The 57671-nt window shown below is 67.6% G+C and carries 44 protein-coding genes (2 of these 44 running past the window's edge); 21 read left to right on the top strand and 23 right to left on the bottom strand.

Annotated elements, in window-relative coordinates:
- The 3 genes from AC6CH2_RS04910 to AC6CH2_RS04900 form a co-directional block, all read right to left on the bottom strand.
- On the bottom strand, positions 1-177 hold the 5' portion of the coding sequence (locus AC6CH2_RS04910; protein WP_498268163.1) for an esterase-like activity of phytase family protein. Its footprint begins 1203 nt before the window's first position; the window shows 177 of its 1380 coding nt (coding positions 1-177); its start codon is at positions 175-177; its stop codon lies beyond the left edge, outside the window.
- Positions 178-228: 51 nt separating this feature from the next.
- Positions 229-1152: an endonuclease/exonuclease/phosphatase family protein gene (locus AC6CH2_RS04905; RefSeq protein WP_498268162.1), complete on the bottom strand. Its 924-nt coding sequence runs from the start codon at positions 1150-1152 to the stop codon at positions 229-231.
- Positions 1153-1384: 232 nt separating this feature from the next.
- On the bottom strand, positions 1385-3175 hold the full coding sequence (locus AC6CH2_RS04900) for a M14 family metallopeptidase (protein ID WP_498268161.1): 1791 nt from the start codon (positions 3173-3175) through the stop codon (positions 1385-1387).
- A 550-nt stretch (positions 3176-3725) separates the two neighbouring features.
- Between AC6CH2_RS04900 and AC6CH2_RS04895 the strand changes: the two genes are divergently transcribed.
- The 4 genes from AC6CH2_RS04895 to AC6CH2_RS04880 all read left to right on the top strand — a co-directional run bounded on the left by AC6CH2_RS04895 (position 3726) and on the right by AC6CH2_RS04880 (position 7767).
- A complete protein-coding gene (locus AC6CH2_RS04895) occupies positions 3726-4352 on the top strand; it encodes a glutathione S-transferase family protein (RefSeq protein ID WP_498268160.1) in 627 nt (208 codons plus the stop codon).
- Positions 4353-4534: 182 nt separating this feature from the next.
- A complete protein-coding gene (locus AC6CH2_RS04890) occupies positions 4535-5155 on the top strand; it encodes a hypothetical protein (RefSeq protein WP_498268159.1) in 621 nt (206 codons plus the stop codon).
- Positions 5156-5396: 241 nt separating this feature from the next.
- On the top strand, positions 5397-7034 hold the full coding sequence (locus AC6CH2_RS04885) for a POT-type proton-dependent oligopeptide transporter (protein ID WP_498268158.1): 1638 nt from the start codon (positions 5397-5399) through the stop codon (positions 7032-7034).
- A 112-nt stretch (positions 7035-7146) separates the two neighbouring features.
- On the top strand, positions 7147-7767 hold the full coding sequence (locus AC6CH2_RS04880; RefSeq protein ID WP_498268218.1) for a rhomboid family intramembrane serine protease: 621 nt from the start codon (positions 7147-7149) through the stop codon (positions 7765-7767).
- 104 nt (positions 7768-7871) lie between these two features.
- Here the strand turns inward: AC6CH2_RS04880 and AC6CH2_RS04875 are convergent, their stop codons facing one another.
- Positions 7872-8069 (bottom strand): hypothetical protein, encoded by a 198-nt coding sequence (locus AC6CH2_RS04875; RefSeq protein ID WP_498268157.1) that lies wholly within the window; start codon positions 8067-8069, stop codon positions 7872-7874.
- A gap of 250 nt (positions 8070-8319) precedes the next feature.
- Here AC6CH2_RS04875 and AC6CH2_RS04870 point away from each other — a divergent pair, with 250 nt between their 5' ends.
- The 5 genes from AC6CH2_RS04870 to cfa all read left to right on the top strand — a co-directional run bounded on the left by AC6CH2_RS04870 (position 8320) and on the right by cfa (position 13576).
- Positions 8320-9876 carry a hypothetical protein gene (locus AC6CH2_RS04870; RefSeq protein WP_498268156.1) on the top strand — a complete coding sequence of 519 codons (1557 nt, stop codon included), beginning with the start codon at positions 8320-8322 and terminating at the stop codon, positions 9874-9876.
- Between the two features lie 184 nt (positions 9877-10060).
- Positions 10061-10336 carry a GNAT family N-acetyltransferase gene (locus AC6CH2_RS04865; protein ID WP_498268155.1) on the top strand — a complete coding sequence of 92 codons (276 nt, stop codon included), beginning with the start codon at positions 10061-10063 and terminating at the stop codon, positions 10334-10336.
- A 192-nt stretch (positions 10337-10528) separates the two neighbouring features.
- Positions 10529-11242, top strand: coding sequence for a pseudouridine synthase (locus tag AC6CH2_RS04860; RefSeq protein WP_498268154.1), 714 nt, complete (start codon positions 10529-10531; stop codon positions 11240-11242).
- A gap of 108 nt (positions 11243-11350) precedes the next feature.
- The gene (locus tag AC6CH2_RS04855; protein WP_498268153.1) at positions 11351-12178 is read left to right on the top strand and encodes a DUF3298 and DUF4163 domain-containing protein; all 828 of its coding nucleotides are present in this window, start codon (positions 11351-11353) and stop codon (positions 12176-12178) included.
- A gap of 261 nt (positions 12179-12439) precedes the next feature.
- On the top strand, positions 12440-13576 hold the full coding sequence (gene cfa, locus AC6CH2_RS04850) for a cyclopropane fatty acyl phospholipid synthase (protein ID WP_498268152.1): 1137 nt from the start codon (positions 12440-12442) through the stop codon (positions 13574-13576).
- Positions 13577-13694: 118 nt separating this feature from the next.
- On the opposite strand, the gene AC6CH2_RS04845 is transcribed toward cfa, so the two are convergent.
- Complete coding sequence (locus tag AC6CH2_RS04845; protein WP_498268151.1) at positions 13695-15131, bottom strand: amino acid permease; 1437 nt, start codon at positions 15129-15131, stop codon at positions 13695-13697.
- 200 nt (positions 15132-15331) lie between these two features.
- Between AC6CH2_RS04845 and AC6CH2_RS04840 the strand changes: the two genes are divergently transcribed.
- Entirely contained in the window at positions 15332-16639 is a 1308-nt protein-coding gene (locus AC6CH2_RS04840; RefSeq protein WP_498268150.1) for a glycerophosphodiester phosphodiesterase family protein, read from the top strand.
- A 276-nt stretch (positions 16640-16915) separates the two neighbouring features.
- Here the strand turns inward: AC6CH2_RS04840 and AC6CH2_RS04835 are convergent, their stop codons facing one another.
- The 4 genes from AC6CH2_RS04835 to AC6CH2_RS04820 all read right to left on the bottom strand — a co-directional run bounded on the left by AC6CH2_RS04835 (position 16916) and on the right by AC6CH2_RS04820 (position 24825).
- Complete coding sequence (locus AC6CH2_RS04835) at positions 16916-17761, bottom strand: NAD-dependent protein deacetylase (protein ID WP_498268149.1); 846 nt, start codon at positions 17759-17761, stop codon at positions 16916-16918.
- 181 nt (positions 17762-17942) lie between these two features.
- Positions 17943-21308 (bottom strand): YadA-like family protein, encoded by a 3366-nt coding sequence (locus AC6CH2_RS04830; RefSeq protein ID WP_498268148.1) that lies wholly within the window; start codon positions 21306-21308, stop codon positions 17943-17945.
- A gap of 287 nt (positions 21309-21595) precedes the next feature.
- Positions 21596-22363 carry a response regulator transcription factor gene (locus tag AC6CH2_RS04825; RefSeq protein ID WP_498268147.1) on the bottom strand — a complete coding sequence of 256 codons (768 nt, stop codon included), beginning with the start codon at positions 22361-22363 and terminating at the stop codon, positions 21596-21598.
- A gap of 254 nt (positions 22364-22617) precedes the next feature.
- Positions 22618-24825, bottom strand: a complete 2208-nt coding sequence (locus AC6CH2_RS04820; RefSeq protein ID WP_498268146.1) for a M3 family metallopeptidase — start codon at positions 24823-24825, stop codon at positions 22618-22620.
- Between the two features lie 227 nt (positions 24826-25052).
- On the opposite strand from AC6CH2_RS04820, the gene AC6CH2_RS04815 reads away from it, so the two are divergent.
- The 4 genes from AC6CH2_RS04815 to AC6CH2_RS04800 all read left to right on the top strand — a co-directional run bounded on the left by AC6CH2_RS04815 (position 25053) and on the right by AC6CH2_RS04800 (position 31403).
- Positions 25053-25436 (top strand): VOC family protein, encoded by a 384-nt coding sequence (locus AC6CH2_RS04815; protein WP_498268145.1) that lies wholly within the window; start codon positions 25053-25055, stop codon positions 25434-25436.
- Positions 25437-25491: 55 nt separating this feature from the next.
- Positions 25492-27579 carry an amidohydrolase family protein gene (locus tag AC6CH2_RS04810; RefSeq protein WP_498268144.1) on the top strand — a complete coding sequence of 696 codons (2088 nt, stop codon included), beginning with the start codon at positions 25492-25494 and terminating at the stop codon, positions 27577-27579.
- A 635-nt stretch (positions 27580-28214) separates the two neighbouring features.
- Positions 28215-30506: a TonB-dependent receptor gene (locus AC6CH2_RS04805; RefSeq protein WP_498268217.1), complete on the top strand. Its 2292-nt coding sequence runs from the start codon at positions 28215-28217 to the stop codon at positions 30504-30506.
- Between the two features lie 414 nt (positions 30507-30920).
- Positions 30921-31403, top strand: a complete 483-nt coding sequence (locus tag AC6CH2_RS04800; RefSeq protein WP_435396877.1) for a glutathione peroxidase — start codon at positions 30921-30923, stop codon at positions 31401-31403.
- 121 nt (positions 31404-31524) lie between these two features.
- On the opposite strand, the gene AC6CH2_RS04795 is transcribed toward AC6CH2_RS04800, so the two are convergent.
- A complete protein-coding gene (locus AC6CH2_RS04795; protein WP_498268143.1) occupies positions 31525-32730 on the bottom strand; it encodes an acyltransferase family protein in 1206 nt (401 codons plus the stop codon).
- 152 nt (positions 32731-32882) lie between these two features.
- Between AC6CH2_RS04795 and AC6CH2_RS04790 the strand changes: the two genes are divergently transcribed.
- Positions 32883-33821 (top strand): LytR/AlgR family response regulator transcription factor, encoded by a 939-nt coding sequence (locus AC6CH2_RS04790; RefSeq protein ID WP_498268142.1) that lies wholly within the window; start codon positions 32883-32885, stop codon positions 33819-33821.
- 147 nt (positions 33822-33968) lie between these two features.
- Here the strand turns inward: AC6CH2_RS04790 and AC6CH2_RS04785 are convergent, their stop codons facing one another.
- The gene (locus AC6CH2_RS04785; RefSeq protein ID WP_498268141.1) at positions 33969-34778 is read right to left on the bottom strand and encodes a ferredoxin--NADP reductase; all 810 of its coding nucleotides are present in this window, start codon (positions 34776-34778) and stop codon (positions 33969-33971) included.
- 293 nt (positions 34779-35071) lie between these two features.
- Here AC6CH2_RS04785 and AC6CH2_RS04780 point away from each other — a divergent pair, with 293 nt between their 5' ends.
- Positions 35072-37468 carry a Tex family protein gene (locus AC6CH2_RS04780; RefSeq protein WP_498268140.1) on the top strand — a complete coding sequence of 799 codons (2397 nt, stop codon included), beginning with the start codon at positions 35072-35074 and terminating at the stop codon, positions 37466-37468.
- Between the two features lie 1219 nt (positions 37469-38687).
- Here AC6CH2_RS04780 and AC6CH2_RS04775 read toward each other — a convergent pair.
- The 4 genes from AC6CH2_RS04775 to AC6CH2_RS04760 form a co-directional block, all read right to left on the bottom strand.
- Complete coding sequence (locus AC6CH2_RS04775) at positions 38688-39878, bottom strand: PQQ-dependent sugar dehydrogenase (RefSeq protein ID WP_498268139.1); 1191 nt, start codon at positions 39876-39878, stop codon at positions 38688-38690.
- Between the two features lie 154 nt (positions 39879-40032).
- Positions 40033-41922, bottom strand: coding sequence for an ABC transporter ATP-binding protein (locus tag AC6CH2_RS04770; protein WP_498268138.1), 1890 nt, complete (start codon positions 41920-41922; stop codon positions 40033-40035).
- An 81-nt stretch (positions 41923-42003) separates the two neighbouring features.
- Positions 42004-42315: an NIPSNAP family protein gene (locus tag AC6CH2_RS04765; protein ID WP_498268137.1), complete on the bottom strand. Its 312-nt coding sequence runs from the start codon at positions 42313-42315 to the stop codon at positions 42004-42006.
- A gap of 110 nt (positions 42316-42425) precedes the next feature.
- The gene (locus AC6CH2_RS04760; RefSeq protein WP_498268136.1) at positions 42426-42731 is read right to left on the bottom strand and encodes a hypothetical protein; all 306 of its coding nucleotides are present in this window, start codon (positions 42729-42731) and stop codon (positions 42426-42428) included.
- Positions 42732-42955: 224 nt separating this feature from the next.
- Here AC6CH2_RS04760 and AC6CH2_RS04755 point away from each other — a divergent pair, with 224 nt between their 5' ends.
- Positions 42956-44515, top strand: coding sequence for a fumarate hydratase (locus AC6CH2_RS04755; RefSeq protein WP_498268135.1), 1560 nt, complete (start codon positions 42956-42958; stop codon positions 44513-44515).
- Between the two features lie 1733 nt (positions 44516-46248).
- Here the strand turns inward: AC6CH2_RS04755 and AC6CH2_RS04750 are convergent.
- The 3 genes from AC6CH2_RS04750 to AC6CH2_RS04740 all read right to left on the bottom strand — a co-directional run bounded on the left by AC6CH2_RS04750 (position 46249) and on the right by AC6CH2_RS04740 (position 49565).
- Entirely contained in the window at positions 46249-47205 is a 957-nt protein-coding gene (locus AC6CH2_RS04750) for a patatin-like phospholipase family protein (RefSeq protein ID WP_498268134.1), read from the bottom strand.
- A 593-nt stretch (positions 47206-47798) separates the two neighbouring features.
- Entirely contained in the window at positions 47799-48956 is a 1158-nt protein-coding gene (locus AC6CH2_RS04745; RefSeq protein WP_498268133.1) for a phospholipase A, read from the bottom strand.
- Positions 48957-49079: 123 nt separating this feature from the next.
- Positions 49080-49565, bottom strand: a complete 486-nt coding sequence (locus AC6CH2_RS04740) for a DUF456 domain-containing protein (RefSeq protein ID WP_498268132.1) — start codon at positions 49563-49565, stop codon at positions 49080-49082.
- A gap of 217 nt (positions 49566-49782) precedes the next feature.
- Here AC6CH2_RS04740 and AC6CH2_RS04735 point away from each other — a divergent pair, with 217 nt between their 5' ends.
- Positions 49783-49992 (top strand): cold-shock protein, encoded by a 210-nt coding sequence (locus AC6CH2_RS04735; protein ID WP_031371474.1) that lies wholly within the window; start codon positions 49783-49785, stop codon positions 49990-49992.
- 667 nt (positions 49993-50659) lie between these two features.
- Here AC6CH2_RS04735 and AC6CH2_RS04730 read toward each other — a convergent pair.
- The 3 genes from AC6CH2_RS04730 to AC6CH2_RS04720 all read right to left on the bottom strand — a co-directional run bounded on the left by AC6CH2_RS04730 (position 50660) and on the right by AC6CH2_RS04720 (position 53157).
- Positions 50660-51769 (bottom strand): M35 family metalloendopeptidase, encoded by a 1110-nt coding sequence (locus AC6CH2_RS04730; RefSeq protein ID WP_498268131.1) that lies wholly within the window; start codon positions 51767-51769, stop codon positions 50660-50662.
- A 289-nt stretch (positions 51770-52058) separates the two neighbouring features.
- Positions 52059-52556 carry a glycine zipper 2TM domain-containing protein gene (locus tag AC6CH2_RS04725; RefSeq protein WP_498268130.1) on the bottom strand — a complete coding sequence of 166 codons (498 nt, stop codon included), beginning with the start codon at positions 52554-52556 and terminating at the stop codon, positions 52059-52061.
- A 148-nt stretch (positions 52557-52704) separates the two neighbouring features.
- Entirely contained in the window at positions 52705-53157 is a 453-nt protein-coding gene (locus AC6CH2_RS04720) for a hypothetical protein (RefSeq protein WP_498268129.1), read from the bottom strand.
- 248 nt (positions 53158-53405) lie between these two features.
- On the opposite strand from AC6CH2_RS04720, the gene AC6CH2_RS04715 reads away from it, so the two are divergent.
- On the top strand, positions 53406-54221 hold the full coding sequence (locus AC6CH2_RS04715) for a tRNA threonylcarbamoyladenosine dehydratase (protein ID WP_435395675.1): 816 nt from the start codon (positions 53406-53408) through the stop codon (positions 54219-54221).
- 135 nt (positions 54222-54356) lie between these two features.
- Here the strand turns inward: AC6CH2_RS04715 and AC6CH2_RS04710 are convergent, their stop codons facing one another.
- Complete coding sequence (locus AC6CH2_RS04710; protein WP_498268128.1) at positions 54357-55148, bottom strand: TatD family hydrolase; 792 nt, start codon at positions 55146-55148, stop codon at positions 54357-54359.
- 4 nt (positions 55149-55152) lie between these two features.
- Entirely contained in the window at positions 55153-55377 is a 225-nt protein-coding gene (locus AC6CH2_RS04705; RefSeq protein WP_498268127.1) for a DUF6116 family protein, read from the bottom strand.
- A 201-nt stretch (positions 55378-55578) separates the two neighbouring features.
- On the opposite strand from AC6CH2_RS04705, the gene AC6CH2_RS04700 reads away from it, so the two are divergent.
- The gene (locus tag AC6CH2_RS04700) at positions 55579-56400 is read left to right on the top strand and encodes a glycine zipper 2TM domain-containing protein (protein ID WP_498268126.1); all 822 of its coding nucleotides are present in this window, start codon (positions 55579-55581) and stop codon (positions 56398-56400) included.
- Between the two features lie 334 nt (positions 56401-56734).
- On the top strand, positions 56735-57671 hold the 5' portion of the coding sequence (locus AC6CH2_RS04695; protein WP_435395671.1) for an acyl-CoA dehydrogenase family protein. Its footprint extends 227 nt past the window's final position; the window shows 937 of its 1164 coding nt (coding positions 1-937); it begins with the start codon at positions 56735-56737; its stop codon lies off the right edge, out of view.

Genomic DNA, 57671 nt, shown 5'->3' with positions numbered 1-57671 from the left:
GCCGAAGCGGTTGAGGTTGGCCTGGTCGGGCGTGCCCGGCGGCAGGCGCACCGCGTCGCGCTGGGTCGCCGGGATTTCGACGAGGCCGGTCAGCGACCAGTGCGCGGCGGCGGCGGGGGCGGCGAACGCGGTCGCGGCGCAGGCGAGCAACAACGAGGTCAGGGTCGAACGGATCATGCGGGGCTCCGGCAGGGCGGGGGAACCCGCCCACGCTAGTCCCGGTAAATGTCAGTTCGGTGACGCGCGCAAACCGACGATGCGCGGCCGGGTGCGCAGCGTGACCAGCAGGCCGAAGTGGTCGGACGGCCAGATGCCGTCGCGGCTTCGGTCGAGCACGACGCGGGCATCGACCAGTTCGAAGCCGACCGGGTCGTAGAAAACATGGTCGATGCGCTGCGCCGGCAGGTAGGCCGGGTTGAGCGTGGTGTGGGCGGCGATATCGCCGGAGGCCTCGGGGTGGGCCGCACCGTAGGCATCGCGGTAGCGCGCGGCCAACGCCTGCAGTTCCGGCGAGTCGGCGTCGCTGTTGAAGTCGCCGGCGACGATCACATAGGCGCCCTGCGCGGTCGCATCGATGAAATCGAGCAGGCTCGACACCTGCCTGGCGCGGACGGCGCCGCCGGCGCGGTCGTTGTGCAGATGGGTGGCGTAGACGTCGATGCGGGTGCCCGGCGAGCCCGGGCGCAGCCGCGCATGGACGGCGGTGCGGTAGTCGTCGAGCGGTTCGAGCTTGCGCATCTGCCGGGTTTCGGCGCGCTTGCGGGTGAGGATGGCGTTGCCGTAGCGGCGTGCCGCAGCGGGCGGATCGACCGAGACGAACTGCGCCCGATAGCCGAGCGCGGCGGCGAGGTCTTCGGCCTGGTTGCGCAGGCCGTCGCGCTGCAGCACTTCCTGCAAGGCGATCACGTCCGGCTTCAGGCGCGCGATCTCGGCGACGATCGTCGCGCGGCGCCTGGGCCAGTCGCCCTTGTCGTGCCACAGGTTGAAGCTGAGCACCCTCACCGTGGCCGCGCGGGTTTCGATGCGCGGGGGGTTCTCGGCGGAGGCGGCCTGCGAGCTTGCGGCGATGCCTGCGAGCAGCAGGACCGCGGTGAACGCGGATGAGCACGAATGCCGGGTCGGCGCGATCATGGCGGAAGGGGAGGTTCGCATGCTTACGCGACGCGCCGATCGGGACAGGCGTTGAGGATAACGCGGCCTAAGTCCGCGAGCGTAGCAGCGGCGTGAGCCGCGGCCTGGTACCGGTTGTCGCGCCCTACCGGTCGGATACTCGTTTCGGCGGTCGCGGCTTACGCCGCTCCTGCATAAGGATCGGGCGGAGAAAACGCGCGGAGCCGCCGGGGCTCCGCGCGTTCAGGGGCGTTGCTTCGGTACCTGCCGAGGCTCAGCGCGGCGTTTCTTGGGTGCGCACCACCGGGTACTGGTTGTAGCGCGTGTCCCAGGCCGAATGCAGGCGGTAGAAGAACTCCAGGCGCGCCTGCGGGCTCTTGGCGAACGCCGGATCGTTGTTGATCTTCGCCTCGAACTCGGCCTTCAGCTTCGGGTCCTTGGCCAGCATCTCGCGCGCCACTTCCTCGGCGACGTAGTCCTCCATGTATTCCTTGCGCTCGAAGGCGTTGTTGAACTCGCCCCAGGCCGCGAGCGAATCGGGCGCCTGCGGTTCCAGCAGGGCCATCGCCAGGCGCGCCTTGGGCTGGGCGATCGGCACGAACAGTGCGCCGGCGACCAGGTTCTGGGTTTCCGGCTTCCAGGCGCCGTTGAGCGTGGCGCGCTGGTGGCCTTCGACCGATTGCGGAGCGAACTCGGTCTTGTCGGAACGGAAGGTCTCGACCGGCGCGTCCTTGAGCGCGGCGCCGAGACGGCGATAGTTCACGCCGTGCTGGTCGAGCTTGGCCGCGACCCAGGCGGCATGCGCGGCCGGGACCAGGTAGCCGCCGCGCGGGGCGTCGACGACGCGGCTGGGCTGGATGTCGTACTTGAGCTTTACGTTCCAGACCTCGGGCTTGGTCTCGTCGTAGCGGGTCATCAGCGCGCCGGAGACTTCCGACGGCGTGCGCGTATAGGCATAGCCGCGGAAGGCGACGTCGCGGGTCTTGTCGGTGGCCTTGTAGTCGAGCGCGACGGGCTGGCCGCCGAGCGCCTGCGCGCGTCGGTCGGCGGCGAGCGCTTCGCGGCGCCAGTCGCTGCCGTGGCGCGCGACCAGTTCGAGCACGTCGACGACGGTGTTGCGGGTGATCCGCACGCGGGTCGGGTAGTCCTTCCAGGAGTGGGTTTCGACCAGCATGCCCAGGCGGTTGCGCAGCGGGATGTAGCCGTTGGAGAAACGCGGCGGCGGCACCGCGTCCTCGAAGCCCGAGGCCGGGTTGTCGGATTCGATGAAGGACGGATAGAACGCCACCGGCAGCGACCCCTGGCCGGCGAGGCGTTCGATCACGCCGTCGCGCAGGGCCAGGCCGGCCTGGCGCAGGGCCATGTCCCCGGAGTGCACCGGTTCGACCTGGATCGAGACGTCGTGTTCGAACTTGGCGCCGTCGGTGACGTGCAGATCGATGTAGGCCAGCGGATCCCAGCGCTCGACCAGCTTGAGCATGGCCTGCATTTCGGGCGCGTCGGCCTTCAGATAGTCGCGGTTGAGGTTGTAGTTCTGCGCGGTGGTGCGCCAGCCCATTTCCTCGGGACCGCGCTGGTTGGGGCGATTCCAGCGGCCGAAGCGCTCGTGGCCGTCGATGTTGAACACCGGCACGAACAGCAGCACTTGCCTGTCGAGCACGCCCGCGGCGGCCTCGCCGTCGAGGATCTGGCGCAGGGCGAGAAAGCCCGCGTCCTTGCCGTCGATCTCGCCGGAGTGGATGCCGCCCTGGATCAGGGTCACCGGCAGCGACTTGGCCTGGGCCTGCGCCGGGGTGAAGGCGCCGCTGCGGGTCGCGACCAGCAGCTTCATCGGCCGGCCTTCCGGGGTGGTGCCGAAGTCCTCGCAGCGCACCGCATCGGGGTAGCGCTTGGCGAAGGACGCGCACATCGCGATCACTTCGTCGTAGCGGCCGGTCTTGAGGAAGCCGCTGCGTTCGGCGACGGTGGTCAGGGCGTCGTCGGCCGCGGCGGCGTGCAGCGGCGTGGTGGCGGCGGCCGCGAGCAGCGCGGCGACCAGGACAGTACGTGAGGCGGTACGTGGCATCGGATCGGTTCTCCCCGGAATCGCTCCGCATGGTAGCGAAGAACCGCATCTGCGGATTGGCCGCGAGCGTCGGTTCGGCGCCCGCAAGGCGAGACTGCTGACAGCCTGCTGTCAGGATCGATGGCCGGGGATTGGCGATGGTGATGGGGTGGGGCGGGCATGGGGCGTGGCGCTGCGGCGCTCGCTGCGAGCGAGGAGCTGATCCCCCCGCGCCGGGGTCGCGGCTGCGACGGACTTGCGCAGCGCGCAGCCCGCTTCGTCGAAGGGGCGAGTTTCAGCGGCGCGCCTTTCGAGTGGGGAAGTTTCGGCGTCGTGGCGCTCAAGAGCGGCGACTAAGAGGGGCGGCCTTCCGAAGGACGACTCCACGCGATGACGCGCTGTCCCCGATCCCGCTGCGCCGTTTTCCCCTTTTTGGAGAAGGGGGCTGTGGTTCTGTTTTTGTTTTTGCTTTTGTTCGTTGTTGCTCTTGCTTTGCCCTTCCCGAGGCAATGGCCGCCCACAACCGCGACGTCTCCCCTAGACTGTCGCCCTCATTCCCGGAGTCCTCCGCATGTACGCGCTTTATTACTCGCCCGGTACCGCCAGTCTCGTCGTCCATTGGCTGCTCATCGAGATGGGGATCGAGCACGAGCTGCGGCTGGTCGACATCGATGCGCGCGCGCACAAGAACGCCGAATACCTGGCGCTGAATCCGAACGGGGTGGTGCCGACCCTGATCGTCGACGGCCAGCCGCGCTACGAAGCCGCAGGCCTGGTCATGTTCCTTGCCGACCGCCATCCGCAGGCCGGCCTGGCCCCGGCGCTCGACGACCCGCAGCGCGCCGAATACAACCAGTGGCTGTTCAACCTCACCAACACCCTGCAATCGCCGCTGCGGCTGTGGTGGTACCCGTGGGACCTGCAGGCCGACGACGAGGCGGTGCGCGCAGGCGCGCAGGCGCGCATCGAGGCCGCCTGCGAGCGACTCGACGCGCAGCTCGCCCAGCAGGGCCCGTACCTGCTCGGCGAGCGCCTGAGCGCGGCCGATTTCTACCTCACCATGCTGATGCGCTGGACCCGCAAGATGCCGCGGCCGGCGCACGACTGGCCGCACCTGGGCGCGTTCGCGCAGCGGATGAAAGCGCGGCCCAGTTTCGCCGCGGTATACGAGCGCGAAGGCCTGACCGAATGGGCCTGAGGCGCGGGGCGGCGGCGCTCGGCCTGTGGCTGGCGCTGTCGGGCTTGCCGGCGGATGCGGCCGGCAAGACGCCGGCTCAGGGCTCGACAACGGCAGCCGGCAAGAGGCCGGCTCAAGGCCCAGCAACGGCAGCCGGCAAAACGCCGGCTCAAGGCCCGACAACCGCAGGCTCGGCAACTGCGGTGCAGCCGCTGCGCGGTCCGGTCGGCGGGGTCCAGCCGGCCGAGTGGACCGCGCGCTGGTGGCGCTGGACGCGCAGCTTCCCCGACGGCCTGCAGCCTTACCTCGATCGCGACGGCAGCCGCTGCGCGCTGGGCCAGGACGAAGACGGGCCGGTGTGGTTCCTCGCCGGCACCGACGGAAGCTTCAATGCCGAACGCCGTTGCCGGATTCCGCTCGGCAAGCACGTTCTGGTGCCGCTGATCAACATGTATTACCACGCGCCGCGCTTCGGCCGATACGCGCACACCTGCGAGCAAGTGAAGGCGCAGGTCACGCTCAACAACGATCGCCTGGTCAGCGCAGTGGTCCTGCTGGACGGCCGGCGCCTCGATCGCCAGGGTTCGATGCGCCTGATCACGGCGAAGTGTTTCGACCCCTTCGCCGAGATGGACGCCTCCGGTCCGCCGACCGGCCCCTACCACGCCGCCTCCGACGGCTACTGGCTGTTGTTGCCGCCGCTGTCGCCCGGGCGTCATCGCCTGAGCATCGGCGCCAACTACGGCGGCGATGAGGACGAGGATTTCGGCCGCATGATCCAGAACTTCGAATACGAACTCGAGGTCGGCGAGCCGGCGGTCTGATCGAGTCGCCTGGTCGAGTTGTCTGGTCAAGCCGCCCGATCGGGCCGTCCGATCGGGCGGGCGGCCTGAACGGGCCGACCATGCCCGTGGCGGTTCAGCTGGGCCGGGCATCGGCCGCGAGTGGGCCGGCCGCCGGGGCGATCGGTTAGGCTGTAGGGCTGGACCGCCTGGCCGCCGTCGCGCCCGGGTCCAGCGGGGGCGGCCATCGACCGCCTCCGCGCCCGACCGCCGAGGACCGTAGATGAGCCAAGCCGCCACCGCCCCCGCCACCGCCGATTCGCAGGGCAGGATGCCCCGCCAGATCGGTTTCATCATCGGCAACGAGGCGGCCGAGCGCTTCAGTTTCTACGGCATGCGCAACATCCTGACCTCGTTCCTGGTCGGGACCCTGCTGCTGGCCTCGACCTCCGACCTGGCCGAGCGCGAACACCTCGCCAAGGAGGTGTTCCACAGCTTCATGATCGGCACCTACTTCTTCCCCCTGCTGGGCGGCTGGCTGGCCGACCGCTATTTCGGCAAGTACAACACGGTCATCTGGTTCTCGCTGATCTACTGCGCCGGCCACGCCTGCCTGGCGATGTTCGAGCACAGCCAGGCCGGCTTCTATACCGGCCTGTTCCTGATCGCCTTCGGCGCCGGCGGGATAAAACCGTTGGTGGTGTCGTTCTGCGGCGACCAGTTCGACCAGAGCAACAAGCACAAAGCCAAGCTGGTCTTCGACGCCTTCTACTGGACGATCAACTTCGGTTCGTTGTTCGCGTCCTTGCTGATGCCGATCTTCCTGCGCGAGTACGGTCCGAGCATCGCCTTCGGCATCCCGGGCGCGCTGATGTTCCTGGCCACCTTCATCTTCTGGCTGGGCCGCAACCGCTACGTGCGGGTGCCGCCGACCCGCGACGCGCCCGATCCGGATTCGTTCTTCAACGTCGCCCGCACCGCGTTGAGCGCCCGCGCGGCCGGGCAGGGCAACCCCGGCGCGATCGTCGCCGGCCTCGGCGTGGTCCTGGCGATCGGCGCGCTGTCGCTGACCGCGGTGCCGGCGATGGGCTTCGTCAAGAGCGCCTGCCTGGCGCTGGGCCTGCTGATCGGCTTCGGCGGCTACGGTATTTCCCTGCAACTCGACCGCGCCCGCGGCAAGCATCCCGACGCCGCGGTCGACGGCGTGCGCGCGGTGCTGCGCATCCTGATCGTGTTCGCCTTCGTGACCCCGTTCTGGTCGCTGTTCGACCAGAAGGCCTCGACCTGGGTGCTGCAGGGCCAGAAGATGTTCGTGCCGACCGACCTGTGGTGGTGGCCGAGCTGGCTGATCTCCGGCGAAGGCGGCGCGCGCGCCGCGGCCTCGCAGATGCAGGCGATCAATCCGCTGTTGGTGATGCTGCTGATTCCGTTCAACAACCTGGTGTTGTACCCGGCGCTGCGCCGGATCGGCCTGCACCCGACCCCGTTGCGGCGGATGGGCTTCGGCATCGCCATCTCCGGCCTGTCGTGGGTCGTCGCGGCGGTGCTGCAGTTGTATATGGATGCCGGCCACCCCATGTCGCTGGCATGGCAGGTCCTTCCCTACGTGCTGCTGACCCTCGGCGAGGTGCTGGTCTCGGCGACCGCGCTGGAGTTCGCCTACAGCCAGGCCCCGCACGCGATGAAGGGCGTGATCATGGCGCTGTGGTACCTGACCAGCACCTTCGGCAACCTGTGGGTGATGTTGACCAACGCCGCGGTGCGCAACGAAGCGGTGACCACCCACATCGCCGCGACCGGGCTCAGCGAGAACGCCTTCCTGATGTTCTTCTTCGCCGGCTTCGCCTTCGTCGCGGCGGCCGCGTTCGCCTTGTACGCGCGCAGCTACCCGATGCAGGACCACTACCGCCAGGCCGCGTAAGCCGCCCGGCGGCCAGCCCCAACTCCCTTCCGAATCCGCCCGGCGCCGCCGGGCGGTCCGACCTGAGCGGATCCGGCCCGGCCGGACCCGCCGACGAGAACCCGAGCCGATGCTGATCACCCTCATCCTGATCGCCGTGACCGCGCTGGTGACGTGGCAAGCCTTCGAGAAGCGCAGCCTGTACGAGCGCCTGGTGCTGTGGCCGCCAGGGGTCGAGCGCTTCCGCCAGTACGATCGGCTGTTGACCCACGGCTTCGTGCATGCCGACTGGATGCACCTGCTGTTCAACATGATCACCCTGTATTTCTTCGGCGGCGCGGTCGAACGCTTGTTCGGCGAAGTGGTCGGGCCGCTCGGTTACGCGTTCTTCTATCTTTCGGCGATCGTGGTCGCGATCCTGCCGAGCTACCTGCGCCATCGCAAGGACGCCGGCTACGTCAGCCTCGGCGCGTCCGGCGCGGTGTCGGCGGTGTTGTTCGCCTTCGTGCTGGTCAACCCCTGGAGCTGGATCATCGTGTTCGTGATCCCGGTGCCGGCGATCGTCTATGCGATCGCCTACGTCGGCTATTCGTACTGGATGGACAAGCGCGGCCGGGGCAACATCAACCACAACGCGCACTTGTCGGGCGCGATCTACGGTGTGCTGTTCATGCTGTTGATGGAGCCGCAGGTGTTCTGGGTGTTCCTGCAGCGGCTCGCGAGCCCGAGCCTGCCTAGCTTCTTCGGCGGATGAGCGAAACGGCAGCGGCGCGGCCGCTGCCAGGTCGATATCGCCGCGTCCCCGGATTGCGGCTTTGCGAACGGCGGCTCAGGCCGCCGTTGCCGTTTGCGCGATGCTCAGGACAGCAGCAGTGAGGGCGCGGTGGCCTGGTCGTAGGCGTCGTCGCCGTACGAGGCGATCAGGCCCGCGTAGATCTGGGCATCGAGCCGGCGCAGCTCGGCGGCATCGGGCTCCGCGGTGCGGGCGAGCTCGTAGAGACGGGTGATGACGGCGTCGGCCTGCTGGTCGTCGTCCTGCGGCTTGAAGTAACGCATCTGAGACCCCCTTTGGTTTTTGCTGTGTGACGTACTTCACATTGAAGCACATTCCATGCCATCGATTTCAAGGGGTTTCGGCGTTCCAAAAGTGACACATCGCGTCAACACCGGGCGGTCAGGATCAGTCGGCTGACGCGACGGGTCGAGTCTCACCTTTGCTCACCCGCCATGAAGGTCGCGCGTGTTAACAAAACAGGCACGGTCCTTGGGGGCGACCGCTCACCGGAAAAACCGACAGGAGCAAGGCATGGCGATCAAGAAAGCCGGCAAGTCCGTCAGCAAGTCAGGCAGTAAAGCCGCAGGCAAGAGCGCCGCGGGCAAGAGCGCGAAGCGCGCTGGCAAGCAGGTCGCGGTCAAGGCCGCCACCAAGACGGCCAAAAAAACCACCGCCGCCAAGCGCGCAGCGACCAAGGCCGTCGCCAAGAAGGCGGGCGCCAGCAAAGCGGTCACCAAGAAGGTCGCCGCCAAGAAGGCTGCGACCAAGAAAGCCGTGGCCAAGAAGGTCGCGACCAAGAAGGCGACGACCAAGAAGGCCGCGACCAAGAAGGCCGCGGCCAAGAAGGCCGCGGCCAAGAAGACCGCGGCCAAGAAGGCGACGGCCAAGAAGGCGACGGCCAAGAAGACCCCGGCCCGGCAGCCGGCCGGGAAGGCCGCCGCCAAGCGAACCAACGCCACCAAGGCAGCGAGCAAGAAGGCCGCGAGCAAGAAAGTCAGCGCCAAGAAGGCAAGCGCGCAGCAGGCCGTGGCCAGCAAGACCCGCGCCGGCAAGGCCCCGGTCAGGCAGGCCGCGAGCAAGTCGTCCGCCCCTGGGAAAGCGGCGAAAAATCCCGCGAAAGCGACGCCCGCGAAGCAGGCGGCGACCGCCAGGAGCGTCGCCGGCCGGTCCGCACCGAGCCCGGTTTCGAAGTCAGCCGCCACAGCGAGACCGGCCGCGAGCCCCGCGGCCCAATCGGCCCGGCCGGCCCGGTCGGCCCAGCCTGCGGCCGGCCGTTCCGGCGCAGACAAATCGGCAACGAGCAAACCCGCAACGAACAGGCCGGCAACACGGCGCGACGACGACACGCGCAACGATGGCGGCGTAGCCGCGGCCAAGGCGTCTGCGCCGCGTGCGGCCAAGCCGCGGACGGTGCCGCCGTTGGCGCCGCTGATCGACAGCCGCATCGCGGCGGTGACGCCGACCGACGAGGTCGTCGACACGCCCATGGTCGCGACGACGGCGGTGACCGGCGTGCCGGCCCAGGCCGAAGCTGGGGCCAAACCGCGCAAGGCCAAGAAGACCCAGCCGGCCAAGCCGCAGGCCGACCGATCGGCAGCGGGTTCGCTGGTGGCCTCGGCCGGCGCCTCCGAATCGGCGGCGCCGGCGCTGCAGGGCGAAACCCATCGTTCGCGGGCCTCGCAATCGCCGGGTACGGCCGGGACGCTCGCCGCGCCTGGAGCCGCCGCCGAAGCCGAGCCGGCCGGCGCCGATGCCGATGCCGAGCAGCGCGAGGACGACACGGCGATGGATGCGGCCGGGGCTGCCGGCAGCGGCGTCGAGGGCGGCGACCGCCCGCACATCACCCCGGAACAGGCCCTGGCCAATACCCGCCAGCTGCTGGAGGCCAAGCAGGAGCAGGCACGCGAGCCGCAGCCCTGGCAGCAGCTCGAACCCAAGCACGGCCAAGTGCCGCAGCCGGGCCCGCAGTCGAGCAGCGCGGCGCAGAAGGCCGAGGAACTGCACGCCGCGGAAAGCCGGATGGACGCCATCCAGGGTTCGATCGGCACCCAGGACCGGCACAACCAGGGCAAGCGCGACAACCGCTGAGCTCGGGCATCGCGCCGGCTCCGGGGACAGGCTTCGGGGCCGGTCCGATCCGGTCGGCTCGATGTCCGGCCTTTAGCTGTTCGAAGGGGGCCGGCGTCGCGGCCCCCCGATTCGCAGTCGATACTTCTCGATAATCCACAACGCGGCCGTTCCGGTCGCGCTCACTCGCAACCCAGGTAAAGCCATGGCCGTCTCCATCCGCCACGTTCCCCAACAGCAGCGTTTCCTCACCGAAGTCGACGGGGTGGAGGCCCTGCTCGACTACCAGCTCAACGGCAACCAACTGGTCATCACCCATACTCTGGTCCCGGAGGCGATCGGCGGCCGCGGCATCGCCGGGGACCTGGTCCGGGCGGCGTTCGAACACGCTCGCGAAGCCGGCTACAAGGTCCGCCCGGCCTGTTCCTATGCGGCGGCCTGGATCCAGCGCCACCCGGAATACACCGAACAGCTGGGTTGAGCTCGCCGGCCGACGCCTCGCCGAAGCGTTCGGTGCGGCAGGCCCGACGGCGCCTGCGCCCCCGCGCTCCCGCAGGCCGGCCGGGGCCGGAGGCCTGAATCCCAACGCAGCCAGGGGTCGCCAAGCCGGCGCGGCTGTGCCAGCCTACGCGCCCTTCGCCCGTCTGCTGCCGGTTTCCGGCATCCTGTCTTTATGCGTCTGAACAAACACATCAGCGACACCGGCTTCTGCTCGCGCCGCGAGGCCGACCGCCTGATCGCCGAAGGCCGGGTCACCGTCAACGGCATGCGCGGCGGAGTCGGCGCCGAGGTCGGCGAGGGCGACGAGGTCCGCATCGACGGCGAAATCCTGCGCGCGCGCGCGGTGGTCAAGGGCAAGCGCCATCACGTCTACATCGCGCTCAACAAGCCGGTCGGCATCGTTTGCACCACCGAGTCGACGGTCAAGGAAAACATCGTCGATTTCGTCGGCCACGAGCGCCGCATCTTCCCGATCGGCCGCCTCGACAAGGACTCCGAAGGGCTGATCCTGCTGACCAGCAACGGCGACATCGTCAACGAGATCCTGCGCGCCGAGAACAAGCTCGAGAAGGAATACCTGGTCGCGGTGAACCACGAGGTCACCCCGGAATTCCTGCGCGGCATGGCCCGCGGCGTGCCGATCCACGGCCAGACCACCTTGCCGTGCAAGACCGGCAAGCTCGGCCGTTTCGGTTTCCGCATCGTGCTGGTGCAGGGCTTGAACCGGCAGATCCGCCTGATGGCGGCGCACTTCGGTTTCCGGGTCAAGCAACTGCTGCGCGCCCGCATCGGCAACGTCAAGCTGGGTCACCTCAAGCCCGGCCAGTGGCGCAACCTGACCGATCAGGAACTGCAGGGCCTGCTGCCACACCGCAACGAGTGGTGAACGGCGCCGCGCTCGGCGGCGGACCGATGGCGATCTAGATGTGGGCGTCACGCTTTGCGCGATAATCTCGTGCGAACAACCATGGACGTCCGCCAAAAGGATTGCTGTATGAAGCGTGTCATCGCCGTCTCCCTGCTTGCCCTGGCCCTGACGGCCTGCAAGAAAGAAGCCTCGCCGCCGCCCGGCGTCGCGCCGGCCGATCCGGGTGCGGCCTTGCCGGCGCCGGTGGTCGTCGCGGATGCGCCGGTCGAGCTCAAGGAAGTCGTCGAGACTACGCCTAACTACGTGGTCGGTATCACCTACGACACTCAGGCGGCGAAATATCCCGGCCTGGCCAAAGAACTCAAGGCCTATGCCGACCGCGCGCGCGCCGAGCTGATCGAGTCGGCCAGCGGACGCACCGCGAAAGAGAACCCCTCGCCGTACGAACTGTCGCTGACCTTCAACGACATTCTCGACACCCCCGACCTGGTCGCAGTGTCCGCCGACGGCAGCAGCTACACCGGCGGCGCCCATGCCGCGCCGCTGATCGCGCGCTTCGTCTGGCTGCCCAAGCAGAACAAGCTGCTGACCGCCGCCGAACTGGTGCCGCAGAAGCAAGGCTGGGACGCGATCTCGCGCTACGTCCGCGAACAACTGCACTCGGCCCTGTCGCAGCGCATCGATGCCGACGACCTGGCCCCGGCGGTGCGCGCCGAGCAGATCGAGACCGGCGGCCGGATGATCGACGACGGCACCTCGGCCGACCCGACCAACTTCGCCATGTTCGAGCCGGTCAAGGCCGCCGACGGCAAGCTCAGCGGGCTCAAGTTCGTGTTCGCGCCCTATGAGGTCGGGCCGTATTCGGATGGCACCCAGACCGTCGAAGTGCCGGCCTCGGCCTTGTTGCCGCACATCGCGCCGCAGTACCGCCCGATGTTCAGCGGCGGCGGCTGAGGCCCCGTTGCGGTCGGGCAGGGCGGGGGCCGGGCCGGGCTAGGGCGCCGCCTGGCTCAGCCCGACTCGCGTTCGGCGGACCCGGGTCCGCCGAACGCCGCGCGAAACGGCGAAGCCGGGCACAGCGCCCGGCACGGCGTTTGTTATGGTGCCGGCGATGCGGCCGGGCGTTGCGTTGCTGCCGCGTCGTCTCGGCGGCAGCGCGGCCGCCCGTCGCCGCGACCCGCCGCAGTCAGTTGCGTTGAACGAGCCGAGGCCGTCATGTCCGTTGCGTCGTTGCGTAAACGAGTCGAAGGGTTGCTGGGCCTGGCCGACGTGCGCATCGGCGGCGAGCGCCCGTGGGACATCCAGGTCGAAGACGACGAGTTCTACTCGCGGGTGATCGCGCAGGGCTCGCTCGGCCTGGGCGAGTCCTACATGGACGGCGTGTGGCATACCGATTCGCTCGACGAGATGCTGGTGCGCCTGTTGCGCGCCCACGTCGACGAGCAGGTCCACGGTTGGGCGGCGATCCTGGACGGCCTGCGCGCGCACCTGATCAACCTGCAGAGCCACCGCCGCAGCTTCACCGTCGGCGAGCGCCACTACGATCTCGGCAACGATCTCTACCGCGCCATGCTCGGCAAGCGCCTGGTCTACAGCTGCGGCTATTGGCGCGACGAGCGCGGGCAGCCGCTGCACGACCTGGATGCGGCCCAGGAAGCCAAGCTCGACCTGGTTTGCCGCAAGCTCGGCCTGCGCCCCGGCATGCGCGTGCTCGACATAGGCAGCGGCTGGGGCGAGGCGCTGAAGTTCGCCGCCGAGCGCTACGGCATCCATGGGGTCGGGGTGACCGTGTCGCGCGAACAGGCCGACCTGTCCGGCGAACTCTGCGCCGGGCTGCCGCTGGAGTTCCGCCTGCAGGACTACCGCGAACTCGACGAGCGCTTCGACCGGGTGTTCTCGCTGGGCATGTTCGAGCACGTCGGGGTCAAGAACTACGACGTCTATTTCGAGGTCGCCCGGCGCTGTCTCGACCGCGACGGCCTGTTCCTGCTGCACACCATCGGCGGCAACCGTTCGGTCAACCACACCGACCCCTGGATCGCCCGCTACATCTTTCCGAACTCGATGCTGCCCTCGGCCCGGCAGATCGCCGAGCACGTCGAGCAGCGCTTCGTGATCGAGGACTGGCACAACTTCGGCGCCGACTACGACCTGACCCTGCAGGCCTGGCGCGACAATGTCGAGCGCGCCTGGCCGCGGCTGGACCCGGAGCGCTACGACGAGCGCTTCCGGCGCATGTGGCGGTTCTACCTGGCCGCCTCGATGGCGACCTTCCGCAGCCGCCACGCCCAGCTATGGCAGCTGGTGCTCTCGCCGGAGGGGGTGCCTGGGGGGTATGTGGCTCCGAGGTGAAGCAGGAACCGGTGGGCAGGAACGAGTAACTAGGAACGAGTAACAAGTCGTGGGAATGGTGCGGCTTCCACTCTTTCCTCGTTCCTAATCCCTAGTTCCTAATCCCTAGCTCTAGCTCCTAGCCCTCGGCCGCCAGCTTGCTATGCCGCATGCCGTAGCCGAAATACACCAGCAGGCCCAGGCTGACCCAGATCAGGAAGATCAGCCAGGTCACCAAAGCCAGCTCGGACAGCAGCCAGATCGAGAAGCCGATGCCGATGATCGGGATCAGCGGCACCAGCGGGGTGCGGAAGGCGCGGTGCAGGTCGGGCTTGCGCACGCGCAGCACCCACACCGAGGCGCAGATGACGATGAAGGCCGAGAGCACGCCGATGTTGACCAGCTTGGCGACCTCGCCGATCGGCAGGAAGCCGGCGACCAGGGCGGTGAACACGCCGAGCACGATGGTCGGGCGGTGCGGGGTGCCGTACTTGGGATGGATCTTGGCGAACCAGCCCGGCAGCAGGCCGTCGCGCGACAGCGAGAACCAGATCCGCGCCGCGCCGAGCATGAAGGCGAACAGCACGCTGGCGATGCCGATCACCGCCGAGACCGAGATGGCCGCGGCGATCCACGGCAGGCCGAGGCGGGTGAAGGCTTCCGAGACCGGGGCGTCGCCGCCGAGGGTGGTGTAGGGGGCGATGCCGGTCAGCACCAGCGACACCGCCAGGTACAGCGCCATCGACACGCCCAGCGACAGCAGCACCGCGCGCGGCAGGTCGCGCTGCGGGTTCTTGGACTCCTCGGCCGCGGTGGTCAGGGTGTCGTAGCCGAACACTGCGAAGAACACCACCGCCGCGGCGGTCGCCACGCCCTGCAGGCCGAAGTGACCGACGCCGTTGGCGTCGACGACGCGCTCGGGGATGAACGGCACCCAGTTGGCCGGGTCGATGTAGAACGCGCCGACGCCGATCACCAGCACCACCGCGATGACCTTGATCGCGACGATCAGGGTGTTGAAGCGCGCGCCCCACTCGGTGCGGAACACCAGCAGCGCCGACACGCCGAGCGTGGCCAGCGCCGCGATCAGGTTGAACACCCGGCCTTCGCCGGTGCCGATGGCGCCTTGCGCCCACACCGGCAGATGAAAGCCGGCGCTGCCGAGCAGGGCCTGGACATAGCCGGACCAGCCGATCGCGACCACCGCCACGATCAGCGCGTATTCGAGCAACAGGTCCCAGCCGATCAGCCAGGCCGGCAGTTCGCCGAGGGTGGCGTAGCTGTAGGTATAGGCGCTGCCGGTGACCGGGATCATGCCGGCGAATTCGGCGTAGCACAGCGCCGCGGCGGCGCTGGCGATGCCGGCGAGCAGGAAGGCCAGGGCGACAGCGGGGCCGGCGTTGGTCGCCGCTTCGTGGCCGGCGAGGACGAACACGCCGACGCCGATGATGCCGCCGATGCCGATCGCGGTGAGCTGCCACAGCCCGAGCACGCGGCGGAAATCCGTACGTTTGCTGGCCTCGGCCTGCAGTTGTTCCACCGACTTGTGCCGGAATACCTTGGCCACCAGGCTCATCGAACGCTCTCCCCGAATGATCGCCGCATCATAGCGGCTGCGGCGGGCCGCGCTTCAATACGGGACCGTTCTGGGCCGGCTCGGTCAAATCGCGGCAATGCCCGGGCCGGATGATGGCGGGTCGGGTGCGGCGGACGCGCCGGCCCGGTGGCCTCGGCCGTGCAGAGGCACGAATGCAACGAACTCGTGGAGAATCGACGGTGAAGCGCACTACATCTCTTAGACTGGCCTGGATCGTCTGCGGCGTCCTGTGCGGCGCGGCGGCCCACGCCGCAGCCGTCACCCCCGCTGCCCCGGAGCCTGCGCCCGCCGTGCATACCGCCGCCGCCCCGCGCCTGATCGTGATCGCCCACCGCGGCGCCAGCGGCTATCGCCCCGAGCACACGCTCGAGGCCTATCGGCTGGCGATCCGGCAGGGCGCCGACTTCATCGAGCCGGACCTGGTCGCGACCCGCGACGGCGAATTGGTGGTGCGCCACGAGAACGAAATCTCCGGCACCACCGACGTCGCCGATCACCCCGAGTTCGCCGACCGCCGGGTCAGCAAGGTCATCGACGGCGAGACCCTGACCGGCTGGTTCACCGAAGACTTCACCCTGGCCGAACTCAAGACTCTGCGCGCACGCGAGCGTATCCCGCAGATCCGTCCCGGCAACCAGCGCTTCGACGGCCGGTTCGAGATCGCGACCCTGCGCGAGGTGATCGCCCTCGCCAAGGAGCACAGCCGCGACGGCCGGGTCATCGGCATCTATCCCGAGACCAAGCACCCGACCTGGTTCGCGCTCGAAGGCAAGCGCATCGACGGCACTCCGATCCACGTTTCGCTCGGCGAGAAGCTGGTGCAGACCCTGGTCGCCGAGGGCTTCACCGATCCGGCGCGGGTGTATATCCAGAGTTTCGAGGTCGCCAACCTGATCGAGCTCAAGCGCACGATTTTGCCGAAGGCCGGCATCGACCTGCCGCTGGTGCAGTTGTACGGCGATTTCGAGCGCGACCGTCCCTACGATTTCGTCTATCACCTCGCCCGCGGCAGCGACCTCGGCGCGCTATACGCCGGCCTGGGCGCGGCGATCCCGGGCGGCATCGGCGCCGGCACCGGCTACGGGGCGTTGACCGAGAGCGCCGCGCTGGGCTGGATGCGTGCCAACTACGCCGCCGGCCTGGGCCCGTCCAAGAGCAGCCTGCTGCCGCGCGTGCCCCTGCCGGCCAAGCGCGATGCCGACGGCGACGGCCATCCCCTGTTGGCGACGCGCAACACCGGCTTCGTCCATCCCGTGCTCGGCCGCGCCCTGCAACTCGGCCTGCAGGTGCATCCCTACACGGTGCGCGCCGAGGAACCGTTCCTGAGCGAGACCGCCAGCGGCGTGGCCCAGAGCGCGCTCGGCGAAGCCCTGCAGCTCTACAGCCTCGGCGTGCAGGGTTTCTTCATCGACCAGCCCGACATCGGCGTGGCCGCGCGCAAGCTGTTTCTCCAGCACAGCCGCATCGACCGGCGGCCGACGCCCTGAGCGGCAGCGCCGCTTGCGGGCAGACAGCGCACGGCGAAGTCAGCGCACCGCTTCTGGGTAGGAGCGACGCGAGCCGCGACGGGCGAAGCGGTGAATGCCGCGTCTTCGTTCGCAGCTGAAGGCTGTGACGTATGAAAATAAAACCGAGTGTCCGGGCTTCGGTTGCGGCGCTGGCGTTAACTTTTTCGGTCGGTCGCGGCTCACGCCGCTCCTACAGTCGTGGGTATCGTTTTCCGAGTCCCGAACCCGAACCCGAACCCGAACCCGAACCCGAACTCACCCCAACGCCGCCTCCAACGTGGCCGCGCAATCGGCTTCGAGCTTGAGCGTGGCGATGCCGTCGGCGCGGGTCACGCCGCGGTTGAGCAGGGCCAGCGGCAGGCCGGCCTCGCGCGCGGCGCGGGCGAAGCGGAAGCCCGAATAGACCATCAGCGACGAGCCGATCACCAGCATCGCGTCGGCTTCGGTCAGGGCCTGCTGGGCCGCGGCGACGCGCGCACGCGGCACGTTCTCGCCGAAGAACACCACGTCGGGCTTGACCATGCCGCCGCAGTGCTCGCACACCGGCGTGGCGAAGCGCTCGAATTCCACGCCCTCCAGGTCGGCGTCGCCGTCGGGCAGGGCCGCCGCGCCGAGCCCGGCCCAGCCCGGATTGCGCTCGGCCAACTCGGCCTGCACCGATTCGCGTGCGCGCCGCGCGCCGCAGTCGAGGCAGACGATCTCGTCCAGGCAGCCGTGCAGATCGACCACGTCGCGGCTGCCGGCGCGCGCATGCAGACCGTCTACGTTCTGGGTCACCAGCGCATGCCGGCCGTCGCGCTCCTGCCACCGCGCCAAAGCCTGATGGCCGCCGTTGGGCCGCGCGCCGGCGAACGAGGGCCAGCCGACGAAGCTGCGCGCCCAGTACCGGGCACGAGCGCGGGCATCGCCGACGAAGGCGCGAAAATCGATCGGCGGCTTGCGTTGCCAGGCGCCGTTCTCGTCGCGGTAATGCGGGATGCCCGAGCCGGTGCTCAGGCCGGCGCCGGTCAGTACGAACACCCGGCGGTGCGGACGCAGCCACTCGTACAGGGCCTGGGCGGCGGTATGCGCATCGCGGTTGTCGGCGGCGTTCGGGTTCATAGGCGGGGTCGCGGGCTCGGCGGGGCTGAACCCTAGATGGCGGCGCCGCGGCGGCGATCCAAGCCCGGCCGCGCCGCGGCAGCGAGCGCGCGATAAAGAAAGCCGCCCGAATCGCTTCGGGCGGCCTGGCGAACCACGGCGGGGCGCGCGCGGTCGCCGGGGGGAGGTCAGGATTCCGGGCTCACCACATCAGGCCGGCGCCGACGGTCACGCCGACATCGCCCTTGGAGTTGCTGTTGCCGGAGAATTTATAGACCCAGCGGCCGTCCTCGCTGATCGTCGAGACGCCGATCGCGAAGCCGGTTTCGCCGCGGAACGAGCTCGCCGCGATCGCCGCCATGCTCTTGCCGGGCATGTACGACTGCGGCAGGCCCGCGACCGCCATCGCCGAAGCGACGCCGGCGCTGGCCTTGTCGTCGAGCTGGCCGATTTCCTGGCGCAGGTTGTTGCCCCAGTTGTCGGTGTACTGGTTGGAGGTGGTGATGGCGCGGTTGACCCCGTCGTTGAGCTGCTGGACGTTGACCGCGTCGGTGTTGGAGGTGCCGGCGCGGACGTTGCGGATCTGCACCGAGCTGCCGCCGTTGTTGAGGGTCACCTGGGTGGTGTTGACGCTGCCGTCGACGTTGGTGTCGTAGCGCACCGTGCCGGCCTGCGAGGAGCGCAACTGGGCGACGTTGACCGCATCGTTATCCTGGCTGCCGGCGGCGACGTTGACGATCTGGCGCTGCGCGCCGGCGTTGCCCACCGACACCGTATTGGCGCGGTCGGCCACCGCGCCCTGGCCGAGCGCGACCGCGCCCGACGCGGTGACGCTGGCGCTTTCGCCGACCGCGACCGCATTGGTCGCCCCCGCCGCGATGGTGCTGTTGGCGCCGACCGCGGTGCTGCCGTCGGCGTTGACCCGCGCATTGCCGCCGATCGCGGTGTCGTTGTCGCCGGCGGCGTAGGCGTCGCCGCCGACTGCGACGGCATGCTGGCCCATGGCGCTGGCGCTGGCGCCCGCGGCGATCGCGCGGGTGCCGGTGGCGACCGTGGCGTTGCCGGCCCCGTCGATGGCGATGCGCGGTTCGGAGGTTCCGCCCGGCGGCAGATTGTCGATGCGGTTGTTGATGGTGGTCAGGCTGGCGTCGACCGCGGCGAAGGCGGCGCCGACGTCCTGGTAGCTGCCGCCCTGCACGGTGAAGCTCGGCGCGCCGAAAATCCCGCCGCTGAAGCTGGCGCCGGCGCCGAAGATCGAGGCGATGCCGTCGCCGAAGCCCTGCACCTGGCCGCCGTTGATCGCTTCCAGGCTGCCGGCGGCGATCTGGCCGCCGGCGACGTTGTCCAGGATCGTGCCGGTGCCGGCCGGACCTTGCAGGGTGGCGCGGGTGTAGTCGGGGTTGCCGCTGCCGTCGTCGTCGTACTTGAGGGCGAAGGCGTCGTTGCCGGCGAGGCCGCCGTCGAGCGCGCTCAGGGCCGCGCCGACATCGTTGTAGGTGTTGCCGCCGATCACGTAGTTCGGCGCGGTGAAGCCGCCGCCGGCGTTGAAGGTGGCGCCGCCGCCGAACAGCGCCGCGGTCGAGGTACCGAGACTGAACAACTGCCCGCCGTTGATCGCCTGCAGGCTGCCGGCCGCGATCTGGCCGCCGGCGAGGTTGTCGATCACCGTGCCGGTGCCGGCCGGGCCCTGCAGGGTGATGTTGCCGTAGTCCGGGTTGCCGCTGCCGTCGTCGTCGTAGCGCACGGCGAAGGCATTGCTGCCGGTCAGGCCGCCGTCGAGCGCGGTCAGTGCGGCGCCGACGTTGTTGTAGCTGTTGCCGCCGATGACGTAGTTCGGCGCGGTGAAGGTGCCGCCGGCGTTGAACACCGTGCCGCCGCCGAGCAGGTTCGCCACCGAGCTGCCGATGCCGAAGATCTGGCCGCCGTTGACGGCCTCCAGGCTGCCGGCGGCGATCTGGCCGGCGGCGAGGTTGCCGATCAGGGTACCGGTCCCGGCCGGGCCGCTCAGGGTGGCGCGGGTGTAATCCGGATTGCCGCTGCCGTCGTCGTCGTATTGCACGGCGAAGGCGTCGGCGTTGGCCATGCCGGCGTTGACCGCGGCGAAGGCGTCGCCGGCGTTGTTGTAGCCGTTGCCGTCGATGATGAAGTTCGGCGCGGTGACGGTGCCGTCGGCCGCGACCGAAGCGCCGGCGCCGAGGCGCTGCGCATTGGACTGGCTGATCGCGAAGATCTGGCTGCCGTTGACCGCCTGGGTGCTGCCGGCGGCGACGACGCCGGCGCCTAGGTTGGACACGATGGTGCCGCCCGCGCCCTGCAGGGTGACGTTGCCGAAGTCGGGCGTGCCGCCGAGGTCGTCGTACTTGACCGCGAACGGATCGGCCGCGGCGTTGGCGAGTGCGCCCTGCAACTGGGCCACGTTGACCGCGTCGGTGGCGAGGCTGCCGGCGGCCAGATTGGTCAGTTTGCGGGCCGCGCCGGCCGAGCCGATCGACAGTTCGCCGGCCGAGTTCTGCGGGGCGACCAGGCCGAACGCGGTATAGCCGGTCTGGGCGCCGATCGCGGTGCTGGAACCGGCGCCGAGCGCGATGCTGTCGGCGTGGGTCGAGGTGGCGCCGAAGCCGAGAATGGTCTGGCGGTTGGCGTTGCCGAAGGTGTTGTCGCCGATCAACACCGAGTTGCCCAGGCGCGCGGCGTAGTTGGTGTCGGGGCCGCCGGTGAAGCCTTGCGAGGCGGCGGTGACGGTCGGCAGCTGATGGCGGGCGTTGGTGCCCATGACGATGGTGTTGGACCCGTTGGCGTAGCTGCCGTCGCCGATGATGACCTGGTTGTTCTGCGCCGGGTTGGTGCGCCAGGTGCAGGCCAGGCCGATGATCACGCACGAGGCGTTGTTGTTGTTGCCGGTGTAGTTGCTGTCCTGGAACTGGATGTAGCTGTCGGAATGCACCGCGCCGATCAGGGTCAGGTGGTTGGCCGGCTGATTGCCGTCCAGGTCGAGCACGTTCGGCGCCTGCACCAGGTTGAGGATCAGCGACAGATACGAATAGTTGAAGTTGGCCCGGTCGATGGTCAGGCAGCCGCTGCCGAGCAGGCCGCAGGCCTGATAGTCGTTGCCGAGCAACCAATTGCTCAGGTACGCGCTGATGCCGGGCAGGCTGTTGTTGAGCGGATCGGGCGGCTGGATCACGCTCATCGGCGAGGCCATGCCGCCGTCGTCGAAGGCCATCGAATCCCAGGTGGAGCTGTTCGGAATGCCGTCGAACACCAGCGGCAGCAGCGGCGCTTCCTCGTCGAGCAATTCGTCGCTGGCGGCGGTCTGTTCGGGCGACGAAGACGAGGTCTGCTCGCCGCTCTGTGCGCTCATCTCGATGGCCGGCGCCGACAGTGCCGAACCGTCTTCGGCGGCGCCGGCGAGCAGCGGCGTGGCCGCCAGGCTCAGCGCCAGGCACCAACAGGCGGTCGATCGGAACAGCGAAGTGCGCGTCAGTCCGACGCTGCGGCTGCGAATGTCGTACCCGGCGGCGGATGCGGCGGCCGGAAGAGTTCCGTTCTGCGTGTCGCGCTGATTCATGGCAACAGTCTCCGTCTACGATCGATGCGGTGAGCCGATCGACAGCGCGAGACGGAGCACACGCAAGCCGGCCATCGCGGCCGCGATTCGTTCTCTGTCCCCGGTATCACACGGCCGCCGCGTTCGCTGGCGCGACGGCCATCGGCTGATGCAGGCTAGGCAGCCCATCTACGCAATACACTCATGCAGCATCACGTTCACTCACGTGCGCTCACGCAGGTAAATGACGTGTACGGCCCCGGGTTCGGCCGCCCCCTGCGGCCGTTATGAAAGTCGCTGGTGACTGTTCAATGGTTCGAACGCACGATGGTGCATAGATAACCCATGCCGCGCACGGCGCGCAGAGGCAACGGCAGGGGACTCATCAGCGCGACTTTCTTGCGCAGACGGTAGATAAGCATTTCGAGCCGGTGCGGGTCGAAATCGTAGACGTCGCTGGTCAACGAACCGATCAGGCTGTCGTGCGAGACCGGATGACCGCCGGCGCCGGTATTGACCAGGCGCAACAGCACGCTGCGCTCGGGTGCGCTGAGGTCGATCGAGGAACCGTCGGGCGTGCGCAGGGTCCAGCCGTCGAGCGCGAGTTCCCATTCGCTCAGGCCGGCGCCGCTGCGCGTGGGCATCGCGCGCATGTGGTGCTGCAGGCTGTGCATCGCGGTGACGACCGCGGCGAGTCCATCGAGGTCGACCGGCTTGGCGAAGCAGGCGTCGGCGATCTCGCGATACGAGTCGGCGTGGCGGCTGCCGTCGGCATCGGCATCGAGCATGACGATGCCGATGTCGGAATGCTGGCGCAGGTGCAGGGCGAGGGTGCGCGGATCGTCGTCGGGCAGGTCGCTGGCGATCACCGCGATGTCGCAGGGCGAACTGAGCAGATTGCGGTACAGGGCGGTGGCGTTCGCGCATTCGACCACCGCGAACTGGCGCATCTGCAGCGAGTGCAGGATCTGCTGTCTCAACAGCGGGTCGCGTTCGACCAGCGCGATGCGGCGGTCGTTGCGGTTGGAGCCGGTGCCGGACGAGCTTGCAGCTTGGACCACGGAGATGGCGGCCATCCTGATGTCCCCCTGTTGATCGGACTTCCTGCCGTTGCGCTTGCGCGCGACGGCCCGGTCGATATCCAAAATCAGGTTAGTTGGGCTCCACTTGGACCGAATGTGACATAAGTCGAGCTTCGCCGGAAGTGCGTAATTTCTTTGGAATTCTTTAGATCGAGATAACGGTTGTCATGTGCCTTCCAACGACAAAAAGGCCGCCCACCGGACAGGTGGGCGGCCTTGGTTGGCAAACAGCCTGGGACTAGCCTGAATTATTTATTCTTGGGCTCGCCGGCGGCCGGGGCGGTCAGGCCACGGCGCTCCAGCAGGGGCTCGATCTTCGGCTCATGGCCGGCGAAATCGCGGAACAGCTGCAGGGCGTCCTTGCTGCCGCCGCGCGAAAGCAGGGTGGCGCGGAAGCGGTCGCCGTTCTCGCGGGTCAGGCCGCCGTGCTGCTTGATCCACTCGACCGTGTTCGCGTCCAGCACTTCCGACCAGATGTAGGCGTAGTAGCCGGCCGCGTAGCCGCCCATGATGTGGCTGAAGTACGGGGTGCGGTAACGCGGCGGGACCGGCGCGTAGTAGATGCCGTCCTTCTTCAGCGAGGCGGTCTCGAAGGGCATCACGTCGTTGGCCTTCGGCACCTGCGCGGCGTCGCCGATCTGGTGCAGGTTCTGGTCGAGCATCGCCGCGCCGAGGTATTCGGTGGTGGTGAAGCCCTGGTTGAACTTGGAGGCGGCCAGGACCTTGTCGAGCAGTTCCTTCGGCATCGGCTCGCCGGTCTGGTAGTGCTTGGCGTAGTTGGCCAGCACCGACGGCCAGTCGGCCCACATCTCGTTGACCTGCGAGGGGAACTCGACGAAGTCGCGCGGCACGTTGGTGCCGGAGAAATAGGGGTATTTCACCTTCGAGAACATGCCGTGCAGGGCGTGGCCGAACTCGTGGAACATGGTGGTGACCTCGTCCCAGGTCATCAGCGTCGGCTTGCCGGCCGGCGGCGCCGGGATGTTGAGGTGGTTGGCCACCACCGGCAGGGTGCCGAACAGTTCCGACTGGTCGACGTAGGAGTTCATCCAGGCGCCGCCGCGCTTGGAATCGCGCGCGTACATGTCGGCGATGAAGATCGCCAGTTGCTTGCCGTCGGCATCGAACACGTCGTAGACGGTGGTGTCCGGGCGGTACAGCGGCAGGTCGGTGCGCTGCTTGAACTTCAAGCCGTAGAGCTGGCCGGCGGCATAGAATACGCCGTTCTCGAGCACGTTCTTCATCTCGAAGTAGGGCTTGAGCTGGGCTTCGTCGAACGCGAACTTTTCCTTGCGCACCTTCTCGGCGTAGAACGCCCAGTCCCAGGGCTCGAGCTTGAAGCTCTTCTCGCCCTTGGCGGCCTGTTCCTTGTCGATCATCGCCTGCAGGTCGGCCGCCTCGCGCTGGGCGTTGGCGATCGCGGCCGGCGCGAGCTGGCCGAGCATCTTGTTGACCGCCTCGGGGTTCTTGGCGGTCTCGTCCTCGAGCACGTAGGCGGCGTAGTTCGGGTAGCCCTGCATCTTGGCGCGCTCGGTGCGCAGGGTGACGACCTTGGACACCAGCTCGGTGTTGTCGAAGGCGTTGCCGCGGCTGTTGCGCGCGACCGAGGCTTTGTGCAGCTTCTCGCGCAGGGCGCGGTTGGTCAGGTCGGTTTCCGGCGGCTGGCCGGTGGTGTTGAGCAGGGTCAGCAGGTACTTGCCTTCGAGCTTGCGCGCCTTGGCCGCTTCGGCCGCGGCGGCGATGCGCTCGTCGGACAGGCCGTCGAGTTCGGCCTTGGTGTCGACGACGATGGCCGAGTCCTTGACCTCTTCGAGCACGTTCTCGCTGAACTTCGCGCCCAGCTCGGCCAGTTCGGCGTTGATCGCCTTCAGCCGGGTCTTCTGCGCGTCGCTGAGGTTGGCGCCGCCGCGGACGAAGTCGGTGTAGTAACGCTCGACCAGGCGCACGCCCTCGGCGTCCAGGCCGAGCTTGTCGCGCTGGCCGTAAAGGGTCTTGATGCGCGCGAACAGCTTGGGATTGAGGTTGATCGCATCGCGGTGCGCCGACATCTTCGGCGCGTATTCCTGCATGAGCTTCTGCCGCACCGGGTTGGTGTCGGTGCTCATCAGGTTGAAGAAGGTCGACGAGGAGCGGGCCAGGATGCGACCCGAGCGCTCCAGCGCCAGGATGGTGTTGTCGAAGCTGGGCGCGTCGGCGTTGTTGGCGATCGCGTCGATCTCCTTGAGCTGGTCGGCCATGCCGCGATCGAAGGCCGGCGCGAAATCGGCGTCCTTGATCTTGTCGAACTGCGGGAACTGCAGCGGCAGCGGGCTCTCCTGGAAGAACGGGTTCGCGTTCGATCGAGCGTTGGCGGTCACGGCTTGGTCTGCTTTGGTCTGGGCCTGGGCATTGTGGGCAAGGCTGGTACCGGTGGCGAACAGGGCCACGGCCAGCGCCAGCGCGAGGGGATGCTTCATCGTGCGGAACCTCGTCAATAGGAACCTTAAAGCCTAACCGACCCCGGGCCGGGGCGGCCCGTGACGAAAGGCATGGCCGCCCCGGACAGGCTTGCTGCGGCTGCCAGAACATGACCAAGGGGCCAGGTTCGCCGGACGCGGCCGGTTTACACTCCGGCGCAGTTCACCAGGAGCGGGGCGATGGCGAGGGGCAGCCGACACACAGGACGAGCGCCCGGACGGACGCCATGACGGCGCCGAACGCACAGCGTTTCGTGCCGATGCTGCACGTCGCCCAGGTCCCGCGCGCGGTAGCCTTCTACGCCACCTTCGGCTTCGAGGTCGCCAACACCCACCACGAGCCCTCCTGCGGCGACGACCCCGTCTGGGTGTTCCTGCACAGCCCCGGCGGCGCCGAGCTGATGCTGGTGCTGGCCGACGGCCCGGTCGACGACACCGTCCAGGCGGTGCTGTTCTATCTCTATTGCGACGACGTCGCGGCGATGCGCGAGCGCGTGCTCGCCGCAGGCATCGAGGCCGGCGCGATGGCGTATCCGTTCTACCGCCCCAAGGGCGAGTTCCGGATCCGCGACCCGGACGGCTACGTCCTCATGGTCACCCATCACGATTGACGGTTCTGCGACTACTTCTTTCCGATTCCTACCCATTCTTCCGGAGCACGATCCGATGCCTCAGCTGCCGATGTCCCGTCCGACCCCGCGCGCACCGCGCCTGCCGCGCGTCGCCCGCCTGGCCCTTGCCGTCTGCCTCGCCTCGGGTTTCGCCGCCAGCGCCTTCGCGGCCGAGACCACGCGCTACCTGGCCCTGGTCGACGGCGGCAAGCAGGCCGGCCAGCAGGTGGTGACGCGCGCCGACGACGGCACCACCACGGTCGACTTCATCTTCAAGGACAACGGCCGCGGCCCCGAGCTCAAGGAGACCTACACCCTGGCGAAGGACGGCACCTACCAGACCTACCAGGTGCAAGGCACGTCGACCTTCGGCGCCAAGGTCGACGAGAGCTTCCGCCGCGACGGCGACAAGGCGGTGTGGAAGTCGCTGTCGGATTCGGGCGAGGCGACGGTGTCCGGCCCCGGTCTGTACGCGCCGCTCGGCGGCACCCCGGCCGGCTTCTCGGTGATCCTCAACGCCTTGGCCAAGCGCAGCGACGGCAAGCTGCCGCTGCTGCCCAACGGCAGCCTGAGCGCGCGCAAGATCGACGAGGCGCAGGTCAGCCGCGACGGCAAGACCGAGAAGGTGCAGCTGCTGGCGATGACCGGGCAGGGCTTCACACCGAACTTCGCCTGGGCCACCACCGGCGCCGAACCGCGCCTGTTCGCCTTCATCTATCCCGGCTACCTGCAGCTGATCGAGGAGGGCTGGCAGGCCAATGCCGCGGCCCTCGAAACCCGCCAGAAAGCCGCCGAGGGCAAGCTGCTGGTCGAGCTGCGGCAGAAACTCGGCCACCGCTTCGCCGGCACCACCGTGCTGCGCGAGGTGCGCGTGTTCGACAGCGAGAAGGCCAAGCTCGGCGAGCCCACCGACGTGGTCGTGACCGACGGCAAGATCGTCTCGGTCGGTAAGGCCGCGGCCTCGCTGAAGTACGACCGCAGCGTCGACGGCGGCGGCCGCGTGCTGATGCCGGGCCTGTTCGACATGCACGGCCACCTGTCGCGCTGGGACGGCGGCCTCAACATCGCCGCCGGCGTGACCACCGTGCGCGACATGGGCAACGACAACGCGACCCTGCAGCAGATGATCGGCGAGATCAAGGCGGGCACCTTGATGTCGCCGAACGTGGTGCCGGCCGGCTTCATCGAGGGCGAGAGCAATTTCTCCGCGCGCAACGGTTTCGTCATCAAGGACATCGCCGGGGCCAAGGCAGCGGTCGACTGGTACGCCGCCAACGGCTATCCGCAGGTCAAGATCTACAACTCGTTCCCGAAGGAATTGCTGCGCGAGACCGCGGCCTATGCGCACAGCAAGGGCCTGCGCGTCAGCGGCCACGTGCCGGCGTTCATGCGCGCCCAGGACGTGGTCGACCAGGGCTACGACGAAGTCCAGCACGTCAATCAGCTGCTGTTGAATTTCTTCGTCGACGACAAGACCGACACCCGCACCCTGCAGCGCTTCTACCTGGTCGCCGACAAGGCCGCCGACCTCGACCTGGATTCCAAGCCGGTGCAGGACTTCATCGCGACCCTGGCGAAGAAGCAGATCGCGATCGACCCGACCCTGGCGACCTTCGAGTTCCTGCATCAGCGCGACGGCGAGTTGTCGCCGATCGTCGAAGGCATCGCCGACCACCTGCCGCCGGACGTTCAGCGCGGCCGTCGCTCGGCCGAGATGAACATCCCCGACGACGCGACCGCGGCGCGCTACGACAAGTCCTACGCCAAGGCGGTCGAGTTCGTCGGCCGCGCCTACAAGGCCGGCGTGCCGCTGCTGGCCGGCACCGACGAAGTGCCCGGCTTCACCCTGCAGCACGAACTGGCCCTGTACGTGCGCGCCGGCCTGACTCCGTCGCAGGCCTTGCAGGTCGCGACCTGGAACGCCGCCAAGGTCGCCCGCGTGCTCGACGACCGCGGCTCGGTGACCGCCGGCAAGCGCGCCGACCTCATCCTGATCGACGGCGACCCGACCCGCGACATCGCCGACATCCGCAAGGTCTCGCTGGTGCTGCAGGGCGATACCGCCTACTACCCGAGCGAGGTCTACGACGCCCTGGGCGTGAAGCCGTTCGCCGCGCCGGCCAAGGTGGTTGCGGCGAAATAAGCGCCGGCTAACGCGCAGTGAGGTAGGTCGGGGCGGAATGCCTGCGACGTGCAGGGCGCGGCGAGGCAGATCCCGCGAAGAGTCCCCTTCGAGGAGGGGGCTCTGGCTGAGGATGGCAAGCGATCTGCCATGCAACAGCAAATCCCCGCGCTGCAGGTTGGTTGCCTTCGGCACGGTACGCCGGGCGCTGGCCCCTTTATCGAAGGGGCCGTGGGACTTGTTCTTGACGATTCTGAAAGCCGCATCAAGCCTCAAGCCCGCCCAAGCCCCGAAGATTCAAGGTCCCATCCCGAAGCCCCGAAGCCCCGAAGCCTCGAAGCCTCGAAGCCTCGAGCCCCGAATCCCGAATCCCGAATCCCGAATCCCGAATCCCGAATCCCGAATCCCGAGTCCCGAATTCCGAATCCCGAGTCCCGCCGGCCGGCCATTCGAGCACAGGCTCTTTAATGATTTGGTAACATTCGTCGGTCAATGAGCCGCCACCGGCGCGGGCAGTCCGCGCCACGGCCGTCAAGGGACGGCCCGATCGCCCATCGCCGTACGCGCGTGCCCGAGGGCGCGGGGCGACGGCGGTTTCCCACGAACTGGCGCCCCACGCGCCGCGTCCATCGAGAAACCCGACCATGTTCCAGCACTTGCGTGCTCTCCGCAGCCCTGCGCCCCGTAGTCACGCCCTGGCCGTCGCAATCGGCCTGACCCTCGCTTCCGCTACCGTTTTCGCCCAGGAGCCCGTGCCCGCCGCGGCCGCGCCCGCCGAAGGCGAGGCCAAGACCCTCGATGCGCTGATGGTCACCGCCCAGCGCAAGGTCGAACGCGCCAAGGACGTCCCGGTCGCGCTGACCACGGTCGACCGCGAAAAGCTGCACGTGCTGGGCTCCGGCGGCGGCGACATCCGTTTCCTGTCCGGCCGCCTGCCGAGCCTCAACATCGAGTCCTCGTTCGGCCGCGCCTTCCCGCGTTTCTACATCCGCGGGCTTGGCAATACCGACTTCGACCTCAACGCCTCGCAGCCGGTCTCGCTGGTGTACGACGACATCGTCCTGGAGAACCCGCTGCTGAAGGGGTTCCCGGTGTTCGACCTGGAGAACGTCGAACTGCTGCGCGGCCCGCAGGGCACCCTGTTCGGCCGCAACACCCCGGCCGGCGTAGTCAAGTTCGAGTCGGCCAAGCCGACCCGCGAGCTGGAAGGCTACGGCCAGGTGTCCTACGGCACCTACGGCACCACCAATTTCGAAGGCGCGATCAGCGGCCCGCTGAGCGCCAACTGGTCGGCGCGCGCGTCGGCGATGTACCAGCGCCGCGACGACTGGGTGACCAACACCAACCCGAACGCGCGCGGCAACGGCGAACTCGAAGGCTACGACGAATCGGCCGTGCGCCTGCAGCTGCAGTACGACGGCAGCGACACTTTCAACGCCTTGTTCAACGTGCATTCGCGCCACCTCAACGGCACCGCGCGCCTGTTCCGCGCCATGCTGTTCAAGAAGGGCACGAACGATTTCGCCGACGGTTTCGACATCGACGAGGTCGGCATCGACGGGCGCAACTCGCAGGAGCTCGACAGCTACGGCGCCAGCGCGCGCCTGAGCTGGGAACTGCCGAACGACCTCACTCTGTACTCGATCACCGGCTACGAAACCGCCGACTCGCTGAGCCGCGGCGACATCGACGGCGGCGTCGGCGCGATGTTCCTGCCCGGCGGCAGCACCCCGGCCGGCATACCGTTCGCCGCCGAGTCGGCCGACGGCCTGCCCGACCACCGTCAGTGGACCCAGGAATTCCGCATCGAATCGAGCTATGCGGGCCCGCTCAACTGGCAGGCCGGCCTGTTCTACTTCGACGAAGACATCACCGTCGACAGCCTCAACTACGACACCTTGGCCGGCGGCGTGCAGGCCGGTCATGCCCAGCAGAAGCAGCGCAACAAGGCCTGGGCCGCGTTCGGTTCGCTCGAATACGAGGTGAGCGAGCGCTTCAAGCTGCGCGGCGGCCTGCGCTACACCCAGGACAAGAAGGACTTCAGCGCCAGCGTGCTGCAGAGCGCTCCGTTCGGTGCGCCGGTCTCGGGCCCGTTCAAGGTCCGTACCGACGTGGACGACGTCAGCTGGGACATCAGCGGCGTGTTCCAGGCCACCGCGGACATCAATCTGTACGCGCGCATCGCCAAGGGCTTCCGCGCGCCCAGCATCCAGGGCCGCCTGCTGTTCCAGACCCCGCCGCAGCCGTCGGTCGCCGACGCCGAAAAGGTGATCTCGTACGAAGCCGGCCTCAAGGCCGACCTGTGGGACAAGCGCGCGCGTCTCGGCGTGGCCCTGTTCCGCTACACCGTCGACAACCAGCAGCTCAACGCGGTCGGCGGCGCGCTCAACCAGACCATCCTGGTCAACGCCGACAAGACTCTTGGTCAGGGCGTGGAAGTCGACCTCGACGCCTACCTCACCGACAACCTGATGGTCACCTTCGGCGCGAGCTACAACGACACCGAGATCCAGGACGGCAACCTGTTCGTGGCTCCCTGCGGCGGCGGCTGCACCGTCACCGACCCGACCGTGGTGCGCAACGGCCAGACCCTCGCGGCGATCGACGGCAACCCGCTGCCGCAGGCGCCGAAGTGGGTCTACAACCTCACCGCGCGCTACAGCCTGCCGCTCGCCAACGGCAACGAGTTCTACGTCTACACCGACTGGGCCTACCGCAGCGAAGTGAATTTCTTCTTGTACGAGGCCCGCGAGTTCCGCGGCAAGGACCTGCTCGAAGGCGGCTTGCGCATCGGCTACCAGTGGGACAACGGCCGCTACGACGTCGCCCTGTACGGCCGCAACATCCTCAACGAGAAGCGTGCGGTCGGCGGTATCGACTTCAACAACCTGGTCGGTTTCGTCAACGACCCGCGCATCGTCGGTGCGGAGTTCAAGGCTTCGTTCTGAGCCGAGCCCGCATGTAGCCTTACGAACGGCCCGCCTTGTGCGGGTCGTTCTTTTTTTATGGGGTGAGTGGATGCGCTTGAGAGCCACTGGCTCGCGCATCCATGAACGCCCGGGCACTGTGCGCCCTGGTCGGGCCGGTGAGATTTCAGAGTCATGTTTCGGTAGGGCCCTGGACCTCACCTGGCAAGGATGGCGGAAAGAGCGTTGCAGCAGGGAGTCGCACCTGCAATCTCGTCATCCCCGCGCAGGCGGGGGATGACGGCGACACCAAGGACGCCAGGGCAGACCTGAAACCGTGACGGCGGCGCGAGTCCGCGCCCGAATCTTTGGCCGCGATCGCCAAGCCGCATCCAGCCCCCAGACACCGCCACCGCGAAGCGTTATGGTGCATCCAGTCCCCAGGGAGTCCCCGCGATGACCACCGCCTACGATTTCTCCGCCGTCGACATCGACGGGCAGAACCAGTCGCTCGATCGCTATCGCGGCAAAGTGCTGCTGATCGTCAACGTCGCCTCGAAGTGCGGTTTCACTCCGCAATACACCGGTCTGGAAAAACTCGAGCGCGACTATGCCGCGCGCGGTTTCGAAGTACTGGGCTTCCCCTGCGACCAATTCGGCCACCAAGAGCCCGGCGACGAGGCCGAGATCAAGGAATTCTGCTCGCTGACCTACGAGGTGAGCTTCCCGATGTACGCCAAGATCGACGTCAACGGCGACCAGGCGCATCCGCTGTGGAAGTGGCTCAAGGACGAGAAGGGCGGCTTTCTCGGCATCGACGCGATCAAGTGGAACTTCACCAAGTTCCTGGTCGGCCGCGATGGCAGGGTGATCAAGCGTTATGCGCCGACCGACAAGCCCGAATCGATCGCCGCCGACATCGAGAAAGCGCTGGGCTGAAGCAAGCACTTCACCGGGTAGGAGCGGCGCGAGCCGCTAGCGCGCCGGCGGCCGAAGCTGCGCGGTCGCGGCTTGCGCCGCTCCTACCCCGAAGCTGTCGCGCCCTCTCAGCTATCGGCGATCACGTGGCTTCCGCCGACTGCCGCGGCGCGACGTTGCTCGATGCCGCCAGCTGCGGCCGGTCGCCACTGCGCTTGGCCTTCAGGCCGAAACAGGGCCGCAGCCAGGGTACCCGCCGGATCGCTCCGTGCAACGCCCAGCAACCGAGCACCGTGCCAAGCAGGACGACGGCCGGCTCGGCCGCGGCGCCCAGCTTCAACGGCAGCACCCAATACGCGATCAGTACGATCAGGCTCTGATGCAGCACGTACCAGGGGTAGACCGCCTCGGTGGCCCAGGGCAGCCAGCGGAACGGGCGGTTGAGCAGATGGTGCGACCAGCCCAGGATCGCGCAGATCGCGGTCCAGATGTACAGGCTGCGCACGATCCAGATCGTGTATTGCACGCCGTCGGGCACCTCCTCGGGCAACAGCCGGATCATCGCCAGATAGGCCGCGAACAGCGCCAACGCCCAGCCCAGGCTGCGGCGGCGCAGGCGCAGCAATTCCCGCCACAGGCCGGCCTCGTTGCCGAGCCAATAGCCGTAGAGGAACACGCTGAAATAGATCGCGTGGCGGTACCAGTCGTGGATCAGGTCGCCGGTTTCCTCGAAATGCGGCTGCAGCAGGATCGAGCCGAGCGCCAGCGGCAGCGCCGGCAGCACCATCAGCATCCAGCCGCGCAGCCCCGCCAGCGCGGCGTGGGCGCGGCGGCCGGTGCGGTTGCGGAACAGCGGCAACACCGCGGCGAACACCAGGGTGTAGACCCACAGATAGGCCAGGTACCACAGGTGGTTCCAGGTGAAGCCGTACTCCCAGCCGTCGAAGGCGCCGGCCGGCCAGGGCTGGAAGCGGTAATAGCGCAACAGGAAGTCGATGAAGCCCGGCTCGACCAGGCCGTTCGCCACGCCCTGCGCATACGGCTGGATCGGCACGATCGCCAGGCAGCCGAAGGTCAGCGGCAGCAGCAGGCGCCAGCTGCGCTGGAGCAGGAAGCGGCCGAGCGAGCTGTCGCGCAGCAGGAAGTGCACCGACAGGCCGGAGATCAGGAAGATCAGGTCCATGCGCCAGCGGTTCACGAACAGCATCGGCAGCTGCAGCGCCTCCGACAGATGCGGGCTCTTGAGGTGCCAGCCCCAGTCGGCGACGTAGAGCATGCCCCAGTGGTAGAGGATCAGCAGGGCGAAGGCGAGGGCGCGCAGGGCGTCGATGTCGTATCGGCGTGGCATGGGCGGTCACGGCAGTGGCGGAGCCCACAGCCTGTGGCGACCGGCGCTCGCCGGCGACGGCGGGGTGACCGGTGGCGGTCCGCGGGGACGAATCGCGGTCCCGGGGGACGACCGGTCGTCGCGTCCGACGGCCGCCGGGCGAGAATGCGCGCATGAGCCACCACGTTTCCCCGATCCATGCGGCCGACGCGAGCGCCACCGCCATCCACCCGGCCCATCCGGCGGTCCCGCCGAGCGCCTGGGACCGTTATCAACCCTGGCGCCGCACCGTCGAGATCCTGGGCTGGGTGATCCTGTTCGCGGTCAACGCGGTCGCCGGCAGCCTGACCACCCTGATGGACATCCGCCGGGCCGGCCTCGACATCCCGGCCTGGGCGCCGCCGGTGTGGGAGGGCAGCAGTTGCCTGGTCGCGCTGGCGCTGGTGCCGGCGCTGGTTTGGTACACGCGCCAGGTCCCGTTCCATGTCGATACCTGGCGCCGCGCCCTGTCGCTGCACCTGCTCGGCAGCGTGGCCTGGTCGGTCGCGCACGTGACCGGCATGGTCGCGATCCGCAAGGCGGTGTACGCCGGCCTGGGCGAAAGCTACGACTTCAGCCCCTGGGCGACCGAGTACCTCTACGAATACCTCAAGGACCTGCGCTCCTACGCCTATATGGTCCTGTGGATCGAGGCCTATCGCCTGCTGATGCGGCGCTGGCAGGGCGAGGCCAGCGTGCTGACGGTCGCCGACGACGCGCCGGAACCGGCCGCGCCGGAACGGCCGGAGCGCTTCCTGGTGCGCAAGCTCGGCAAGGAATTTTTGATCGCCGCGGCCGAGGTCGAATGGCTGCAGGCCTCGTCCAACTACGTCAACCTGCACCTGCGCGGCCGCGACTATCCGTTGCGCACCACCATGGCCAGCATCGAGACCCAGCTCGATCCCGCCCGCTTCGTGCGCGTGCACCGCAGCTATATGGTCAACCTGGATTGCGTCGGCGAGATCGAGCCGCTCGAAAGCGGCGATGCGCGCATCACCATGAGCGACGGCACCCGCATCCCCTGCAGCCGGCGCTATCGCGGCGCGCTGCGCCAGGAGCGGCGCGCGGCCTGAGTCGGCGCGGCCGGGGTAGCAGCAGCCGGGGTAGGAGCGGCCGGGGTAGGAGCAGCCGGGGTAGAAGCGGCCCAAGCCGCGATCGCGCCCACGCAACGGCGTCGCTGCTCATGCAGGATATCGCGGCCCCAGGCCGGCCGGGCCGGCTTACTTCTCGACGAAAGCGCGCTCGAAAACGTACTGGCCCGGCGTGCCGATGCGCGGCGAGGCGATGAAGCCGCGCTGGTCGAGCACGCCGCGGAAATCGGCCAGCACCTGCGGGCTGCCGCAGATCATCGCACGGTCGTGCTCGGGGTCGAGCGGCTCGATCCCGAGCAGGTCCATCATCCGCCCGCTTTCCATCATCTCGGTGAGGCGGCCGCGCTGGTCGCGGCCGGCGTACTCGAACGGCTCGCGGGTCACCGCCGGGCAGTACTTGAGCTTGGCGGCGATCTGCTCGCCGAGGAACTCGTGGTGCGGCAGTTCGTTGACGATGTAGTCGCGGTAGGCCAGGTCTTTCTCGTTGCGCACGCCGTGGCAGAGCACGACCTTGTCGAAGCGCTCGTAGGTCTCGGGGTCCTTGATCACCGACAGCCACGGCGCCAGGCCGGTGCCGGTGCCGAGCAGGTACAGGTTGCGGCCCGGGTGCAGGTCGTGGATCAGCAGGGTGCCGGTGGGCTTGCGCCCGATCAGCACGCTGTCGCCGGGCTGGATCGACTTCAGGCGCGAGGTCAGCGGGCCGTTCGGCACCTTGATGCTGAAGAACTCGAGCTGCTCTTCCCAGTTCGCGCTGGCGATCGAATAGGCGCGCAGCAGCGGCTTGTGCGAGCCATCCGCCTGTTCGACCTGCAGCCCGATCATCACGAACTGGCCGTTCTCGAAGCGGAAACCGTCGTCGCGGGTGGTGGTGAAGCTGAAGTAGTCGTCCGTCCAGTGACGGACGTCCAGCACCGTCTCGGTGCCAAAAGCGGAGGACATGCGAGGATCGTTTCGGGTGTAGCGGGGCGCTCATTGTACCCGAGCGATGAGAACGGTTCTTAAAGGCGGGAATGAGTGGAGAGGAGTGAATGGAGAGGAGCGAATGGAGAGGAGCGAATGGAGAGGAGCGAGGAGTGAGCGAGAGCGGCACCGCGACCGGCGACGGCTCTGCTGACCGCTCGCTCCCGTCCGCCCGTCCCGAAAAACCCTGCCCTGTCAATGGGTTTCGCGTTCACGCCGGCATTGCGACAATCGCCCGGTCCCCCGTCAGCGGGGCTAAACGACTGGAAACGATGCAAGACAAGAACACGCAGTCCGCGCCGATCGCCAACAAGATCGCCCAACTCATCGCCGCCGAGATCGGCGCCCAGACCGCCCAGGCCCTGTCCGCCATCGCCTTGCTCGACGAAGGCGCGACCGTTCCCTTCATCGCCCGCTACCGTAAGGAAGTGACCGGCGGTCTCGACGACATCCAGCTGCGCGATCTCGAATCGCGTCTGCGCTATCTGCGCGAGCTCGAAGACCGCCGCGCCGCGGTGCTCGAAAGCATCGCCGAGCAGGGCAAGCTGACCGATGAGTTGCGCGGCGACATCGAGGCGGCCGACAGCAAGGCGCGCCTGGAGGACCTGTACCTGCCGTACAAGCCCAAGCGTCGGACCAAGGCGCAGATCGCCCGCGAGGCCGGCCTGGAGCCGCTCGCCGACGGCCTGCTGGCCGACCCGACCCTGAGCCCGGAGGTCTTCGCCGCCGGTTTCGTCAGCGAGGAAAAACAGGTCGCCGACGTCAAGGCCGCGCTCGACGGCGCGCGCGCGATCCTGATGGAACGCTGGGGCGAAGACGCCAGGCTGGTCGGCGAACTGCGCGGCTGGCTGACCGAGGTCGGGGTGATCCGCGCCCGCGTCGCCGAAGGCAAGGAGGCCGAGGGCGCGAAGTACCGCGACTACTTCGACCACGCCGAATCGCTGGCGAAGATTCCCTCGCACCGCCTGCTGGCGCTGTTCCGCGCCCGCCGCGAAGAAGTGCTGTTCCTCGAACTCGAGCCCGGCGCCGATCCCGAGACCGGCCATGCTTACGCCGAAGGCCGGGTCGCGCTCAATGCCGGCATCTCCGACCAGGGCCGCGCCGCCGACCGCTGGTTGCTCGACGCCTGCCGTCTGACCTGGCGCGCCAAGCTGCACCTGCACCTGCTGCTCGACCTGTTCGGGCAGGCCCGCGAAAAGGCCGAGGCCGAGGCGATCGACGTGTTCGGCGACAACCTCAAGGACTTGTTGCTGGCCGCGCCGGCCGGCCCGCGTGCGGTGCTCGGTCTCGACCCGGGCCTGCGCACCGGGGTCAAGGTCGCGGTGGTCGACGCGACCGGCAAGTTCGTCGCCCACGACACCATCTACCCTCACGAGCCGCGCAAGCAGTGGGACCAGTCCCTGCACACGTTGCGCGCGCTGTGCCTCAAGCACGGGGTCGAACTGATCGCCATCGGCAACGGCACCGCCTCGCGCGAGACCGACAAGCTCGCCGCCGACCTGATCAAGCTCCTGCCGGAAGCCAAACTGACCAAGGCCGTGGTCAGCGAGGCCGGCGCCTCGGTGTACTCGGCCTCCGAATTCGCTTCCAAGGAGTTCCCCGACCTCGACGTCAGCATCCGCGGCGCGGTCTCGATCGCACGGCGCCTGCAGGACCCGCTGGCCGAACTGGTCAAGATCGAACCCAAGGCGATCGGCGTGGGCCAATATCAGCACGATGTCGACCAGTATCGCCTGGCGCGAGCGCTCGACGCCCGCGTCGAGGACTGCGTCAATGCGGTCGGCGTGTACGTCAACACCGCCTCCGCGGCGCTGCTGGCGCGGGTGTCGGGCCTGTCGAGCACGGTCGCCGAGAACATCGTCCGCCACCGCGACGAGAACGGCCCGTTCGCCTCGCGCAAGGCCCTGCTCAAGGTGCCGCGCCTGGGCGAGAAGACCTTCGAGCAATGCGCCGGCTTCCTGCGCATCGTCGGCGGCGAACAGCCGCTCGACGCTTCCTCGGTGCACCCGGAGGCCTATCCGGTGGTCGAACGCATCGTCCAGCAGTGCGGGCGCGAGGTGAAGCAGTTGCTCGCCGACCCGCAGTTCGTACGCAGCCTGAAACCCGAAGCGTTCACCGACGAGAAGTTCGGCGTGCCGACCGTGCGCGACATCCTCAAGGAAATGGAAAAGCCCGGCCGCGACCCGCGTCCCGAGTTCAAGGCCGCGCGTTTCGCCGACGGCGTCGAGGACCTCAAGGACCTGCAGGTCGGCATGATCCTCGAAGGCGTGATCAGCAACGTCGCCGCGTTCGGCGCCTTCGTCGATATCGGCGTGCATCAGGACGGCTTGATCCACATCTCGGCCCTGTCGGACAAGTACGTCAAGGACCCGCGCGAAGTGGTCAAGGCCGGCGACGTGGTCAAGGTGCGGGTGCTCGAAGTCGACATCCCGCGCAAGCGCATCGCCCTGACCCGACGCCTCGACGACGCCGTTCCGGCGCCGCGTCCGCCGGGCGCGGGCGCCGAACGCAGCGAACGCGGAGACCGCAACGGCGGCCGCGGCAACGACCCGCGCGGCGGCCGTCGCGACGCCCCACCGGCACGCGGCGGCTCGTTCGCCCCGAAGGCCGCCGCACCGATGGGCGGCGCCCTGGCGGATGCGTTCGCGAGGGCGAAACAGAAGTCCTGAGTCGTAGGGCTTCGGCTCTTGGCAATCAAAAACCGCCCCTTGAGAAAGGGGGCGGTTTTTTTTGTGGGATGAGTCGAGGGTGTCGTTGACGGAAGCGGCGGAGCTGCCGCTTAGCCTTCGTCTTTGGCTACCGTTGCGGTTGCCGTAAAGATGTTGTGTTGTTGTTGCTGTGCGTCGTTGCGACCTTGCGAAGGCAATCGCAGACCCGGAGGGCGGCCCGCAGGGATGCGGGCCGTTTTTCATCGGGACAGGGATGTCTCGTATGAAAAATCCCTGCGGAGGCACCGCTCGTGCGGGCCTGTGATTCAAAGAGAAGCATTTTTCTTTGGGTACCTTTCTTTTGTTGCTTATGACAAAAGAAAGTAACCCGCCGCTTTAGTGGCGGAAGCTTTGGGTTTGATCTTGATGTTGATCTCAGACGAGAGAGGGACGTCATAAAACCGCCACAGCGATGTCGCGGCTTACGCCGCTCCTACCCTGGCGGAAGCGCGCCGTTTCGGCGAACGGCGGCGGCCCGGTCGTCTCCGCGCGTCCCGCGGTCGCGACTTACGTCGCTCCTACAGGGCGCCTCCGAAGACGACGCAAGATCGAGACATAACGGTCGCGGCTTGCGCCGCTCCTACCCTGGCGGAAGCGCACCGCCTCAGCGAGCGGCGGCGGCCGGTCGTCTCTGCGCGCCCCGGGGTCGCGACTTACGTCGCTCCTACAAAGGCCAAGCCAGCCAATGCATGCCGCGAAAACGCCCCTGTAGGAGCGACGTAAGTCGCGACCGCGACCCCTCAATCTTGCGCCGATGCCGTCGGCAGCTCGTCAGGGTAGGAGCGGCGCGAGCCGCGACATAGCTGCGGCGGTCTGGCGGCGCCTCGATCCGCCACTGCAGATCAAAATCAAACCCAAAGCTTCCGCCACTAAAGCGGCGGGTAACTTTCTTTTGTCCAAAGCAACAAAAGAAAGTCACCAAAGAAAAGTGCTTCTCCTTGCAAGGGCACAAGCCCGCACGATCGAAGCCGACGCAGGGATGCTCCAGACAGGCCATCCATGGCCTGCTTGCGCACGGCCCGCATCCGTGCGGGCCGCCCTCCGGGTCTTCTGTTTACCGGCAAAGCGGCAAAGCAAAACCACAAATCGAAGCAGGACAAAATCACGGCAAGGGCAACGGCAACGGCAATAACGCCAACCGTCAGTCATCAGCCACAACCGCCAACCCCAACCTCAATCATCACTTCTTGCCCGGCGGCTCCAACCTCAGCAACTTGCCCTCGTTCTCGTCGGTCAGCACATACACCTTTCCGTCCGCCGACACCCGCACGTCGCGGATGCGCCAGTCCAGTTCCTTGAGCAGTCGCTCTTCCTTGACGATCTTGTCGCCGTCCAGGCTCAGCCGGATCAGGCTGCCGTCGGCGAGGGCGCCGAGGAACAGGCTGTCGTTCCAGGCCGAGCCGGGCTGGCCGGTATAGAAGGCCATGCCGGACAGGGCCGGGGATTTTTCCCAGACGTGATAGGGCGATTCCAGGCCGGGTTTTTCCTTGCCCTGGGCTTCGGAAATCTTCAGGCCGCTGTAGTCGATGCCGTGGGTGATCAACGGCCAGCCGTAGTTCTTGCCGGGCTGCGGCAGATTGATCTCGTCGCCGCCGCGCGGGCCGTGTTCGGCCTCCCAGACGGTGCCGGTGCGCGGGTCGACGGCGAGCGACTGCATGTTGCGATGGCCATAGCTCCAGATTTCCGGGCGCGCATCCTGTCGGCCGACGAAGGGGTTGTCCTCGGGCACGCTGCCGTCGAGGTTCAGGCGCACCAGCTTGCCCTGCAGTTTGTCGAGTTCCTGCGAGGCCATGCGCTGCTGGCGCTCGCCCTGGGTGATGAAGATATGCCCCTGGTTGTCGAAGGCCAGGCGCGAGCCGAAATGATTCGGACCGACGAGCTTGGGCTGCTGTTGGTAGATCACCTTGACGTCGGCCAGGGCCGCGTCGCCCAGCGTCGCCGAGGCCACCGCGGTGCCGGCGCTGCCGTTGTCGCCCGGCTCGGCGTAGCTGAGGTAGATGCGCTTGCTGCTGGCGAAGTCGGGCGACAGCACGACATCGAGCAGACCGCCCTGGCCCTCGGCCCAGACCGCGGGTACGCCGGAGATCGGCGCCGAAATCGCCCCGTTGGCAGCGACATGCCGCAGGCGGCCGGGACGTTCGGTGACCAGGAAACCGCCGTCGGGCAACAACGCGACCGCCCAGGGATGTTCGAAGCCCGAGGCGATCTCGGTGACGCGCACCTCGCCGAGTTCGCTCTTGACCTGGTGCGTGGCTTGTTGCGCCGGCGCCGCCCGGGCGGTCGCGGCCTCGGCGGCCTGGTCGCGCTGGCAGGCCGCCAGGCTCAGCAACAGGGCGAGGGAAAGGACGCTGCGATGAAGAATCGGGATCATGTGCGCTCCTGGTTCGGTGGGTAGCGAGCGGGTGAGGTCGCGAACGGAGGCCGCTCGGCGACGGCGCGCCCACCATAGCCGCCGCCCGGCGCTGGGACAACGAGGCGTGCGAACAGTTCCGCCCGAGCCGCCGCGGCCGGGCGTCGCCGCGCGCTCAACGGTAGCCGGCGGCCTGCAGCTCGAACAGCTCGGCGTAGCGCCCGCCCTGGGCGAGCAGCTCGACGTGAGTGCCGCTGGCTTCCACGCGGCCTTCGGCCAGCACCAGGATGCGATCGGCCATGCGCACGCTCGAGAAGCGGTGCGAGATCAGCACCGCGGTCTTGTCGGCCGACAATTCCTTGAAGCGCTGGAAGACTTCGAACTCCGAGCGCGCATCGAGGGCCGCGGTCGGCTCGTCGAGGATCATCACCTGCGCATCGCGCATGTAGGCGCGTGCGATCGCGATCTTCTGCCATTGCCCGCCGGACAGGTCGACGCCGGTCTTGAAGCGGCGGCCGATCAACTGGTCGTAGCCGCGCGGCAAGTTTTCGATGACTTCGTCGGCCATGCCGCGCCGGGCCGCTTCGCGGATGCGCGCGGCGTCGCCCATGGCATCGATCTGGCCGACGCTGATGTTCTCGCCGGCGGTCAGGTGATAACGGACGAAGTCCTGGAAGATCACCCCGGTGTTGGCGCGTAGCTCGTCGAGGTCGTAGTCGCGCAGGTCGCGACCGTCGAGCAGGATGCGGCCTTCGTCGGGGTCGTAGAGGCGCGCAAGCAGCTTGACCAGGGTGGTCTTGCCGGCGCCGTTCTCGCCGACCAGAGCCAACACTTCGCCGGCGCGCAGTTCGAAGTCGAGCCCGCGCAAGGCCCAGTGCTCGGCGTCGGGATAGCGAAAGCCGACGTTTTCGAACACGAAGCCTTGGCGGATCGGTTTCGGTACCGCGAGCGGGTCGGCCGGCGAGACGATCTCCGGCTGGATCTCGAAGAACGAGAACAGGTCTTCCAGGTACAAGGCCTGGCCGGCGACTTGCGAGAAGCCGATCAGCAATCCTTCCAGCAACTGGCGCAGGCGCAGGAAGCTGCCGGCGAGGAAGGTCAGGTCGCCGATGCTGAAATCGCCGCGCACCGTGCGCCAGGCGATATAGCCGTAGGCGATGTAGTAACCCAGGGTGCCGAGCCCGGCCAGCACCGTGCCCCACAGGGCGCGGCGGCGGGCGAGGGCACGGTTGGCCTTGAAGAACTTGTCGGCCAGCTCGCGATACTTCGCGATCAGGAAGCGGTGAAGATTGAAGATCTTCACTTCCTTGGCGGTCTCGACGCTGGCGCCCATCTGGCGGACGTATTCGAGCTGGCGCCGTTCCGGGGTCCAGGCGAAATTGAGCGAGTAACCCAGGGCGTTGAAGTGTGCCTCGCCGATGAAGGCCGGGATCAGCGCCACTGCAAGCAACAGGATCAACCAAGGTGCGTAGACCAGCAGGCCGATCGCGAAACTGACCACGGTGATGCTGTCCTGGACCTGGCCGAACAGCTGGCTCATCAGGTTCATGCGGCCCATGGTCTGGCGGCGCGCGCGGTCGAGCTTGTCCTGCAGGTCGGGGTCTTCGAAGTCTTCGAGATCGAGGGTCGCGGCGTGCTCCATCAGGCGCACGCTGGTGGCGTTGGTGAACAGTTCCGACAGCAGCGCATCGCCGTAGGCGACGATGCGCCCGAGCAGGTCGGAACCGATCGCCAGGCCGAACTCGAGCGCGAGCAGGGCCAACAAGGTGTCCAACTGGCCGCCGGCCCAGGCCGAGGACAGCGATTCGAAGCCCGGGTCGGTGGCGACCAGGCGCACCGCCTCGTCGATGATCAGCTTGCCGACGTACAGGGTCAGCACCGGCAACAATGCGCGGACCAGGCGCAGGCCCAGGGTGATCAGGGTCAGCGCCGGGCTGGTCGCCCAGATCTGCCTGAGGAAGGGGCGCAGGTTGCGCAAGGCATCGAAGCGCTCGCGCAGGCTGGGCTTGCCGCCGTCGGCTTTCGGTTGCCGGGCCGACGGGCTCGCGTCACTGGATGTGCTCATGCGGCGATTGTGCCCAAGAACCGGCTCGCAGGGTGGTGGCCCGGTCGCCGATCGAGCCGCGGCGACCCGTTCGGCGGAGGCTCAGTCGGGTTTGAACACCGGGCGGAAGAAGCTGCGCTCGTAGCTGAGGATGAAACGCTTCTCCTGCGCATAGGCGAAGGCGGCCTGGCAGTCGGGATCGTCGAAGGAGCGCCTGCGGTAGTCCTCGTACGCGGCCAGGCTCGGGAACGAGAACATCGCCAGGGCGATGTTGTTGCTGCCTTCGGACGGCATGAAATAGCCGTGGTGCCGGCCGCCGAATTTCTCGACCAGGGCGATCCAGAGCTTGCCGTAATGCTCGAACTCGGCCAGTTGGTAAGGGTCGACGACGTAGCGCAGATAGCAGGTGATCATGGGTGGGTAGTTCCGGGATTGCGAAAGCGGAAGGGCCATCTTGCCCGAAGCGGCATCGGTTTCAGCGAAGGGCGCGGCCGATCCGCCCGTGCAGCTTTGCGCCGTGTCGCTCAAAGCGCCTGTCCCAATCTGAAGATCGGCAGGTACATCGCGGCCATCGTCAGCGCCCCCGCACCGATGCCGGCGATGCCGCCGAACAGCAACGCGGCCAGATCCCGGCGCCGCTTCGGCCGCAGCATCCACAGCGCCGCCACCAGCAGCGGCAACGGACACAACGCCCAGGGATAGTCGATGAAAGCCAGCGTGAGCCACGCCAGGTCCATGCTGAAGATCGCGAACATCGGCTCGAACCGCGGCACCAGCAGCAGCGGGCCGACGCCGCCGAAAGCGGTCAGCACCAGGCCGACGATCAGCATGGCGGGGTTGGACCGGGCTGGATCAAGGCCGGCCGGCGCTTGCGGCTCCGGCGAGGTTTGCGGGGACGAATAAGGCACGAGCGACCAGGGCAGCGGCCGGGACAGCGGCCAGCTTAGCCGTGTCCCTGGCGCCCGGCCCAGCCTGCGGGGCTCGCGGCCGGCGCAAGGCCCCGACCGGGCCGGACAGGTAGAATGGCGGTCCCCACCGCCAGCCTACGCCCGCCGTGACCGCCTCCCAGTCCCATGCCGTTTCCGCCGCGAGCGGACCCGTCGTCATCCACCAGGACGACCTGATCCAGTCCGTCGCCGATGCGCTTCAGTACATCAGCTACTACCACCCGGTCGACTACATCAAGAACCTCGCCGCCGCCTACGAGCGCGAGGAAAGCACCGCGGCCAAGGACGCGATCGCGCAGATCCTGATCAACTCGCGCATGTGCGCCGAAGGCCACCGGCCCATCTGCCAGGACACCGGCATCGTCACGGTGTTCCTCGAAATCGGCATGGACGTGCGCTGGGACGGTGCGACCATGGGCGTGGAGGACATGGTCAACGAGGGCGTGCGCCGCGCCTACAACCACCCCGACAACAAGCTGCGCGCGAGCGTGCTCGCCGACCCAGCCGGCAAGCGCAGCAACACCAAGGACAACACCCCGGCGGTGGTCAACGTCAAGGTCGTGCCGGGCAATACCGTCGAGGTGATCGTCGCCGCCAAGGGCGGCGGTTCCGAGGCCAAGTCCAAGTTCGCCATGCTCAACCCCTCCGACTCGATTGTCGACTGGGTGCTCAAGACCGTGCCGACCATGGGCGCGGGCTGGTGTCCGCCGGGCATGCTCGGTATCGGCATCGGCGGCACCGCCGAGAAGGCGATGCTGTTGGCCAAGGAAGCGCTGATGGAGCCGATCGACATCACCGACCTGCAGGCGCGCGGCGCAAGCAATCGCGCCGAAGAGCTGCGCCTGGAACTGTACGAGAAGGTCAACGCGCTAGGCATCGGCGCACAGGGGCTCGGCGGCCTGACCACGGTGCTCGATATCAAGGTCAAGGACTACCCGACCCATGCCGCCAACTTGCCGGTGGCGATGATCCCGAACTGCGCGGCCACCCGCCATGCGCATTTCACCCTCGACGGCAGCGGCCCGGTCGCACTCGATCCGCCCTCGCTGGAAGACTGGCCGAAGCTGACCTACGACTCCTCCAAGGGCCGCCGCGTCGATCTCGACACGGTCACCGCCGACGAGGTCGCCAGCTGGAAGCCCGGCGAAGTGCTGCTGCTCAACGGCAAGCTGCTGACCGGCCGCGACGCCGCGCACAAGCGCATGGTCGACATGCTCAACAAGGGCGAGGCGCTGCCGGTCGATTTCAACGGCCGCTTCATCTATTACGTGGGCCCGGTCGATCCGGTGCGCGACGAAGTCGTCGGCCCGGCCGGCCCGACCACCGCCACGCGCATGGACAAGTTCACCGAACAGGTGCTCGCGCAGACCGGCCTGCTCGGCATGGTCGGCAAGGCCGAGCGCGGCCCGGTCGCGATCGAGTCGATCAAGAAGCACCGCTCGGTGTATCTGATGGCGGTCGGCGGCGCGGCGTACCTGGTGTCGAAGGCGATCAAGGCCTCGCGCGTGGTCGGCTTCGCCGATCTCGGCATGGAAGCGATCTACGAGTTCACCGTGCAGGACATGCCGGTGACGGTCGCGGTCGATTCGGCCGGCGAGTCGGTGCACAGGACCGGGCCGAAGGAATGGCAGGCGCGGATCGGCAAGATTCCGGTGGTGGTGGAGTAAGCCTGGGGTTCGTTTTCGCCTTCTTCGTTTTGGCCTTGGCGAGCCGCGACTTTCGTGTATCCACGCAACGCCCGGCCTGGTGCCGGGCGTTGTCGGGTCTGTCTCTTTCACACGCGTTTCCCGAGCATACGGCCGCGCAGGCACCCTGTAGGAGCGGCGCAAGCCGCGACATCGCCGCGACGGCCTTGCGACGTCTCGATCTGACAGATGGAGCGCTTTTGCCTGTGTAAGAGCGACGTGAGTCGCGACCGCGGGACGCGCAAAATCCGCAATACCTGCGTCGTCGATCGAAGTGTTGATCTGTTGCAGGGTAGGAGCGGCGCGAGCCGCGACATCGTTGTGACGGTCTTGCGGCGGATTCTTCGTGGAAGATCAAGATCAAGATCAAACCCAAAGCTTCCGCCACTAAAGCGGCGGGTTACTTTCTTTTGTCTAAAGCAACAAAAGAAAGGTAACCAAAGAAGTGGCTTTGTTTTGAATCAAGGGCCCGCACGAGCGATGCCGATGCGGTGATTTTTCATACGGGACCTCCCTGTCCCGATGAAAAACGGCGCGCATCCCTGCGCGCCGCCCGCCGGGTCTTCTGCTGCCTTCGCTAGTGCGAGACGGCGCACAGCCAAAGCCACGGCCAGGGTCAGAACACGAGATCGGTTGCGACGCCGCCAACCCCTGTAGGAGCGACGTGAGTCGCGACAGCGGGTGCGCAGAGGACGCAGGGCTGACGTTATTAATAGAAGCGACGTGCTTTCGCTGGGGTAGGAACGGCGCGAGCCGCGACATCGTTGTGACGGTCTTGCGGCGGATTCTTCGTGGAAGATCAAGATCAAACCCAAAGCTTCCGCCACTAAAGCGGCGGGTTACTTTCTTTTGTCTAAAGCAACAAAAGAAAGGTAACCAAAGAAGTTGCTTTGTTTTGAATCAAGGGCCCGCACGAGCGGTGCATGCGCAGGGCTTTTTCATACGGGACATCCCTGTCCCGATGAAAAACGGCGCGCATCCCTGCGCGCCGCCCGCCGGGTCTTCTGCTGCCTTCGCTAGTGCGAGACGGCGCACAGCCAAAGCCACGGCCAGGGTCAGAACACGAGATCGGTTGCGACGCCGCCAACCCCTGTAGGAGCGCGCAAGCCGCGACCGCGAATCTACGGTTGCCGGCGCGGGCATTCGGGTTTGCGTGGTCGCGGCTTGCGCCGCTCCTACCCAAGAGCAGACTCGAATCGTCTGCCGCTGCCGTGATTTTGGTTTGCCGCTTTGCCGGCCAAGAGTAGACCCGGAGGGCGGCCCGCAGGGATGCGGGCCGTGCGCAAGCAGGCCATGGATGGCCTGTCTGGAGCATCCCTGCGTCGGCATCGATCGCGCGGGCCTGTGATTCAAAACAAAGCATTTTTCTTTGGTTACCTTTCTTTTGTTGCTTTAGACAAAAGAAAGTAACCCGCCGCTTTAGTGGCGGAAGCTTTGGGTTTGATCTTGATATTGATCTTGATCTCGTTCGATGAGCGATACGCCGCAAGACCGCTGCAGCGCTGTCGCGGCTTGCGCCGCTCCTACCCCTGGCGAAGGCGCGCGGCTTCAATGAACGGCGTCGGCCTTGGTCCTTCTGCGCGTTCCGCGGTCGCGGCTCGCGCCGCTCCTACCCTGGCGAAGGCCCGTCGCCTCGATAAACGACGATCGCCCCGTTATCTATGCGCGTCCCGCGGTCGCGACTTACGTCGCTCCTACACGGAGCCGTGGCCATCTCAAAGCCGCTTCACCAACTGCGCCAACATCTTCTTAGTCGCCGGACGGGTCAGGTATTCGCTCGACAAGATCGCCAGTGCGGAAAGGTTGGTCGCGCTGGTGTCGTCGAGGTCGTCCAGGCCGACCAGCAGTTCGGTCTGCATGCGGTAATAGCCATCGCCGACCAGTTGCCTGGCGATGTAGTCGACCGAGTCGGTGTTGCCGTCGAACAGCACGTCGATGATCGGCACTGCCCATTCCAGCGCGCCCCATTCGCGCGCCGAGTGCAGGTCGATGCTGCGGGTGCGCTCGCCGGTGCCGACCGACAGCACCACCAGGTCGCGGCTGTTGTCGACCTGGGCGTCCTTGCGCATGGCTTCGGCGATGGCGCATGCGGTCGGGTTGTTGGCGACCACGCCGCCGTCGATCAGGGCGCAGGCCCGGCCCTGGATCTTCATCGGATGGGCCGGGAAATAGGTCGGCGCGGCCGACGAGGCACGGCAGACTTCCCACACCGGCAGGTCGCGATGGGCCGCATCGAAACTCTTGAAGATCACCGGCGTGCGCGAGATCGTGTCGTAGCTCGTGACCAGCACCCGCGCCTGGAGCTGGCCGAGAGTGGCCTTGCCGAACACCTTCCTGAGCACTTTTTCCAGGCCGACGCCGTCGTAGCGCGGCGCCGACAGGCCGGCATAGAACATCCGCCCGGTGCGCGACCACAGGCGCCCGGCCATGCCTGGAAAGATCAGGTGGCGCTGGTCGCGATACAGCTCGGCCAGGGTCGCCGGGCTCAGCCCGTGGGCCAGGCCGCAGGCGACGAGCGCGCCGGTCGAACTGCCGGCGATCAGGTCGAAACTCTCGACCAGGCCGGGCTTTCCGGACTGGGCCAGCGCCCGCTCGACGCCGTCGAGCCAGTGGCAGCTCACCAAGCCGCGTATGCCTCCGCCGTCGAGCGAAAGAATGCGCCGCATCTTCATCGGGGTTCTCCGTCGATCCCTACAGACTAACGCAGCCCGGCCGCGAGCCAGGTTATACGCCGTCGCAGTTCGCTCATGCGCCAGCGGGTCGCCGTTGCCGTTGCCGTGGCCGTTGCCGTGGCCGTGATTTTGATCTGCTCTGCGCCTTGCCGGTCAACAGAAAACCCGTAGGGCGGCTCGCAGGGAAGCGGGTCGTGCGCAAGCAAGCCAGGGATGGCCTGTCTGGAGCATCCCGGCGTCGGCTTCGATCGCCCGGGCTGGTGCCCTTGCAAGGAGAAGCACTTCTTTGGTGACTTTCTTTTATTGCTTTGGACATAAGAAAGTTACCCGCACCCTTTAGGGGGCGGAAGCTCTGCTACTGATATTGCTTCACCGCCCTGCGGCAAGAAGCGCCGCGACCGGAGGCGACGCGGTCGCGGCTTGCGCCGCTCCTACCCTGGCGATAACACGCCGTTCCGATAGACGACAGCGGCCTTGGCGCTTCTGCGCGTGCCTTGGGCGCGACTGACGTCGCTCCTTCAGTGGAGGCTCTGCATCCGCTTGATGATGCGCCGCAAGACCGGCACGGCGCGGTCGCGGCGGCCGCTACGAACTCAATACCACTCCAGCAACGACACGCCCAGGCCGATGTAGGTCGCGCGATGGTTGTAGTCGATCATGCTCTCGCCGTAGCCGTCGAAGATCTGCAGATGGCCGCGCAACTGGTTGTGGATCGGGAAGCCCCAGTCGAATTGCAGCGCGCCGTGCGAGCGGTCGCCGCCGCGCATCGAGTGGCGCGCCATCAGCGAGAACTCGTGGCCGCCGCGGCGATGCACCACGGTGAGGTCGCCGCGGCCGATGTAATCCTCGATGTCCGGATTGTCGTCGTCGTTGCCGTCCGACAGGCGCCACCACGGCCGCAGCATCACCGCCCAGTTTTCGCGGTCCAGGCCGACGTTGGCGATGACCCGGTTCCAGCTGCGCGAGAACGGATCGGTGCGGCCGTTGGACTGGTGATTGATGCCGATCGCCGCCATGCGCCCGTTCCAGCCGCCGATGCGGTAGTTGTTGCGGAACACCAGCAGCACTTCCGGCTCGTAGTTGGTTTCGCGGAAGGGGCGCGAGTCCTCGCCGTTGTAGACCTGCCAGCGCGAGCTTTGGGTGTAGCCCATCCACACATCGCCGTTGTCGCCGAACAAGTTCTCGACCGCCTTGGTCTTGAAACTGATCTGGAACTTGGCTTCGATGTCCTTGAGCGACTGCGGCTCGGTCACGGTGTTGCGCGGATTCGGCGACGACGGCAGCGTATTCGGGTCGTCGTTCCAGAACACCGGCAGCAGATACACCGGCTTGTAGGCGCGGAAGTTGAACACGCCGAGCTTGGAGTCCTTGGCCAGCTCCCAGCGGCTGTCGAGCAGGCCGCCCTTGCCGGCGTTGGCAATGGCGCTGTCGAGCGGGTCGTCGTGGCTGAAGACGCTGCCCGACAGCGCGCGCTTGGCCCGTTCGCCGACTGTGGGCCTGGCTTCGCCGGCGATCTCGTCGCCGACCTCGAGGTTCTGCTGGATCGCCTTGGCTTCCTTGGCCGCGATGTCGGCCTGGCGTGCGCCGTCGGCGGCACGGCCGAGCGCGGCGTCGTAACAGGCCAGGCGATCGGCGTTGCTGGTGATCGCCACGCAGGCTTCCGGGGTGGCCGCCTGCGGCGCGCTCTGGGCGCAGGCGAGCATGGGGGCGCTGGCCAGCGCGACGGAGATCAGACTGCGTTGCAGGGACATGGCGACACTCACGTGTAGGGATCGCGAACGACAAAACCGGTGCAGTCTTGCATCCGGATGCGAACAAGGCGTGAACCGCGCCGCAGCACGGGCTGCGGCGCGGTTCACGCTAACGAGGTTGCATCAGAAGAACCAGGCGAAGGCGAACAGTCCGACCATGGCGAAGGCCAGGCCCAGCTTGAGCACGGTGCCGGCGACGATGCCGACCCAGGTGCCGACGCCGACCTTGGTCGCCTGGCTGAGCTGGCGGGTGTGGATCAACTCGCCGGCCAGGGCGCCGACGAAGGGGCCGATGAACACGCCGACCAGGCCGAAGGCCAAGCCGGCGAAGGTGCCGATGATCGAGCCGACGATCGCCAGCTTGCTCGCCCCGACCCGTTTGGCCCCCATCGCGGTGGCCGCGAAATCCACGCCCATCGACAGCACCGTCAGCAGGCCGAGGATGACCAGCACCACCCAGCCGACTTTCTCGAACCCGGATACCCAGGAAGCCAGCACCATCCCGGCGAAAACCAGGGGCAGGCCGGGCAGGGCGGGAAGCACCGTTCCGACCATTCCGACGACCACCAGCACCCCGGCCAAAATGTAATAAAACGTATCCAAATTCATGCCGAATCCCTTGTCCGGACAGGCTGTCCGGGCTGTTTGCATTTTGGCCCATGTCGGGGTACGTTGCGGTCGCTGCGTTTGCCAAGGGTCACCGTGAATCGTGGCCCCGATGCGGTAGATCCACCGATCCGCTACATCGTTGCACCTCGCTTCCTCCTTGCAACCAGCACGCGACGAAGGTCGTGTTAACAACTCACGTTCCAGGGAGAGAGTAGCGATGTCCGGCAAAGAAACGGGAACCGTCAAGTGGTTCAACGATGCCAAGGGTTTTGGCTTCATCAGCCGTGAGAACGGCGAAGATGTCTTCGTGCATTTCCGCGCGATCCAATCCCAGGGCTTCAAGAGCCTGAAGGAAGGCCAGAAGGTCTCCTTCACCGTCGTCCAGGGCCAGAAGGGCCTGCAGGCCGACGCGGTCGAACCGCTGTAAAGCTCGCACCGACAGTTGCTGCGGTCTTCATCGCAGCGCACAGCCTCAGAAAAGCCCGGCTCCGGCCGGGCTTTTTGCTGTGTTTTTCTTGATTTTCGTCACAGTTCCGCATATTGACCGCCGCGCTCGGGACCGATCGCAACAGTCGCGCCGGCTCGGGTTTCGTGGAACCGGCCGCGCGGGCCGGCGAGGCTTCCGGCGACACGTCCCTGCCACCTGCGCCGGTTTCGATTTGTATCGATTGAATGCACTCGGCGAGGCTGCGGCATGGTCGCCGCCACCGCGTCGCCGGTCATTGCGCATGAGCGCACCAGCGAAAAACGCCGGGGGCACTAAGCCCCCGGCAACCCGACGGCTGTCGTGCCGTCCGCGTCCCTGCCGTTGTTGCCCGCGGACGGCGCTTGCATCGCCCACGTCGCCGCGCTTCCGTACCTCCGCGGAAGGAGCCCCGCACGGCGGCCGAGCCTCGTCTCCCGGTCGCCGCCTCACGCCGTCCTGGCGCGTTCGATCCGCATCCCGCGGAAGGCTCGCGATGATCGAACGCACGAGTCCGGCGAGTGGGGTCGAGCACGGGCGGATTTCGCATCGGCCGTGGCATCCAACGCGAACGGCCCGCCGTAGCGGGCCGTCCGGAGCTCGAGGGTGCATCGCCGCGCGGCGGCGCGACTCAGTTCTGGAACGGGGTGTTTTCGGCGAAGTACTCGTGATTGTCGGCGTTGTCGAGCGCGGCGCTCGGGTTGCTGTTGGCGAGGCTCTTCGCTGCGCTCTGGCCATAGGCGTGATCGTCGGTGCCGGCGACGACGGTGAAGTGGCTCATCTCGTGGATCAAGGTGCCGGCCTTGGAGTCGGTACCGGTCAGCGGCGCGTTCCAGAACGCATTGCAGACATAGATCTGGTACGGCTGGTTCGGATAGACGTAGGCATAGGCGCTGCTGTTGCAGCCGCAGTTGATGGTGATCTGCCCGTTGCTCTGGTCGATCGCCGAATCGATCGCAGCGAAGTGCGAGCGCGCGGTGCTGTAGCGGGTGGAGGTGTAGGCGCCGAACCAGGTGGTGTAGCGCGGGCCGACGGTGCCGGCATTGAGATAGCCCTTGGCGTTCTCGGCGTAATTGCGCGCGGCGTTGACCGCCTGACCGGCCGAACTCGTGCGCGAGGTGGTGCAGCCGACGTAGTTGACGCCGTTGACTACCGCGCTCGGGCCGACCGGCGGTTTCTTCGCCGACGGCGAGGCCCTGCTGCCGCCCAGTTGGTCGAGACCGTCGACCCACAGGCTCAGCGGCGCGCTCTGCGCGCTCATCGGCAAGCCGTTGGGCTGGTGCAGCATCACCCGGTCGGAGGTCGAGGCGTGCTGCAGCGGCGCGTTGAAGCTGACCACGTATCGGCCGGTCTGCGACAGGTCGTAACCAGCCGACAGATCGATCACCCGGCGGTAGGTCTGGCCCGGCTGCAGGATCGCGAAATCCTCGGCCTGCGGCAGGCCGCGCTTGACCATCGCGCCCTCGTAGGCGACCGGCCGGCCGTTGTAGCTGATGTTGAACAGCTTGGCGTCGAACTGGTCCGACGGCAACTGCCACTTCGGCAGGCGTACGGCCTTGCGGCTGGTGTTGGTGATGCTGATCTCGACCGAGCCGAGGAAATCGTCGGCGGCGCCGGAGACGGCGATCATGCCGACGCGCAGCGGATTGTTCTGTGCCGCGCCGGGTGCGGCGACGGCGGCTGCAATGGCGCCGGTAAGCACGGCACTCGCGGAAACCAGATGCACGAAGCGAAGTTTCATTCCACGATCTCCTGATGTTGCGATGGGCGGGGTCCGGTGGCGGACTGGAAAACCCTAACCGAAGGCAAGATCGTGCAACGCGCGATAAGTGCGCCAGTTCCGCGCCTAATCGTGATGCGGGTCGTGAACGCGAAGCGCGGCGCGCGCGCAAAAAAACGGCCCGCGATGCGGGCCGTTTTTTTCGCTGCCTATCGTTACATTGTTACATCGCGAGGCGGGGGCGATGCCGCCCGATCCGCGTTCGATCGCGGTGCCCGATTACGACGGGCCGCCGCGGTACAACGGTCGATCAACGAACGTAGGCGCGACCGTTGGCGACGCGGACGTAGGTGTTCTCGCGAATGCCGCCGAGGTCCTTCTGGCTGACCACCACGGTGCGGCCGTCGTTCATGCGCACATAGACGTTATAGCTCGGCGCGCCGACGCGGTTCTGGATGGCGTTGCCGGCGAGGGCGCCGGCGGCGGCACCGGCGACGGTCGCGGTGTTGCGGCGGCCCTTGCTGTCGGTGTGATCGTCGGCGATCTCGCGGCCGGCGACGGCGCCGACCAAGCCGCCCAGGATCGCACCGGTCGCGCGCGGGGCCGTGCTCGTCGCGGAGGTCTGTTCGATACGGGTCACCACACCGCAGTCGTAACAATTGTTTTGCTGATTGCCGTAGCTCGGTTGCGACGGCGGCGGGTAGCTGTTGCCGTAGCCTCCGCCGTAGCCCGGAGACGTCGCACAGCCGGCAAGCGCCAGCGAAGCGGCCGCGGCCAGACCCAGCAATCGGATGTTATTGGTGTTCATTCGAGGCTCCTGCGCTTAGGGGCGAGTGGCGGACAGTTGCCACGCATCGCCAAGCTATGCGCAGTCACGTGAACACGTGTTCAATTTTTGACCCTGTCTCCGACTTCTTCCCCACCGCGTTCAGCTCGCGGCGGGGAAGCGCAGGCACTCAGCCGCGGAACTCCTGATGGCAGGCTTTGCAGGCTTCGCCGATCTGTTCCGAAACGGCGCTGACGCCGGCGCAGTTGAGCGGCGGGCTGGTCAGCGCGCCGTCGAGCGCTGCGCGCATTTTGCTCGCGTGCTGGCCGAAGCGGCCGTCGTCCTTGAGGTCGGGGAAGGCCGGTTCGAGATCGTCGGCCATGGTGCGCAGGGCCTTCAGATGCGGGATCGTGTCGGTGGCTCCGCAACGGTTCTGTTCGGCCTTGCCTTTGAGCTGGCCCAGATGCCATTGCTGTACTTGCATGACGCTGTCGGGAAAATGGTCCTTGCGCTGGTCCAGTGCGCGTACCGCCATCACCGTGGCGACGACGCCGCCGACCAGGCCGATCAAGAACAGAAACAGGTACTTCGAACCATTGCCTTTGCGCTTTGCGTCGGCGGTGGTGGGCTGGGTATCGCTCATTGCCTGGCCTCGTTCCAATGTCGAGGCACGATAGCACGCGCGAACGTGAGGTCCAGGCCAGTGCAGGCGCGCTCGAAATCCCCAGGAGGCCAAGCCTTCCAGGCCGGTCAGAGGCACATTGCCCGAGGCGGGAGCGGGCGGGCGGAGCAAGCTGGGCGGGCGCTCGGTTTCGGCGGGGCGCCGCTGCCGCGCCGCAGTGTCCCAGCGGCCGCGCCGGAAAGCCGCGCCGCCGCCCTTACAATATGCGCATGACCCCGCCAACCTCCGACTCCCTCTGGCAAGAACGCTTTGCCGGCATCGACCGCTTGTACGGCCACGGCTCGGTCGCGCGCTTCCGCGAATGCCGCATCGCCGTGGTCGGCATGGGCGGCGTCGGCTCCTGGGCGGTGGAGGCGCTGGCGCGCACCGGCATCGGCCACCTGACCCTGATCGACGCCGACGACCTGTGCGTATCCAACACCAACCGTCAGTTGCCGGCCCTGGAAGGCCAGTACGGCCGCGCCAAGGTCGAGGCCATGGCCGAGCGTTGCCGGGCAATCAATCCGGCCATCGAGGTCGACCCGGTGCAGAGCTTCCTGACCCCGTCGAACCTGGACGAGCTGCTGGACCGCGGTTTCGACCTGGTCCTCGACGCCTGCGACAGTTTCCGCAGCAAGGTCGAACTGATCGCCTGGTGCAGGCGCCGCAAGCTGCCGGTGATCGTGGTCGGCTCGGCCGGCGGCCGCACCGATCCGACCCTGGTGCGGGTGCGCGACCTGTCGCGCACCGAGCACGATGCGATGCTGGCGCTGATCCGCAAGAAGCTGCGTGGCGAGTTCAACTTCCCGAAGAACCCCGGCCGCTATTTCAGCGTCTCGGCGATCTATTCGCTGGAGAACGTCAAATACCCGCAGCCCGACGGCAGCGTCTGCGGCCTGCGGCCGAAGCTCGCCGGCGACGCCGCCCTGAAGCTGGACTGCGGCGCCGGGCTCGGCGCGGCTACCCACATCACCGGCGTGTTCGCCTTCGCCGCGGTCGGCCGCGCGCTGGAGATCCTGCTCAAGCCCAAGGCGCAGGCGGCCTGAGCCGCAGCCCCGCCTTGGGATAGGGGCGCAAGCGGCGACCGCGGGCTTCGACCCGGGGCGATAGCTGGTATCGAATCGATCGGCAGCCGTGGTTGCGCCGCCGTTGGGTCGGCGCGGTCGCGGCTTGCGCCGCTCCTACCCGGAAGCGACACCCGATGCAGGCGGCAGCTTGAACAGCCGCTCGGCATTGCGGCTGGTCGCGGCGGCGAGTTCGTCCAGCGATATTCCGCGCAGTTCGGCGATGGTCTCGGCAATGCCGGCCAACCGCGCCGGTTCGTTGCGTTGGCCGCGGATCGCCGCATCCGGCTGGTCGGGCGCATCGGTTTCGAGCAGCAACTGCTCGATCGGCATCGCCGCGACGATGCGCCGCAGGCGCTTGGCGCGGTCGTAGGTGACCGGCCCGCCGAGCCCGAGCAGGAAACCGGCCTTCCACAACTGCCCGGCCTGTTCTTCGCTGCCGGAATAACTGTGGACCACGCCGCGCAGGCCGCCGATGCGGCGGAACGCGGCGATGGCGGCCTCGACCGCATGGCGCGCGTGCACGATCACCGGCAGGTCGTACTCGCGCGCGAGTTTCAGCTGGCCTTCGAAATAGCGCGACTGCTCGTCTCGATCGAGCCCGTCGACGAAATAATCCAGCCCGCATTCCCCGACCGCGAGCGGCCGTTCGCGGTCGATCCAGTCGCGCAGCTCGTGCAGATGCTCGGGTCGGTGCGAGGACAGGTACATCGGGTGCAGGCCGTAGGCCGGGTACAGGCCGGGCGCGCTCGCGCAGACTTCGCGCAACTTCGGCCAACCGGCGGCGTCGATCGCCGGTACGAGCTGACGGGCGATGCCGGCCCGGCGCGCGCGCGCGATGACCTCATCGCGGTCGGAATCGAACTCGGCCGCGTCGAGATGGCAGTGGCTGTCGACCAGGGCGGGCATGCGCTCAGCGCTTGGGCGGCGAGGGCGGCTCGATGGTCGCCGGCGCCTTGCGGTTCTTCCAGTTCGCCAGCAGCAGGGTGCCGAGGCCGAGCAGGATTTCGTCGGCGAACGGGACGAAGTCGGGGATCACCAGGTCGACCAGGAACAGCGCCGCGGTGACCACGAACAGACGCGGATAGCTCAGGCGTCCGAGAAAGCCCATCAGGGGAGCGAGCAGAGGATTGGCCATGTTCGGTCGAGTTGTGACGCGGGTTGCAAACACGCTAGCACGGGGCCGCGCGACGATTCATACCCAGGACAGATTGGCGAAAATCAATAGGCACCGGTTCAGCTTTCAAGTGGTGGAATGGCGCCATCCCCCCAACGGCCGCCAGCGTTTACCGGCCGTCCGCACCTCACCTAATTGCTCACCGCGCCCCGGAGACACCAAATGAACAAGAACATGATAGCTGTAGCGATTGCGGCGCTGCTGGTCGGCGGCGTTGCCGTCGCGGCGTTCCAGAGCTTCCGAGGCAACGGCGCGGCCGGCCAGGCCGGGTTGGCTCCGGTCGCGGGCGCCGAACTTGCGCCGGCCGGCACGGTCGGCGACATCGCCGCCAACGGCGCGATCAACACCTCGCCGCAGGTCGACTACGCCGACGTGGTCAAGGTCGACCCGATCAACGAGAAGCAGAAGCTGTACGCGACCGTGATCGGCACCGATCCGGTCCGCGAGACCAACACCACCTCGACCCCGCGCGAAGTCTGCGAAGACGTGGTCGTGCAGGAGCGGCTGGCCGAGCGCGACGGCAACGTCGGCGGCACCGTCGCCGGCGCGGTCATCGGCGGCCTGCTCGGCAACCAGGTCGGCGGCGGCAACGGCAAGAAGGCCGCGACCGCGGCCGGCGCCGTGGCCGGCGGCTTCATCGGCAACCGGGTGGACCGCAACCATGTCGGCGGCCGCGTGGTGAACCGCACCGAGCGCCAGTGCCACACCGTGTCGGACAAGTCGCAGTCCTCGCGCGTGGTCGCCTACAACGTGACCTACCGCAACCCGGACGGCACCACCGGCACCATGCGCACCGAGAGCAAGCCGGGCAGCCGCATCGCGCTGGGCAGCGAAGACAAGGTCGTCGGCTACGACGTGACCTACCGCTACCAGGGCCAGGAGCAGACCATCCGCATGGACGAGCGCCCGACCCAGCGCCTGCCGGTCATCGACGGCCAGGTCGTGACCCAGACCGCATCGGCCAGCGCGCCGAGCCGCGGCTGAGTCCGGCAAACCAGGCGACACCCGAACGGGGCCGGATCTTCCGGCCCCGTTTTTTTTAAGCGGCTCGGCCGCGAGCAGGGCAGGCCGTCGCGCTCGCTCGGAGCCGGGCGGGGACGCTGCCACGCCTGCAGCAACGGACAAGCCTGACTCTCGCGCGCGTTTCCCTAGCGAGCCGCGGATGCCGGCGAGAAACCCGCCCGCTGCCGCACGGGCCTGCGCAAGAATTCCCCGGATAGCGGCAACTGGGCGAATCCGCGGGTTTTCGGCCTTACCCGCGCCGCGAGGGGCCATTACAATGGCCGTCTTTCTGTCCTAGAGGTCTCCCAAGCGCGCCATGGCCCTGAATCCCTACGATCTCTACGACGTCCGTTCCTTGCTCAGCGACGAGGAGCGCGCCGTCCAGGACACCGTGGCCCGTTTCACCGATGAGCGCGTGATCCCGATCATCGGCGATGCCTTCGACCAGGGCCGCTTCCCGAAGGAACTGGTGCCGGAAATCGCCGCGCTCGGCCTGCTCGGCTCGTCCCTGCCGGAGCAGTACGGTTGCGCCGGCCTCAATGCGGTCAGCTACGGCCTGATCTGCCAGGAACTCGAGCGCGGCGACAGCGGCATCCGCAGTTTCGTCAGCGTGCAGTCCTCGCTGTGCATGTACCCGATCTTCGCCTACGGCACCGAAGAACAGCGCCAGCGCTGGCTGCCGGGCATGGCCCGCGGCGAGATCATCGGTTGCTTCGGCCTGACCGAGCCGCACGGCGGTTCCGACCCGGCCAACATGAAGACCAACGCCAAGCGCGACGGCGGCGACTGGGTCCTCAACGGTTCCAAGATGTGGATCACCAACGGCAACCTGGCCGACATCGCCATCGTCTGGGCGCAGACCGACGACGGCATCCAGGGCTTCGTGGTCGAGAAGGGCATGCCCGGTTTCGCCGCCCAGGAAATCAAGCACAAGATGAGCCTGCGCGCGTCGGTGACCTCGTCGCTGTTCTTCGACAACGTGCGCGTGCCCGAGGCCAACCGACTGCCCAACGTCAAAGGCCTGAAGGGGCCGCTGGGCTGCCTGACCCAGGCGCGCTACGGCATCACCTGGGGCCCGATCGGCGCGGCCATCGCCTGCCTCGACGAAGTGCTGGGCTACACCAAGGAACGCATCCTGTTCGAGCGTCCGGTCGCGGCGACCCAGTCGGCGCAGATCAAGATGGCCGAGATGGCGCGCCGTATCACCATGGCGCAGTTGCTGGTCGTGCAGCTCGGCCGGCTCAAGGACGCCG

It is taken from the genome of Lysobacter sp. GQ73, assembly GCF_059758755.1.
This window is presented reverse-complemented; position numbering and strand designations above follow the sequence as displayed.

What these genes read in the sequence shown, in the direction of transcription:
- AC6CH2_RS04905 (WP_498268162.1), bottom strand. Translation starts at nt 1,152, where the DNA reads ATGCGAACCTCCCCTTCCGCCATGATCGCGCCGACCCGGCATTCGTGC.
- AC6CH2_RS04900 (WP_498268161.1), bottom strand. Translation starts at nt 3,175, where the DNA reads ATGCCACGTACCGCCTCACGTACTGTCCTGGTCGCCGCGCTGCTCGCG.
- AC6CH2_RS04895 (WP_498268160.1), top strand. Translation starts at nt 3,726, where the DNA reads ATGTACGCGCTTTATTACTCGCCCGGTACCGCCAGTCTCGTCGTCCAT.
- AC6CH2_RS04885 (WP_498268158.1), top strand. Translation starts at nt 5,397, where the DNA reads ATGAGCCAAGCCGCCACCGCCCCCGCCACCGCCGATTCGCAGGGCAGG.
- AC6CH2_RS04875 (WP_498268157.1), bottom strand. Translation starts at nt 8,069, where the DNA reads ATGCGTTACTTCAAGCCGCAGGACGACGACCAGCAGGCCGACGCCGTC.
- AC6CH2_RS04870 (WP_498268156.1), top strand. Translation starts at nt 8,320, where the DNA reads ATGGCGATCAAGAAAGCCGGCAAGTCCGTCAGCAAGTCAGGCAGTAAA.
- AC6CH2_RS04865 (WP_498268155.1), top strand. Translation starts at nt 10,061, where the DNA reads ATGGCCGTCTCCATCCGCCACGTTCCCCAACAGCAGCGTTTCCTCACC.
- AC6CH2_RS04860 (WP_498268154.1), top strand. Translation starts at nt 10,529, where the DNA reads ATGCGTCTGAACAAACACATCAGCGACACCGGCTTCTGCTCGCGCCGC.
- AC6CH2_RS04855 (WP_498268153.1), top strand. Translation starts at nt 11,351, where the DNA reads ATGAAGCGTGTCATCGCCGTCTCCCTGCTTGCCCTGGCCCTGACGGCC.
- cfa (WP_498268152.1), top strand. Translation starts at nt 12,440, where the DNA reads ATGTCCGTTGCGTCGTTGCGTAAACGAGTCGAAGGGTTGCTGGGCCTG.
- AC6CH2_RS04845 (WP_498268151.1), bottom strand. Translation starts at nt 15,131, where the DNA reads ATGAGCCTGGTGGCCAAGGTATTCCGGCACAAGTCGGTGGAACAACTG.
- AC6CH2_RS04835 (WP_498268149.1), bottom strand. Translation starts at nt 17,761, where the DNA reads ATGAACCCGAACGCCGCCGACAACCGCGATGCGCATACCGCCGCCCAG.
- AC6CH2_RS04830 (WP_498268148.1), bottom strand. Translation starts at nt 21,308, where the DNA reads ATGAATCAGCGCGACACGCAGAACGGAACTCTTCCGGCCGCCGCATCC.
- AC6CH2_RS04825 (WP_498268147.1), bottom strand. Translation starts at nt 22,363, where the DNA reads ATGGCCGCCATCTCCGTGGTCCAAGCTGCAAGCTCGTCCGGCACCGGC.
- AC6CH2_RS04820 (WP_498268146.1), bottom strand. Translation starts at nt 24,825, where the DNA reads ATGAAGCATCCCCTCGCGCTGGCGCTGGCCGTGGCCCTGTTCGCCACC.
- AC6CH2_RS04815 (WP_498268145.1), top strand. Translation starts at nt 25,053, where the DNA reads ATGACGGCGCCGAACGCACAGCGTTTCGTGCCGATGCTGCACGTCGCC.
- AC6CH2_RS04810 (WP_498268144.1), top strand. Translation starts at nt 25,492, where the DNA reads ATGCCTCAGCTGCCGATGTCCCGTCCGACCCCGCGCGCACCGCGCCTG.
- AC6CH2_RS04800 (WP_435396877.1), top strand. Translation starts at nt 30,921, where the DNA reads ATGACCACCGCCTACGATTTCTCCGCCGTCGACATCGACGGGCAGAAC.
- AC6CH2_RS04795 (WP_498268143.1), bottom strand. Translation starts at nt 32,730, where the DNA reads ATGCCACGCCGATACGACATCGACGCCCTGCGCGCCCTCGCCTTCGCC.
- AC6CH2_RS04790 (WP_498268142.1), top strand. Translation starts at nt 32,883, where the DNA reads ATGAGCCACCACGTTTCCCCGATCCATGCGGCCGACGCGAGCGCCACC.
- AC6CH2_RS04785 (WP_498268141.1), bottom strand. Translation starts at nt 34,778, where the DNA reads ATGTCCTCCGCTTTTGGCACCGAGACGGTGCTGGACGTCCGTCACTGG.
- AC6CH2_RS04780 (WP_498268140.1), top strand. Translation starts at nt 35,072, where the DNA reads ATGCAAGACAAGAACACGCAGTCCGCGCCGATCGCCAACAAGATCGCC.
- AC6CH2_RS04775 (WP_498268139.1), bottom strand. Translation starts at nt 39,878, where the DNA reads ATGATCCCGATTCTTCATCGCAGCGTCCTTTCCCTCGCCCTGTTGCTG.
- AC6CH2_RS04770 (WP_498268138.1), bottom strand. Translation starts at nt 41,922, where the DNA reads ATGAGCACATCCAGTGACGCGAGCCCGTCGGCCCGGCAACCGAAAGCC.
- AC6CH2_RS04765 (WP_498268137.1), bottom strand. Translation starts at nt 42,315, where the DNA reads ATGATCACCTGCTATCTGCGCTACGTCGTCGACCCTTACCAACTGGCC.
- AC6CH2_RS04760 (WP_498268136.1), bottom strand. Translation starts at nt 42,731, where the DNA reads ATGCTGATCGTCGGCCTGGTGCTGACCGCTTTCGGCGGCGTCGGCCCG.
- AC6CH2_RS04750 (WP_498268134.1), bottom strand. Translation starts at nt 47,205, where the DNA reads ATGAAGATGCGGCGCATTCTTTCGCTCGACGGCGGAGGCATACGCGGC.
- AC6CH2_RS04745 (WP_498268133.1), bottom strand. Translation starts at nt 48,956, where the DNA reads ATGTCCCTGCAACGCAGTCTGATCTCCGTCGCGCTGGCCAGCGCCCCC.
- AC6CH2_RS04740 (WP_498268132.1), bottom strand. Translation starts at nt 49,565, where the DNA reads ATGAATTTGGATACGTTTTATTACATTTTGGCCGGGGTGCTGGTGGTC.
- AC6CH2_RS04735 (WP_031371474.1), top strand. Translation starts at nt 49,783, where the DNA reads ATGTCCGGCAAAGAAACGGGAACCGTCAAGTGGTTCAACGATGCCAAG.
- AC6CH2_RS04730 (WP_498268131.1), bottom strand. Translation starts at nt 51,769, where the DNA reads ATGAAACTTCGCTTCGTGCATCTGGTTTCCGCGAGTGCCGTGCTTACC.
- AC6CH2_RS04725 (WP_498268130.1), bottom strand. Translation starts at nt 52,556, where the DNA reads ATGAACACCAATAACATCCGATTGCTGGGTCTGGCCGCGGCCGCTTCG.
- AC6CH2_RS04720 (WP_498268129.1), bottom strand. Translation starts at nt 53,157, where the DNA reads ATGAGCGATACCCAGCCCACCACCGCCGACGCAAAGCGCAAAGGCAAT.
- AC6CH2_RS04715 (WP_435395675.1), top strand. Translation starts at nt 53,406, where the DNA reads ATGACCCCGCCAACCTCCGACTCCCTCTGGCAAGAACGCTTTGCCGGC.
- AC6CH2_RS04710 (WP_498268128.1), bottom strand. Translation starts at nt 55,148, where the DNA reads ATGCCCGCCCTGGTCGACAGCCACTGCCATCTCGACGCGGCCGAGTTC.
- AC6CH2_RS04705 (WP_498268127.1), bottom strand. Translation starts at nt 55,377, where the DNA reads ATGGCCAATCCTCTGCTCGCTCCCCTGATGGGCTTTCTCGGACGCCTG.
- AC6CH2_RS04700 (WP_498268126.1), top strand. Translation starts at nt 55,579, where the DNA reads ATGAACAAGAACATGATAGCTGTAGCGATTGCGGCGCTGCTGGTCGGC.